The following is a 57,671-nucleotide window of genomic DNA, read 5'->3' on the forward strand; positions in this document are numbered from 1 at the left end:
GAGTTCCAAAATGAAGAGAAGAAATTCTCGTCAGATGTTTCAAAATGAGCGAATCGCTCTTTCAATACTTTATTGGAGAGTTTGATCCTGGCTCAGGACGAACGCTGGCGGCGTGCCTAATACATGCAAGTCGAGCGGAGTTGTGATGGAGCTTGCTCCTAATCAACTTAGCGGCGGACGGGTGAGTAACACGTAGGCAACCTGCCCCTTGGACTGGGATAACTACCGGAAACGGTAGCTAATACCGGATAATTCCTCTTAGCTCCTGCTAGGAGGCTGAAAGGCGGAGCAATCTGTCACCAAGGGATGGGCCTGCGGCGCATTAGCTAGTTGGTGGGGTAACGGCTCACCAAGGCGACGATGCGTAGCCGACCTGAGGAGGGTGAACGGCCACACTGGGACTGAGACACGGCCCAGACTCCTACGGGAGGCAGCAGTAGGGAATCTTCCGCAATGGGCGAAAGCCTGACGGAGCAACGCCGCGTGAGTGATGAAGGTTTTCGGATCGTAAAGCTCTGTTGCCAGGGAAGAACGTCCTTAAGAGTAACTGCTTAAGGAGTGACGGTACCTGAGAAGAAAGCCCCGGCTAACTACGTGCCAGCAGCCGCGGTAATACGTAGGGGGCAAGCGTTGTCCGGAATTATTGGGCGTAAAGCGCGCGCAGGCGGCTGTTTAAGTCTGGTGTTTAAACCATGGGCTCAACCTGTGGTCGCACTGGAAACTGGACAGCTTGAGTGCAGAAGAGGAAAGTGGAATTCCACGTGTAGCGGTGAAATGCGTAGAGATGTGGAGGAACACCAGTGGCGAAGGCGACTTTCTGGGCTGTAACTGACGCTGAGGCGCGAAAGCGTGGGGAGCAAACAGGATTAGATACCCTGGTAGTCCACGCCGTAAACGATGAGTGCTAGGTGTTAGGGGTTTCGATACCCTTGGTGCCGAAGTTAACACAGTAAGCACTCCGCCTGGGGAGTACGGTCGCAAGACTGAAACTCAAAGGAATTGACGGGGACCCGCACAAGCAGTGGAGTATGTGGTTTAATTCGAAGCAACGCGAAGAACCTTACCAGGTCTTGACATCCCTCTGAATACGTTAGAGATAGCGTAGGCCTTCGGGACAGAGGAGACAGGTGGTGCATGGTTGTCGTCAGCTCGTGTCGTGAGATGTTGGGTTAAGTCCCGCAACGAGCGCAACCCTTGACTTTAGTTGCCAGCAGGTGGTGCTGGGCACTCTAGAGTGACTGCCGGTGACAAACCGGAGGAAGGTGGGGATGACGTCAAATCATCATGCCCCTTATGACCTGGGCTACACACGTACTACAATGGCCGGTACAACGGGAAGCGAAGCCGCGAGGCGGAGCCAATCTTATAAAGCCGGTCTCAGTTCGGATTGCAGGCTGCAACTCGCCTGCATGAAGTCGGAATTGCTAGTAATCGCGGATCAGCATGCCGCGGTGAATACGTTCCCGGGTCTTGTACACACCGCCCGTCACACCACGAGAGTTTACAACACCCGAAGTCGGTGGGGTAACCCGTAAGGGAGCCAGCCGCCGAAGGTGGGGTAGATGATTGGGGTGAAGTCGTAACAAGGTAGCCGTATCGGAAGGTGCGGCTGGATCACCTCCTTTCTATGGAGAATCGTTTCCCGCAGCGGAAACATTCAAATACGGAAGCTTGACTTCCGGCAACACTCACTCGTTGCTCAGTTTTGAGAGTTCAACCTCTCAAAAGCAAGAACCTTGATCCTTGAAAACTGGATACCGAAACGAAAATTGCGTTTTAGAACATCTTTTAGCTGAAACTTGTGTCCAAACAAGTGAAGTAAGAGTGCTTAGTTGGTTAAGCTACTAAGAGCACACGGAGGATGCCTAGGCGCCAGGAGCCGACGAAGGACGTGGCGAACAACGAAAAAGCCTCGGGGAGCTGTAAGCAAGCTTTGATCCGGGGGTGTCCGAATGGGGAAACCCGGCTGTGGTAATGCACAGTCACTTCCATCTGAATACATAGGATGGATAGAGGCAGACCAGGGGAACTGAAACATCTAAGTACCCTGAGGAAGAGAAAACAAGAGTGATTCCGTCAGTAGCGGCGAGCGAACGCGGAACAGCCTAAACCGAAGAGCTTGCTCTTCGGGGTTGTGGGACGTCTTACATGGAGTTACAAAGGAATAGGGTAAACGAAGAGGTCTGGAAAGGCCCGCCAAAGAAGGTAACAGCCCTGTAATTGAAATTCGATTCCCTCCAAGACGGATCCCGAGTAGTGCGGGGCACGTGAAACCCCGTATGAATCCGGCAGGACCATCTGCCAAGGCTAAATACTCCCTGGCGACCGATAGTGAAACAGTACCGTGAGGGAAAGGTGAAAAGCACCCCGGAAGGGGAGTGAAACAGTGCCTGAAACCGTGTGCTTACAAGAAGTCAGAGCCCATTTTAGGGGTGATGGCGTGCCTTTTGTAGAATGAACCGGCGAGTTACGTTTAACGTGCAAGGTTAAGGCGAGGAGCCGGAGCCGCAGCGAAAGCGAGTCTGAATAGGGCGCTTAAGTACGTGGGCGTAGACCCGAAACCGGGTGATCTACCCCTGTCCAGGGTGAAGGTGCGGTAACACGCACTGGAGGCCCGAACCCACGAACGTTGAAAAGTTCGGGGATGAGGTGGGGGTAGCGGAGAAATTCCAATCGAACTCGGAGATAGCTGGTTCTCCCCGAAATAGCTTTAGGGCTAGCCTCGGTGAATGAGAGTAATGGAGGTAGAGCACTGATTGGGTGCGGGGCCCGCAAGGGTTACCAAGCTCAGTCAAACTCCGAATGCCATCTACTTGTCGCCGGGAGTCAGACAGTGAGTGCTAAGATCCATTGTCAAAAGGGAAACAGCCCAGACCATCAGCTAAGGTCCCCAAGTGTGTGTTAAGTGGGAAAGGATGTGGAGTTGCACAGACAACCAGGATGTTGGCTTAGAAGCAGCCACCATTGAAAGAGTGCGTAATAGCTCACTGGTCGAGTGACTCTGCGCCGAAAATGTAACGGGGCTAAACACACCACCGAAGCTATGGCTTGATGCTTGCATCAGGGGTAGGGGAGCGTTGTGTATACATTGAAGGTTGACTGTAAGGACAGCTGGAGCGTACACAAGTGAGAATGCCGGTATGAGTAACGAAAAGATCAGTGAGAATCTGATCCGCCGAAAGCCCAAGGTTTCCTGAGGAAGGCTCGTCCGCTCAGGGTCAGTCGGGACCTAAGGCGAGGCCGACAGGCGTAGTCGAAGGACAACAGGTTGATATTCCTGTACCACCGTAATCCGTTATGAGCAATGGGGGGACGCAGGAGGGTAGTGACGCGGACTGATGGATGTCCGTCCAAGCAGTGAGGCTGATGCGTAGGCAAATCCGCGCATCGCAAGGCCAGGCTGTGATGGGGAGCGAAAATTGCAGTAGCGAAGGTCATGATCTCACACTGCCAAGAAAAGCCTCTAGCCAGGAGAAGGTGCCCGTACCGCAAACCGACACAGGTAGGCGAGAAGAGAATTCTAAGGCGCGCGGAAGAACTCTCGTTAAGGAACTCGGCAAAATGACCCCGTAACTTCGGGAGAAGGGGTGCCTCGGTAGGGTGAATAGCCCGAGGGGGCCGCAGTGAAAAGGCCCAAGCGACTGTTTAGCAAAAACACAGGTCTGTGCGAAGCCGCAAGGCGAAGTATACGGGCTGACGCCTGCCCGGTGCTGGAAGGTTAAGGGGAGCGGTTAGGGGTAACCCGAAGCTGTGAACCGAAGCCCCAGTAAACGGCGGCCGTAACTATAACGGTCCTAAGGTAGCGAAATTCCTTGTCAGGTAAATTCTGACCCGCACGAATGGCGTAACGACTTGGGCGCTGTCTCAACGAGAGATCCGGTGAAATTTTAATACCTGTGAAGATGCAGGTTACCCGCGACAAGACGGAAAGACCCCATGGAGCTTTACTGCAGCTTGATATTGAACTTGGGTACGATCTGTACAGGATAGGTGGGAGCCTTGGAAGCCGGAGCGCCAGCTTCGGTGGAGGCGCCGTTGGGATACCACCCTGATCGTATCTAGGTTCTAACCTGGTACCCTAAGCGGGTACGGGGACCGTGTCAGGCGGGCAGTTTGACTGGGGCGGTCGCCTCCTAAAGCGTAACGGAGGCGTCCCAAGGTTCCCTCAGAATGGTTGGAAATCATTCGAAGAGTGCAAAGGCAGAAGGGAGCTTGACTGCGAGACCTACAAGTCGAGCAGGGACGAAAGTCGGGCTTAGTGATCCGGTGGTACCGCATGGAAGGGCCATCGCTCAACGGATAAAAGCTACCCTGGGGATAACAGGCTTATCTCCCCCAAGAGTCCACATCGACGGGGAGGTTTGGCACCTCGATGTCGGCTCATCGCATCCTGGGGCTGAAGTAGGTCCCAAGGGTTGGGCTGTTCGCCCATTAAAGCGGTACGCGAGCTGGGTTCAGAACGTCGTGAGACAGTTCGGTCCCTATCTGTCGTGGGCGTAGGAAATTTGAGAGGAGCTGTCCTTAGTACGAGAGGACCGGGATGGACGTACCGCTGGTGCACCAGTTGTTCCGCCAGGAGCATGGCTGGGTAGCTACGTACGGACGGGATAAGCGCTGAAAGCATCTAAGCGTGAAGCCCCCCTCAAGATGAGATTTCCCAGTATGTAAGACCCCTTGAAGACGACGAGGTAGATAGGTTGGAGGTGGAAGCACGGCAACGTGTGGAGCTGACCAATACTAATCGGTCGAGGGCTTATCCAAATTCACCCCAAAAAGTGAAGCGGAGGCTTCGAAGAGTATGCCGAATACTTTTCGGGGACCCCGGGCACAGGGGGAAACGCAATGTTTCGTTTCGATCCAGTTTTCAGGCGATTGAGGCCTGCCGTTTGGTGGCGATGGCGGAGGGGTTCCACGCGTACCCATCCCGAACACGACCGTTAAGCCCTCCAGCGCCGATGGTACTTGGACCGAAGGGTCCTGGGAGAGTAGGACGTTGCCAAGCACATGAACCACTGCTGATACTTTAGCAGTGGTTTTTTGCGTTTGCTCTCAAATACACGAATACATTCGAAAGAACGTACCCGGCGTGTGACCGAGAATTGAATGCAAGTTTGGATATCCTCGCTATAGGAAGCCGTTGATAGCGAATGAGTTGGTTATTATGGTATCAACTGAAGCAAGCGAAGCTGATACATATGCGGTCAGCGGGAGGATCAAATCTATTTTGGGGCTTGTCTGGAGCAGGAAGGAATTTAGCATACCGTCGATCTGTTTTGTAGTTTATGGGACCTGACATTGTTTTCTTTGTTATAATAGTTCAAGACGGAAAGGAGCAAGCTATGAAAGCATTGATATTAGCGGAGAAGCCGTCAGTAGCGCGCGAGATTGCGCGGGTGATGGGCTGCCGCGAGAAGCAGAAGAGCTATATGGAAGGACCGGAGTATATTGTGACCTGGGCGCTTGGCCATCTGGTGGGTCTGGCGGAGCCTGAGGATTATGATCATAAATTTGCGACATGGGCGTTGGAGGATCTACCGATTTTGCCGGATCGGATGAAGCTGAAGGTACTGCGGGAAACGGGCGGACAGTTCAAGACGGTTCAACATTTGATGAAGCGCCAGGATGTCGGCGAGCTTATTATCGCGACCGACGCGGCGCGGGAAGGGGAACTGCTGGCGCGGTGGATCATGACCATGGCTCAGTGGAAAAAGCCGTTCCGGCGCCTTTGGATCTCTTCCCAGACGGATAAGGCGATTAAGGAAGGCTTTGCGTCCCTTAAGCCGGGCCGGGAGTTCGACCGGCTGTACGAGTCGGCGCGCTGCCGCGCCGAGGCCGACTGGATGGTCGGCCTAAATGTAACTCGGGCGCTGACCACCAAGTTCGGCGCGCCGCTCTCGGCAGGCCGCGTACAGACGCCGACGCTCGGCATGATCATGGACCGGGAACGGGAAATTATGAATTTCCGGTCGCAGGAATTTGATACGCTGACGGCGGACTTCGGAAATTTCCAGGCGCAGTGGAGAGCAAGCGGTGGAGACGGCCGGATTTTTGATAAGGAAAAGAGCACCACACTTGCAAAAAGGCTCGAAGGACGGAGCGGTACGCTGGTTAAGGTCCAAAAGAGCGAGAAGAGCGAGCCGCATCCGCTCGCTTATGATTTGACGGAGCTGCAGCGGGATGCGAACCGCAAGTTCGGGTTTTCGGCGAAGCAGACGTCGAGCGTGCTTCAGCGGCTGTATGAGCAGCATAAGCTGGTCACGTATCCCCGTACGGACAGCCGGTATTTGACGGCGGATATGACGGGGACGCTGAAGGAGCGTCTGGATAGCGTCGCGGTCGGTCCCTATGCGACGCTCGCCCGTCCGTTGCTGCGCAAGCAACTGAACATTACGAAGCGGATTGTCGACGATAGCAAGGTAAGCGATCATCATGCGATTATCCCGACGGAGCAGACAGTGCTGCTAAATCAGCTCAGCGCGGAGGAGCGAAAGCTGTATGATCTGATCGTACGCCGGTTCATCAGCCTGTTCTATCCCCCTGCCCGTTACGATGCGGTAGCCGTGACGGTTACGGTAGACGGGGAGACCTTTACGGCGAAGGGAACGACCGTTAGGGACGCCGGCTGGCGGGAGGTCTACGGCGGCGATCTTAGCGCGGACGAAGATGAGGAGTCCGAGTACGGAGGAGACGAGGCGGAGGGCCGCGGGGTGACGCTGCCGGAGCTGTGGCAGGGTGATACGGTATCCATCCGCCGCTGTATGCTGCGCGGAAGACGGACGCAACCGCCGGGACGCTACAGCGAGGCGGCGCTGCTGACGCAGATGGAGAAGCACGGCCTTGGCACACCGGCGACCCGCGCCGACATTATCGAGAAGCTCGTATCGTCGGATACGATCGAGCGGCAGGGCAATGTCCTGCATCCGACCGGCAAGGGCAAGCAGCTGATCGAGCTGGTCTCCCCGCAGCTGCGTACTCCGGATTTGACGGCCCGCTGGGAGGCCGAGCTGGAGCGAATCGCCCGCGGCCAAGGGAAGCCGGAGCCATTTCTCAAGGGTATACGCGGCATGGCAAAGGAACTCGTCGCAGAGGTGAAGAACAGCGGCGCCGAATATAAGCCGCATAATGTCTCGAGCAGCCACTGCCCGCAGTGCGGCACGCGGCTGCTGGAGAAGAAGTCGAAGCGCGGCAAGCTCCTCGTCTGTCCGGCGGAGGACTGCGGCTACACCCGCGCCGGAGAGAAGCGGCTGTCGAACCGCCGCTGCCCGCAGTGCCACAAGAAAATGGAACTGAAAGAAGGCAAGGCCGGACTATTCGTGCAGTGTCTTGGTTGCGGCATTACGGAGACGGTGAACAAGGATAGCAAGCATATGAACAAACGCGAGCAGCAGAAGCTGGTGCAGCAGTACAGCAAGCCGGAAAGCTTAGGCACTAATCTGGGGGATTTGCTGAAAGCCGCAATGGAAGGTAATAAGGACGGGAAATAACGAGGCTGATCAACGGCTAAGAACCCGGGCGAGAGTGGAAAGTGAAGCATAAAAACAAGAAGAGGCCAAGAATGGGAAGCCGTTCATGGCCTCTTTGCGCTGCGGGGGTACCGGAGCTTTAACTTTCAGGTAAAGCGCGTGGTTGTGGAAGAAGTATCCATTCCCGTCTTAAGGAGGGCTTATTCCAAATGCTCCAACACGATTTTTCCTATGGTCCGGCCCGTGTGCTCTTGCTCAGAAGCCGCGTAAGATTAAGCGGTTTATATGTCCTCCATCTCCCAAATTTTTTTGTGTGCCAACAGAAGAAATGTCCTATAATTAATTTAAATATTCAGCTGCAAAATGATAAGTACATACATAAATGTATGTAGTATCTATATTGATACCTAGGGAGGATTTGTATGCGGAACCGTAAAGTTGGATATGGCGAATGTCCGAATAACTTGGGCTGTCCGGTAGAATATACGCTGGATGTGATCGGGGGCAAATGGAAGGGGGTTCTGCTGTATCACCTGATCGAAGGAACCAAGCGGTTTAACGAGTTCAGACGGATATGCCCCGCCATTACTCAAAGAATGCTGACCCTTCAGCTGAGAGAGTTGGAAGAGGACGGCGTGATCCATCGCGAAGTGTATCATCAGGTGCCGCCCAAGGTCGAATACTCGCTAACAGAGTTCGGCCGCACACTGGTTCCGATTATTCTGCTAATGCGCGATTGGGGCGAAGTGTATAAAAAAAGACCCGGCTCAAGCGGCGGACAGCTTCCTTCTACGAAGTAACCGTATTAGTAATCGAATCAGTTCCGGACGCAGCATCATTCGAGACATTTGCAAGGGCGAACACGTCCCAGTATAAATAAGGAAAAAGAGATGTCCGCGAATACAGCTGAAAGATTAAACGAGGGATTGGGTGATTCCAAGTGGCGTTAAGTCAAGCGAAAGTGTCAACACAGGCGGATGCGGCTCCGGCGGGCAGCCGAAGTGCCCGGTTTTTTTTTCTGGTCATTGTTTATTTATTCTGGTTCTCCTCCTATATTTATGTTCCGGTGCTTTCTCCTTACGTGGAGCATCTGGGCGCGTCCTACTTGATGGTAGGAATGGTGCTGGGTGTTTACGGCTTGATGCAGATTTTGTTCCGGATGCCCATCGGGATCGGCTCGGACTATCTTAACCGGAGACGGCCGTTCATATGGCTTGGGCTGATCGCAAGCGGTGCCAGCTGCCTGCTGTTTCTGCTGGGGCCTTATCCCGGCTGGGCGCTTGCAGGGCGCGCCGTATCTGGCATTGCGGCAAGTGCATGGGTCGTATACAGCGTAATGTACGCCGGGTATTTTCCAAAGGAAGAGGCCGGCAGGGCGATGGGAATGCTGCAGTTTACGATGGTAATCGCCCAACTGACCAGCATGATGCTCAGCGGTTACATGGTGGAGCATTGGGGCTGGAATGCCCCGTTCTGGGCCGGAGCCGCCGTCGCTGCGTTGGCGCTCCTGATCGGATTGCGTCTGCCTGAGAAGCATGAGGTGCGCGGAGAAACCGCGATTAAGCTCGGCGAGCTGGTGCCGGTCATACGGGAACCGGTGCTGGTAAAAGTGTCCCTGCTGTCGGTGCTGGCCCACTGCGTGCTGTTCATTACCATGTTCGGATACACGCCCAATCAGGCGCTGAATCTCGGAGCCGATAAAGAAAGCTTGGGCTGGCTCACGCTGGCGTTCATGCTGCCCCACGCGGCGGCGACACTGTACGGGGCGCGGGTGTTTGGAAGATGGCTGGGCGACCGCGGCACGCTCGTGCTCGGCTTTGCCGGAAGCGCATTGTTTACGCTGCTCATTCCGGCGATGCCGAGCTTCGGGGCGCTGTGCGCCACCCAGATCGGGAACGGGTTTATGCAGGGGCTAATCTTCCCGCTGCTGCTCGGCAAGTCGGTGTCGGATATCCATCCGCATAAGCGGGCGACGGCGATGGGATTCTATCAGGCGGTGTATGCGCTGGGAATGTCGGGCGGTCCTTTTGTCGCGGGTTGGATGAGCGCGGTGTATGGATTGAGGGGAGGATTTTGGCTAGGAGGGATTGCTGCTGGCTTCGCTGCGCTGCTCTCTTTCATTTGGCTTAGGGAAAAAGATAGGGCAAGCGTCAAAATAAGCGCCTGAGTCCGGCTGTGAATGAAGAGCGGCGCTTGTCCGTCTGCAAGGGGAGATAGCGCAAGGAATGACGGGAAAACAGGCGTTCAGAGGCGCGAGCCTAGTTGGTTTTTTGCCTGAAAGAAGAATATAATAAGAGTATAGGACGGCAGGGGAAGGGAGCCTGGAATGGTCAAGCTTGTGACGTTGTGGTTTGCGGCCATCAATATTATCGGTTATATGGTCATGTCGGAGGACAAGGATAAAGCCCGAAACAGGCGGGATCGGGTGCCCGAGAAAACGCTGTTTCTGCTGGCGGCGATTGGCGGGGCTCTCGGCGTGCTTACGGCGATGTACCGCAGACGCCACAAGACGCGGCATCTATCCTTTGTAATCGGCATTCCGCTGCTGCTGCTCCTGAACGTCCTGATATACAGTTATTTTTTGCAGTAACTATTTCATCGGCAGGTCAAAACAAAAAAAGAGCCATTCCTGTAATGAATTAAATTGAGGTTTGAACAAAAAAAGCGCCTCCTGTATGCTGGGTCTCGAATGCGATCACATTCATGCCCGAATTAAAAGGAGGACGCTCACTATGAAGTATAAACAATCGAAGAAACAGAATCAACGAATCACCCGAATTTCCGAAAGTACTCTTGTGGTCGGCGCAGATATCGCCAAAGAAACCCATGTGTCCCGCGCTATCGATTTTCGCGGGATTGAACTGGGGAAGGATTGTGTGTTCTCCAATACCCGTACCGGGCTAGAGCAACTGGTTCAGTGGATGAAGGGGCTTCAGCGGGAGCATGCCAAGACGGACGTCATCTTCGGCATTGAGCCCACCGGACACTACTGGTTTACGCTGGCGGAATATTTAGGGCGGCAGGGTATTCCTTTGGTCATTGTAAATCCCCATCACGTACACCAAAGCAAAGAACTGGAAGACAATTCACCCACGAAAAATGACTATAAAGATGCCAAGGTCATTGCCGATTTGGTGCGAAACGGGAAGTACAGCGAGCCTAAACTGCCGACGAGCGTTTATGCCGATCTGCGGATTCTCATGAATCTTCGGGAAAAGATCATGGTGAACTTCGGACAGGTGCAACACCGGGTTCAGAACTGGCTGGACCGCTTCTTTCCGGAGTACACGCAGGTATTTAAAGACTGGGAAGGCAAGGCTTCACGCATTACGCTTGGTGAGTTTCCGACGCCAGGCGAAATCGTAGAGATGGGCACAGAGGCCATTGTACAGCGGTGGAAGAAAGACTTGAAACGAGCCGTAGGAGCCAAACGAGCTCAGCACCTCATGGAAACGGCGAGAAGTTCCATCGGTCTGACCGAAGGACTTCCTGCAGCAAAAATCGAGCTCAAAACGCTTCTGGAGCAGTACGAAATGTTCGCCAGACAACTCGAAGAGATTCTGACCGAGGTGGAATGTCTACTCTCGCAAATCCCGGGAACGAAAGAGATGCTCACCGTACCGGGCGTGGCTGTGGTTACCTTGGCGGGGTTCCTGGCGGAAGTCGGGGATCTGAGCGGTTACGAGCATGGACAGCAGATTATTCGGCTGGCCGGACTGAACCTCAAAGAGAACAGTTCAGGAAAGAAAAAAGGCAAATCCAGCATTACCAAACGTGGACGCGCAAGGCTAAGGGCCTTGCTATTTCGGGCAGTGATGCCCATGGTAGCAAAGAACGCCGAGTTTAAGGCGCTGCACCAGTACTTTACCAAACGAAGTCAGAATCCACTGAAGAAAAAGCAATCCATTGTGGCGTTGTGTGGGAAACTCATACGTGTCCTGCATACGCTGGGCACCAAGCAAATTCCGTACGATGCAAACGACGTTTTAGGGCCGGTACGTCAGGCCCAGATCCAGATGGCAGCTTAAGAAAAACCGAAATCACGTTTCTCACCGGACTGAAAGGACCAAAGACAATGGAAGCACGGAGCAGCCGTAGGTTTTTCACCATAAGGGCAACGACCCTGTAAAGGAGCAAGAAACGGCGTCCACCTTTTGAGAGGCAGAACGAAGGAATGTAAGGGCAAAGACCCCGCGTGACATGGGAGGGTAAGCCGTCAAGAGTAGGATGTGGATATCCAAGGTGCGATCATAGAAAATATCCATGGGCTGGGGACAACTTCCCCCAATCTCTATTCCCGCCATCGGCTTCACCAGAAAATAATGTCATCCTTACATGACTTCTCCATCTCTCCAATTGTCAAAGGTTGAAAACCTAAGAACGAGTGAGTAAACAAGAGAAAATATTAATTTATAGTGGGAGGTGACGCACATGTTATTCTCTAAAATCTTGCTCGCCTATGACGGCTCGAAAGCAGCCAACAAAGCGTTGGATCGTGCGGTCGAGTTAGCCAAGGTAACGCCGGGGTCCTCCCTGCATGTCGTACACGCATTTGAATTTCCGCGGTTTTTTATCGGGGAAGCTCTCGCGCCTCTGCCGGCTTCGGTTAACAAAGATTACTATGATTTGGCGGTGCAGACGACGGAAGAAGTGAAGAAACGGCTTGAAACGGAAGGGCTTAATGCAAAAGTTGAGCTGCTGCAAGGCTCGCCTGCGGAGACCATTCTGAAATACGCCAAGGATAACGCCGCAGACGTTATCGTAATCGGCAGCAGAGGGCTTGGCGGCATTCGCGAATTCGTGCTCGGCAGCGTCAGCCATAACGTGGTGCAAAGTGCGAAGATTCCGGTGCTGGTCGTAAAATAATAGCTTTGGTGACAAGGAACGCTTCGGCGTTCCTTTTTTAATAATTGCGTGCCCAGATAAGCACGCATCTTCTAGCCGGTGAAAGTCCGGTCACGGGAGGGACCAAGCCCCCGTGTAGCTAGGATACCTGCGTATGGCGAAATCTGTGCGTAGAAGCGTATCGACGAAAGTACTTGTCAGAGACAAGGCGAGCAACATACCAGGCCGTAACATAAAGTGAATCCTGCCGCGTCGTCAAAAAGGCCTCGCAAGAGGGACAAGAGGAAGCCGAGTCTCGGATCATTGGACGAAGGCCACGGAAGCTGTCTAGAACTTGGAGCGACAGCGAAGAATCCTCCGGCGTATGGGGAGCGGCATGGTCTGAAAGAGGATGCAGTGAACTGGGGATACCCTCCCCTGCACGGGAGTTTTTTTTCTACGTCTGCCCGTTTCACTAACCAATCAACGGTAAAGTCCTTCCTACCGGGTAATAAAGGGTAAGGAAGGAGGGGCTTCTTATGCCTTCAATCAAAAACCGAATTGTTCCTGAGCAAAAAGTATATTTCCACAGCGAGCTGCGACACTGTCCCCATTGCGGGACTAAACTGAAGCGGCATCATACCGCTTGGCATAAAAATGTAAATACATTGTCCGGAATCATTGAGGTTTGGAGCATGGCATACTCGTGCCCGGGGCCTAACTGCCCCTACCCTAAAGCGTATTATCGTTCAGCCCAAGCTGATGCTTTAGTTATGAAACACACGTCTTATGGCTTCGATGTGCTTGCGCTCGTTGGCGAGCTTCGCTTCAAGCACCACTACACCCTTGCGGAACTAAACGAGGAATTGAACCAACGAGGTGTCGTGACCTCTGAGCGCAATTGTATGCGGCTGTACGAACGCTATCTCACCTTGCTCCGTGCTTCGGTGACCGACCATCTTCGCGAGAAGTTGGCAGATGTCGTACGGGAATATGGCGGTCTGCTTCTTTCCATGGATGGAGTTCAACCCGAAAAGGGAAACGAGACGCTGTACGTGGTGCGGGAAGGATTTAGCGGCAGCATTTTGGCAGCTAAAAACTTGAAAAGCGGCAGCGCGGAAGAATTGAAGCGTCTACTCGAACCGGTGGAACAGTTAGGCTTTCCCGTCATTGGACTCCTCAGCGATGGCCAACATTCGATCCGTCTGGCGATGTCCGGGCTGTGGCCGGACATCCCGTACCAGTACTGTCAGTACCACTACCTAAAGGACATTGCCAAACCTGTCATGGAGCTTGACCGAAAACTCAAGACAGGCATTAAGAAAAACTTGCGCGGTATCCGTGAATTGGAAAAACAAGTGCAGTGCGAATCCTCCGACGAAGCCGAGATTACCAAGGAATACCTGGCGGCCGTACGCTCCATTTTGCTGGAAGATGGCAATCCGCCTCTGGATCTTCCCGGTATCCGGGTTTACGAAGGGGCAAAGGCGATCCAGAAATCACTGAAACGCTGCTCTAAAAAAGGGGGCTCCGATTCAACGGGAAGCTGCTGAAGCTTTTTGAGAAGCTCGAGACCTTCCATCCTCAATATGAGGCGGTGAAGCGCTGGCTTCGTCCTCTCGAGGATGCCGCCCATATTCTAAATCCCAAACCGGGACAAACCGCTGCCTCCGTCCGTCTGCAGATGCAATGGCTAAGAGACGAACTGGAGAATACGTATACTCGCGAAGAGGATGTGATTATGGTTACCAATTTCCGGCGATATACAGAGGGGTTTTGGGAGGGCCTCTTTGCGTGTTATGACACCTCTTATCTGCCCCGAACCAACAATGACCATGAACGATATTTTCGTCAGACCAAGACACGTCACCGTCGAATGACGGGGCTGCGTAGTTGGAACCGTTACATTTGGCGCAATGGAGAATTTATTGTCTGGGTGGATGATGCCCTGGACCAAGCCGACCTTTTAAGTCGACTCCGACATGTAGAATATGCCTCCTACCGCCAAGAACGGAGTCAGTGGGAATCCCGTCTGTTGGAAGGTGTACAACGACTCCGCTTTCGTCGAAACCCGAATTTGTACTTGGCTCGCCTTGAACAACGGGTTTGTTTGCTAAACGGGCAGTCGTAGTTTTTTTTTGAAACACCGTAAAGAGACGCTCTATAAGCTCAACAGGTGAAGTGAGTGGTCTGCAGGAAGGGAGTCCGAGGGGCTCATAGTACCGAAGAATCGCAGGACAACACAACCTGCGGGAGGGAAGGCGCCCTGCTTTGTTCAGGTTTCACAAGGAGGTACGAGTCAGTGAATGCCAGAGGGCTAATGACACCAAAAGAAAACGTTCAACAACTCCAAATGAAACTAGGTCATGCGGCCAAGGAAAACAAGAAACGCAGATTTCACGCGCTGTATGACAAGGTATACCGGATGGACATCTTGCGGGAAACATGGCGGAGAGTACGGGTCAACAAGGGAGCGGCAGGCGTGGACGGAGAGACGCTGGCGGACATTGAAATGTACGGTGAGCAGCTATTCCTGCACGAGTGTGAGCAGCCTTTGAAAGACGGCAAGTATCATCCTCAGCCAGTGCGGCGGCAGTACATCCCGAAGAAGGATGGCAAAATGAGGCCGCTTGGCATCCCCACTGTCCGGGATCGGGTCATACAAATGGCAGTGAAGCTGGTCATGGAACCCATCTTTGAAGCGGATTTTCAAGACTCCTCTTTTGGATTTCGACCGAAGCGGAGCGCCAAGCAGGCGCTGGAACGAATTCGGAAAGCCTGTAACCGGAAAGGCAATTGGGTGGTCGACGTCGACATCCAAGGCTACTTTGACAACATCAATCAGGAGAAGCTTATGAAGCTGGTAGAAATGCGAATCAGCGACAGACGTGTACTAAAACTGGTGAGGAAGTGGCTGAAGGCTGGGGTTATGGAAGAAGGAAGCGTCCGGCGCTCAGACCTTGGAACACCGCAAGGCGGAGTCATTTCGCCGCTTCTAGCGAATATCTACCTGAATTACTTCGACAACCTGTGGGAGCGTCACGGCAGCGGGATTGGAGAGCTTACCCGGTATGCGGACGACCTGGTCGTAGTGTGCAAGACGAAGAAGGAAGCGGACCGTGCGTACGCTCTCATTCAAGCGATCATGGTGCGACTGGACCTGACCTTGCACAGGGCGAAGACACGGGTTGTCGGACTATGGACTGGCGAGGAAGGATTCGACTTCCTGGGGCTGCACCACCGAAAGACAAAGGCAGAGACCTCGCAAGGGAAGGTGTACTATACGACCCAGCAGTGGCTAACCCGGAAAGCGGAAGAACGCATACGGGAAGTAGTAAAGGAGCGGTTGGCTCCGCCGGCCATGCGTCATAAGTCGCTTAACGATCATGTGGCATGGCTAAATCCGAAGATACAGGGGTGGCGCAACTACTACTACACGCCTTACAGCCAGCAGAAGCTTGCGAAACTGGATTGGTACATTCTCCAGCGACTTGCCCGGTGGTATGCCAAGAAACGCCAGCGCAACAGGTGGATGAGTTTAGTACGAGAAGTGAACATCTTAGCTCAAACGATGGGACTTAAAACGCTCTTGTGATCTGCATGCCCATGAATGACGAACATCGGAAAGCCGTATGAGGGAAAACCTCACGTACGGTTTGATGAGGAGGGGCTGAAAATTTCTTCAGGCCTTTACTCTAGATGAGGGTATGAAATTCGCGTTAGGGTTCTGTAGGACGAACGATTTATAAATTAATGATGATGTCCTCAAGTTTTCGCTTCGGCACATGGTGAACGCCTTGTCCGTCGCGCCAGTATTTAATATTCTGCGGCTCCGTTACTTCTTCCAGGACAACAACTTCCTTCGGTTTGCCAAGCGCAATAACCAGAATAAGCTCGTACCGCTCCGGAATATGAAGCGCCTCTACTAAAGCCTGTTTATTGCTGGCACCGAACATGCAGCCCCCCAGTCCCTTCTCGCAAGCGCCCAACAGGATGCTTTGACAAGCGATTCCATGGTCCCAGAAATGGTTAGCGCTTATCTCTTTGTCGCCCAGTACTACGATGTAAGCCGAAGGTCTCTCGCCCTCCTCCGGTCCGTCCCAATCTGTCAAATAACCCGCCCATCTCAGATGCGGAAAGATCAGGCTGTTCTTCTCTTCATCATGGGAAAGGATGTACTTCAGGGATTGCAAATTGCCTCCGCTGGAAGACAGACGCGCCAGGTCAATCAGTTCCTCCAAAGTTTCTCGCTCCATTTTAACATTCTCATAAAATCTTCTGTATGTTCGGTTTTTCTTGACAAGCTCTTTAATCACACTCGACTACCTCCATTTATCGGCTTCATGTTTAGCCTAAATAATCGGCGGCCTTCAGCCGTTCTTCTTCGTACAGTACATTTCATACCCTCAGCATTTCTATCAGTATACCATGTCTGACTCAAACTGGAATCCATTTCCTCAGAGAGCTTTTTAGATGCTTAATCCGCTCCTCAATAGAGATGCCTCGGCGGAATAAGCGAATCTCCCGCAGCAAAATAGGAAACAGCAGCACCGCTTGGGAGAAGCACCACCAAATGAATAGAGGAAAAGCCAGATTCTTTTCAATGCAAGCTATGAAAAAAATATTAACATTCGAAGTTGCTAAAGTGGCTGGCATAGAGTGGCTGCAACGGAGAAAAAGGTTAGAGTGTTATATTATATCACTTAATTTGTAGTGTTATATTGCGCGACTTCGACAAAACATTCTATGTAATGACACAATTATATTTAATTATACCTTGGTATAATAAAATATATATAAAGTGAGCTTGTTCGGCCGGGCGGTGTGCCCGTTGTAGACGATGCCGCTGTTCGCCTTCGTTGCGCCGCAGGCAATCTCATTATTTTTCTCAAGCACGGCGAGGCCAAGCTTATATTTGGACAGTTCTCTGGCAACCGCAGTTCCTACAATTCCGGCGCCTATGATGACGATATCGTACAAGGGTCCTTCAATCCTTTCCGTGAGCTAATCGGCTGCTTCCGCTTTGCCTTCGGATAAAATGGATTTCACCATATTTCCGAGGAGGACCACCGTTTCTTCCCCGCCCAGAACCGTACCGTCGAGGCTGATGATCCGGTCTACTTTGGCAAGCGCACAGAGCTCGGCTGCTGTAAGAAGGGTTCCCGGCTCTCCGGCCTTATGCTTATCTTTGAACGACCCGTCGTTGCCCCCAAGACGCAGTCCCGCTCTGGCTATCGCCCCGATTACACCTTGCCCCGTTCCGCCGTGTTCCGACAGGTGAATGCCAAGCTCCGACGCTAAAGTGTAAGCACTATTCTTGTCCAGCACCTCCCGTTTGGCTAGATAACCGTAGTCGATTAATCGCACAGGGTCTGCAAGCCGGTCCGGGACGACGACGCACAGGCCGGGATCAGCCTCCGGCTCGCTCTCCGTTTCCAAATGACGGGCGCTGAAATCAATGACAGCCTGAAGATACCGAGGATCAATATCCGCTTCAAAACACATGGAGCTGTTGTGTGATGTGTAAGGGATGTCCTTATGGAGCAGGAGCTGATGCCGGGTAATTCTGCTGGATGTGTCCCAGCCGTTCGACTTAATGGCGCGGGATATATTTTTTGCCAAATCGCCGGTTCCCTTTATTCCTTTAGTCGTAAAATGATCCGTATCGTCAATACTCACCAATATTCGCATAAGCTGCTCTCCTTTCATTAATTTATTAACATTAAAGATATATAAATATATTTAGATATATTTAGGTATCAGCAAACCCCTACCCCAGAAGGAGATAAGTTGCAAACGACACAATAATGTAAAAAATAATGCAAATACCCATGCAGATTTATAAAGGAAAATTTCATTAATTTATTTTGCGGATATGGACAAACTTCGGAGATAAGGAATTCATGCAAGGATGGAGAGGATTGTCAAAAAACGAACATTTGAACGAGACGGTATGATAATGTTCGTGTTTAAGTTGACATACGGTGTAGGGGGTTGTTAAACTGAAGGCATCAACAGCTCGTATAAATCCGGAAATAAGGTCCGGAAGTTTCTACCTGGGAACCGTAAATTTCCGGACTACGGGGAATTGATAGACATAAGGCGACATCGCTTGCGGGCTTGTCCGGAAGAATCGATGCTGTCCTTTTTCCTGTCTCGCCCCGAGGCGAGTGCGCGGAAAATGTTCTTAATTCCCGTTTGGTAGTCCGAATTTCCCGGAAAATATGTTTGGGAATCGGGCTTTTTTTGTGCGAATTATGGAAAACTATAGCGAAATGGGTCAAGATAGAAACTGGAGCTGAATGATCATTCCAATGAACGGAAGGCAGGTTGAATCATGTCGGTGCAGGTAGCTGTTATTATGGGCAGCAAATCGGACTGGGAAACAATGAAGCATGCATGCGAGGCGCTGGAGGAACTGGAGATCCCCTATGAGAAAAAGGTCGTATCCGCACATCGTACGCCGGATCTCATGTTCCAATTTGCGGAGGAGGCTGCGGAGCGGGGCATTCGCGTCATTATCGCGGGCGCGGGAGGCGCGGCGCATCTGCCGGGCATGGTAGCCGCGAAGACGATCCTGCCCGTTATCGGTGTGCCGGTGCAATCGAAGGCGCTGAACGGGCTGGATTCGCTGCTCTCCATCGTGCAGATGCCGGGAGGCATTCCGGTCGCCACGGTGGCGATCGGCAAGGCGGGAGCGGTCAACGCGGGGCTGCTGGCCGCCCAGATCATCGGCACGTTCGATCCTGAGGTGCGGCGCCGGGCGCAGAATCGCCGGGACGCGATTCGCGACGAAGTGCTGGAAGGCAGCGACGATCTATGAGCGGCGGAGTAAGCAGAGATGCGGACCTGTCGGAGCGGAAGGCGCAGCCGCTTCGCCCCGGAGCGACCGTCGGCGTACTTGGCGGCGGGCAGCTCGGGCGCATGATGGCGCTGGCCGGCAGCGCCATGGGCTACCGCTTCGTGGCGCTGGACCCCGCGCCGGATGCGCCCTGCGGGCAGGTATCGCCGCAGATTGTCGCGGCGTACGACGACATCGATGCGGCGCGTGAGCTTGCGCGCCGCGCGGATGTGATCACGTACGAGTTCGAGAACGTCGACGCGGGCGTAGCCGCTCTGTTGGCGGAGGAATCGTACGTGCCCCAGGGCAGCGCGCTGCTGCACACGACGCAGCACCGGCTGCGCGAGAAGGCCGCCATCATAGCTGCGGGCGTCCCGGTGGCCCCGTACCGTAAGGTGGCCAGCCTTGCGGATCTTAAGGCGGCGGCTGCGGAGCTTGGCCTGCCGGCGGTGTTGAAGACCGTCACCGGCGGATATGACGGTAAGGGCCAGGCCGTCCTCCGGCGGGTGGACGAGCTGGAGGAAGCGTTCCGGCGGCTCGCGCCGGAAGGCGCTCCGGCGGCCGAAACCGGCTCGGCCGCTTCGCCGCAAGCCGGGCCGTCCGCAGGAGACGCCGGCTTCCCGGGAGCGGAAGACGCCCCGCTGGTGCTGGAGAAATTCGTGCCGTTCCGGTGCGAAATTTCCGTGGTCGCCGCCCGCAGTCCGCGGGGCGAGGTGAAAAGCTTTCCAGCGGCGGAGAATATTCATGTGAGCAACATTCTCCACCTGTCCATCGTCCCCGCCCGGGTGCCGGAAGCCATCCAGCGCAAAGCCCGCGAGCTGGCGGAGAAGCTGATCGCGGGGCTAGACGCCGTCGGGCTGCTGGCGGTGGAGATGTTCGTGACGGAGGACGGCGAACTGTTCGTTAACGAATTGGCGCCCCGGCCGCATAACTCCGGCCATTATACGATGGACGCCTGCGCCACCTCGCAGTTCGAGCAGCATGTGCGGGCGGTATGCAACCTGCCGCTTGGAAGCACGGAACTGCTGACCCCGGCCGTTATGGTCAATGTGCTGGGCGAGCATCTGGAAGGGGCAGTCGGACGTTTTTCCAGCGATGATGAAGAGGCCAACCGGCTTGGAGTCATCCCCAAGCTTCATATATATGGCAAGACCGAAAGCAAGACCGGCCGCAAAATGGGCCATATCAATCTGCTCTGCAAGGACACGGCGGATGCGCTGGCCTGGGTGGAGCAAACTAACCTTTGGAGGAACTGAAATCACATGATCGAACGTTACAGCAGACCGGAAATGCGTGCCATCTGGACCGAAGAAAATAAATTCAAAGCCTGGCTCGAGGTGGAGCTGTGCGCCTGTGAGGCGTGGGCGGAGCTTGGCGTCATCCCGAAAGAGGATACGGTCAAGCTGCGGGAGAACGCGGAGTTCAACATCGACCGCATCTACGAAATCGAGCAGGAGACGCGCCATGACGTTATCGCGTTTACGCGCGCGGTATCGGAGAGCCTTGGGGCGGAGCGCAAATGGGTGCATTACGGCCTGACCTCCACCGATGTCGTTGACACGGCGCTTGGTTACCTGCTGCGCCAGGCTAACGAGATTTTGGAGAAGGATATTGTGAATTTCATTGAAATTTTAAAAGACAAGGCGATCGCCTACAAAGATACTCCGATGATGGGCCGCACGCACGGCGTACACGCCGAGCCGACGACGTTCGGACTGAAGATGGCGCTGTGGTACGAGGAAATGAAGCGCAATCTGGAGCGGTTCCGTCATGCTGCGAACGGCGTGCAGTTCGGTAAAATCTCCGGGGCGGTCGGCACCTACGCCAACATCGACCCGTTCGTGGAGGAGTTCGTCTGCCGCAAGCTGGGTACTAGCCCCGCGCCGATCTCGACGCAGACGCTGCAGCGCGACCGTCATGCCGAGTACATGGCGACGCTGGCGTTGATCGCCACTTCACTGGACAAGTTCGCCACCGAAATCCGCGCGCTGCAAAAGAGCGAGGTGCGCGAGGTTGAGGAAGCTTTTGCCAAGGGACAAAAAGGTTCGTCGGCGATGCCGCATAAGCGCAACCCGATCGGCTGCGAAAATATTTCCGGCCTGTCCCGGGTCATTCGCGGGCACATGGTTACGGCTTACGAGAACGTACCGCTCTGGCATGAACGCGACATCTCGCATTCCTCGGTGGAACGGGTCATTCTTCCGGATGCGACGATGCTGCTCAACTATATGCTTAACCGCTTCGGCAATATCGTGAAGAACCTGACCGTATTCCCGGAAAATATGAAGCGCAACATGGAGCGCACCTTCGGCGTGCCGTTCTCCGGCCGCGTCATGACGAAGCTGATCGACAAAGGCTTCAGCCGCGAGCAGGCATACGATACAGTGCAGCCGCGTGCTATGCAGGCATGGGAGACGCAGCAGCATTTCCGCGAGATCGTTGAGAGTACTCCGGAAATTACGGCGGTGCTTAGCCCAGGTGAGATCGCTGACGCGTTCAATCCATCGTGGCATCTCAAAAATGTCGATACGATTTTCCGCAAGCTGGGCTTGATCTAAACTCATTTCTTCAAGGGAGGAAAGACCATGACACATCCTGCCGTATCGACTGCGGTGGATTTGATCGACGCACCGCTGCTGTATAAAGGCAAAGTGCGCGAGCTGTACGATTTGGGAGAGCACATGCTGATCGTCGTGACCGACCGGATATCCGCGTTCGACTATGTGCTGGAGCCGGCCGTACCGGAGAAGGGCAATGTGCTGAACCGGCTAAGCGCCTACTGGTTCGGCCAGACGAAGGAGCTGCTGGAGAACCATGTCGTGCATATCGATGTGGACCGTCTCGGAAGTATTGCCAAGGAGCCGGAGCTGCTGAGAAACCGGATCATGATAGTTCGGAAAGCGCAGCGGATCGATATGGAATGCGTCGTTCGGGGTTACATCACCGGCGGCGGCTGGCGGCAGTATCAGGAGACCGGCAAGGTGAACGGCATTGAGCTGCCTAAGGGTCTGCGTAAGAACGCGAAGCTGGCGGAACCGATCTTCACCCCGGCGGCCAAAAATGACGTCGGACACGATGAGGACATTCCTTTTACCAAAATGCAGGAGTTAATCGGCGAGGAATTGGCGAACGAGCTTAAGGAGAAGAGCCTGAAGCTGTACGGATTTGCCCGTGATTACTGCGCGGAACGCGGCATTTTGCTGGCCGACTGCAAATTCGAATTCGGTATTCTGGATGGCAAGGTGATCCTGATTGACGAGATTTTCACGCCGGACGCCTCCCGCTTCTGGGCCAAGGACAAATATGCGCTGGATATTGAAATCGACAGCATGGACAAGGAGCCAGTGCGGGCTTATCTTGCTTCCTCTTCCTGGGACAAGAACAGTACCCCTGACCCGCTTCCGGAGGAGGTCGTCACCGAGACGAGCCGCCGCTATTTGGATATTTACCACCGGATTACCGGTCATTCGCTGAACTAATTTTTTGGATATTGGGAAATCTTTGGATATTGGGAAATTCAATATAAATTAAAATGCTTAACGGCATGAACATTTAGGAGGAACGACAAGGGTATGTTAAAAGCGACGGTATATGTCACCATTAAAAAAAGCGTGCTTGATCCCCAGGGTGTAGCTGTACAAGGGGCGCTCCATTCCGTAGGATTTCAGGAAGTTGAAAGTCTGCGCATCGGCAAGTATATTGAACTGACTCTGGATACGAACGACCGTGAAGAGGCCGGAAAGCGGCTTAAGGCAATGTGCGAGAAGCTGCTCGCAAATACGGTAATTGAGGATTACCGATACGAATTGGAGGCGTGAATGTCATGAAATTTGCTGTCCTTGTCTTTCCCGGCTCCAACTGCGATATCGACTGCTACAAAGCGGTAAAAGATACGCTTGGCGAGCCTGTTGACTATGTGTGGCATACGGCGACCGATCTGTCCGCTTATGATTGCATTATCGTTCCGGGCGGCTTTTCTTACGGCGACTATTTGCGCTGCGGCGCGATTTCGCAGTTCGCTCCCGTGATGAACGAGGTAGCCAAGGCGGCTGAGCAGGGCAAGTACGTGCTCGGCATCTGCAACGGCTTCCAGATTCTGACCGAGGCGGGACTGCTGCCGGGCGCGCTGCGCCGGAATGAATCGATCAAATTCCGATGTCACGATACGACGCTTAAGGTCGTTAATTATAAAACGCCGTTCACGAAGGACTATGCGGAAGGCGAAGAAATCGTCATTCCGATTGCCCACGGCGAAGGCAACTATTACTGCGACGAAGAGACGCTGGCTTCGCTTAAAGCGAACAACCAGATCGTCTTCACTTATACGAACAATCCTAACGGCTCTGTCGCCGATATTGCGGGCATCTGCAATGAGCGCGGCAACGTCGTCGGCATGATGCCGCATCCGGAACGGGCGGTCAATACCCTGCTCGGCTCCGAAGACGGTAAACGGATGTTCAGTTCCATTTTGAAAACCTGGAGGGATACCCATGGCACAGCAAGTGTCCGCTAAGGAACCGACCGCGGAGCAAATCAAAGACCAGAAAATTTACAGCCAGTTCGGCGTGTCGGACAGCGAATACGAGCTGATCTGCTCGTTCATGGGACGCCTTCCGAACTACACCGAAATCGGCGTGTTCAGCGTTATGTGGTCCGAACACTGCGCGTACAAAAATTCGAAGCCGCTGCTTCGCCGCTTCCCGGTAAGCGGCCCCCGCGTCCTGATGGGACCGGGCGAAGGCGCAGGGATCGTGGACATCGGCGACAACCAAGCCGTTGTATTCAAAATCGAAAGCCATAACCACCCTTCGGCGGTCGAGCCTTACCAAGGCGCCGCAACGGGCGTGGGCGGAATTATCCGTGACATTTTCTCGATGGGCGCAAGACCGGTAGCCATTCTGAATTCCCTTCGTTTCGGCAAGCTCGAAAGTGATCGGGTCAAATATCTGTTCGAGCATGTTGTGTCCGGCATCGCGGGCTACGGCAACTGTATCGGCATCCCGACTGTTGGCGGCGAAGTAATGTTTGACAACAGCTATGACGGCAATCCGCTCGTCAACGCGATGTGCGTCGGCTTGATCGACCACGACAAAATCCAGCGCGGCGTCGCCAAAGGCGTCGGCAACCCGGTGTTCTACGTTGGACCGCCTACGGGGCGCGACGGTATTCACGGCGCGACCTTCGCTTCGGTTGAGCTGAGCGAGGAGTCGGAAGCGAAGAAGACGGCGGTGCAGGTCGGCGATCCGTTCATGGAGAAGCTGGTCATGGAAGCCTGTCTCGAGCTGATCGATTCCGGTATTGTGCTCGGCATTCAGGATATGGGCGCGGCGGGTCTGACCTGCTCGAGCGCGGAAATGGCGAGCAAGGCGGGCAACGGCCTGGAACTGTACCTCGACCAGGTGCCGCAGCGCGAGGAAGGCATGACGCCTTACGAAATGATGCTGTCGGAATCGCAGGAGCGGATGCTGTTCGTTGTCGAGCCGAAGGATGAGGCGCAGGCACAGGAGATTTTTGACCGCTGGGGCGTTATCTGCCGCAAAGTCGGCAAAGTAACGGACGATGGACGCCTGAAGCTGTTCCATCACGGCGAAGTGGTTGGCGACATGCCGGTAACGGCGCTGGTGGACGAGTGTCCGGTTTATGACAAGCCTTCTTCCGTACCGGCTTATTATCAAGAGAACGCATCTGTCGATACGCTTCGCTATGAAGAAGTGACAGACCTTGGCGGCGCGCTGAAAAAAGTGCTGGCTTCCCCGACGGTGGCAAGCAAAGCGTGGATTTACAACCAATATGACTACATGGTCCGCACCAGCACGGCGGTTCGCCCCGGCTCTGACGCTGCGGTCGTGACCATTAACGGCACACGCAAAGGCCTCGCGATGACGACGGACTGCAACGGTCGTTACGTGTACCTTGATCCTGAAGTCGGCGGCAAAATCGCGGTCGGCGAAGCTGCGCGGAACATCGTCTGCTCCGGCGGGCAGCCGCTGGCGATTACGGATAATCTGAACTTCGGCAGCCCGGAGAAGCCGGATATTTTCTGGCAGATGGAGCGCGCCGTGGACGGCATGGCGGAAGCCTGCCGCGTGCTGGACACGCCGGTTATCGGCGGCAACGTCAGCCTTTATAACGAGAACGCAACGGGTGCCATTTATCCGACTCCGGTAGTCGGCATGGTCGGACTTGTGGAAGATACGGATCATATTACAACGCAAGCGTTCAAGAGCGAGGGCGACGCCATTCTGCTGCTTGGCGAGACACGTGCGGAGCTTGGCGGCAGCGAATTCCAGTACGCCGTGCACGGCGTAACGGAAGGCCGTCCGCCGCAGCTGGACCTTGCCGTAGAGCGCAAGCTGATTGACGCCGTGCTAGGCGCCATCCGCAGCGGCCTTGTCCGCTCGGCGCATGACCTGTCCGAAGGCGGCCTGGCGGCAGCGCTGGCCGAGAGCTGTATCAGCGGCCGGATCGGCTCGAATGTCGATCTGGCTTCCGGTGGCCTGCGCCGCGACGTGGCGCTGTTCAGCGAGAGCCAGTCGCGCATTCTGCTTACCGCTTCAAGCGACAAAGCTGAGGAACTGCGCGCTTATATCGCCGCTGCCGGCGTACCGGTTAAGGTCATCGGCAGCGTAGGCGGCGACCGCCTTCGTGTAAATCTTGACGGTTCTTCCGCGCTGGACGAACCTGTAGCAGAACTTACAACTATTTGGGAGGATGCTATTCCATGTCTTATGAAATAAAGACCGGGAAGAAGCAGGCGGAACCCCTCCTGTGGACCGGCGACTTTTACAACGAAGGAACGGGCTCGGGAGATATATTTGATACATTAAAAGAAGAATGCGGCGTTTTCGGGGTCTTCGGACACCCGGAAGCCGCTTCCATGTCTTATTACGGCCTTCACGCGCTTCAGCATCGCGGCGAGGAAAGCGCGGGCATCTGCGTGGCGAACGGCCGGGACTTCAATTACCATCGCGGTATGGGTCTCGTCAAGGAAGTATTTGACAAGGATAAGATTGAGTCGCTGGTCGGCAACATGTCCATCGGGCATGTTCGTTATTCCACCAGCGGAGACAGCCGGCTGACGAACGCGCAGCCGCTCATCTTTAAATACCGCGACGGCGATCTGGCGATTGCGACGAACGGCAACATCGTGAACGAGCCGCTGATCCGGCGGGAGCTGGAGAGCAGCGGCTCGATCTTCCAGACGACGAGCGATACCGAGGTGCTGGCGCATCTGATCGCGCGTTCGCCGAAGGATTTTGTGGAAGCAGCGAAGGAAGCCCTGCGAAAGCTCGTTGGCGGATTCGCTTTTCTGCTGATGACGAACGACAAGCTGCTGGTCGCTTCCGACCCGAACGGCCTGCGGCCGCTCGTGATGGGGCGCGTCGGCGAAGCGTATATTTTCGCTTCGGAATCCTGCGCGCTGGAGACGATCGGCGCGGAGCTTGTCCGCGACATCACGCCTGGTGAGCTGCTGATTCTGGACAAGGACGGCTTGACCGAGGACCGGTTCGCCGAGCCGCAGCGCAAGGCGCTGTGCGCCATGGAGTATATTTATTTTGCCCGGCCCGACAGCGACATGAACGGAGCGAACCTCCATGCCGCTCGCAAGCGGATGGGCAGCCGGCTCGCGCTTGAAGGCTTTGTCGACGCCGATATCGTGACCGGCGTGCCGGATTCCAGCATTTCCGCCGCGATCGGCTACGCGGAGCAGACCGGCATCCCATACGAGCTTGGGCTGATCAAGAACAAATACACGGGCCGGACGTTCATCCAGCCGAGTCAGGAGCTGCGCGAGCAGGGTGTCAAAATGAAGCTCAGCGCCGTCCGCCGCGTCGTGGAAGGCCAGCGCGTCGTCATGATCGACGACTCTATCGTGCGGGGCACGACCTCGCGCCGGATCGTCAATCTGCTGCGCGAAGCGGGCGCGACCGAAGTGCATGTGCGCATCACGTCGCCGCCTTTCAAGAATCCGTGCTTCTATGGCATCGATACACCGGACCGGCGGGAGCTGATTGCTTCGCATCAGTCCATCGAAGAAATCCGCCGCGAGATCAACGCGGATTCACTGGCGTTCCTGTCGCCGGAAGGACTGATCCAGTCCATCGGCGGTCTAAGCGGCGGAGAATACAAAGGCGGGCTGTGCCTTTCCTGTTTCGATAACGATTATCCAACGCAGGTTGACTTTGGCGGGGCGGAGAAGGAAGGATGTTCTTGTTGACATCCCCCTAAAATCGTGGGTCCATCCCCCTAAATCCCCCTTGCCAAGGGGGACCCCGGAGGGCCAGCCCTCCGGCCACCCGAAAGCTCGGCGTAACGGAGTTTGGTATGAACTTGCTAAGCGGGGGCTAGTGCGGATAGTCGCTTGTCGTCCCTTCCGCTTACGCGAACAGCGGGACACGCTTTACGCCGCTGCGCTGCCCGGCATCCGGCCTACAGCCGTCGCCGGGCCCTGGCGCACCGCCGCTTCGCATAGCGGTGCATTTGGGGCTCGTCCATCCCCAGCCTGTTCGCTTCGCGAATGCGCTGGCTGGACTCGCCCAGACTATGGCCGACCGCCGCTGCGCCCGGCGGTCCCTAAAGGCTTGCCCGCCCCGTGCTGTTCGCTTCGCGAAGTCGCGGCTGGTCTTGCCTAAGGCACGGGCGCCGTTTCATAGGCGCCCGGCTTATCCTTCTCCCCTACCCTGCGATTGGGGAGGCTGTCATGAAGAGAAAATTTGGAGCTGGAGAAGCGGCAGCGTTCGCCTTTATGCTCGGATTTCAACCGCTAAGCGGTTCAATCAGGAAATCTGAGCATAACAGCGATCGGAAGCCCAAATGTTTCTCGTAATGACAGCCGGTCCCAATCCCCAGGGTTTTAACTACATGAAAAGAGGTGTCCAAGTGTCCGAAGCTTACAAAAACGCCGGTGTCGATATTGCGGCGGGCAATGAAGCGGTAGAACGAATGAAGAAACATGTAAAGCGCACGTTTCGCCCCGAGGTTATGACGGAACTCGGCGGATTCGGTGCGCTGTTTGGCTTGAATAAAGATAAATACGAGGAGCCTGTGCTGGTATCGGGAACGGACGGAGTCGGCACGAAGCTGAAAATTGCCTTCGCGGCAGACCGGCATGACACGATCGGCATCGACGCGGTTGCCATGTGCGTGAACGATATCGTCGTGCAGGGTGCGGAGCCGCTTTTTTTCCTCGATTATCTGGCCTGTGACAAGGTGGTGCCGGAGAAGATCGAAGCGATCGTTTCCGGGATCGCGGAAGGCTGTCATCAGGCTGGCTGTGCGCTGATCGGCGGAGAGACGGCGGAAATGCCGGGCATGTACGCAGAAGGCGAGTATGATATCGCCGGATTTACCGTGGGCGTTGCCGATAAGGCCAAGCTGGTAACCGGAGAGCAGATCGCGCCTGGCGATACGGTAATCGGGCTTGCTTCCAGCGGCGTGCACAGCAACGGGTTCTCGCTGGTGCGGAAGCTTTTGCTGGACGGGGAAGGCGGCTATAGCCTGGATGAAGTGCTGCCGGAACTGGGCGCACCGCTTGCGGATGTCCTGCTCGCACCGACTAAAATTTACGTCAAGCCGCTTCTTGGACTGCTGGAGCAGCTTCCGGTGAAAGGGATGGCGCATATTACGGGCGGCGGCTTCATCGAGAATATTCCGCGTGTGCTGCCGGATAGCGTCAATGTGGACATCAACTACGGTTCGTGGCCGATTTTGCCGATCTTTGAACTTCTTCAGCAAAAAGGCAATGTAACCAACCGTGACATGTTTACCACCTTCAATATGGGAATCGGCCTGGTGCTTGTGGTAAGCGCGGATGACGCGGCCAAAGCGCTGCAACTGCTGAAGGACAGCGGCGAGGAAGCCTATGTGATCGGCAAGGTGACAGAGGGAGAGCGTAAGGTTACCTTTACGGGAGCGGATGTATGATGGATTACAGCCGGATCGCCGTGTTTGCCTCGGGGCAGGGCAGTAATTTTGCCGCGCTGGTGCAGGCGCAGCGGGAAGGACGGCTGGGCGGCGGCGCCATCGAACTGCTGGTGTCCGACAGACCGGAAGCGCCTGTGGCGCAGCGGGCTCAGGAGGCCGGGATTCCTTCCCTGCTGCGGCGGCCCAAGGATTTTGACAGCCGGGAGCAGTACGAGAAGCGGATTATAGAGGAGCTTCAGCAACGCGAGATCGGGCTCATTGTGCTGGCCGGGTATATGCGGCTCATTACACCGGTGCTGCTGACGCCTTATGAGGGACGCATCATTAATATTCACCCGTCGCTGCTGCCGGCCTTCGCCGGCAAGGATGCGATTGGACAGGCGCTGGATTACGGCGTGAAGCTGACGGGAGTTACGGTGCATTTTGTCGATGGCGGCATGGATACCGGTCCTGTCATTGCCCAGCGCGCGCTCGCGGTGGAGGACGGCGATACGGCTGATACTCTGGCGGAGCGCATTCACCAGGTGGAATACGAGCTGTATCCCGAGGTCGTTGCCGCTTTTGCAGCCGGAAAAATCAGTCTGGACGGAAGAAAAGTGAAGGTTCGCAAATAGCTGTACATCGGCTTCCAACTCATTCGACAAGCGGTTCCGGGAATTTGATATTTCTCGGGAAATAATGCACAAGCGGCGAGAAGTGTTGAATGAACGGGCGGATAAGCCGTGAAAATAGTACGTACCATGTAGGTATGCGAAAATCGGCGGTTTCAAGAGACTTTTGCGAATATTGCAGGAGCATTCGGGCAACCCCTTTAACTATTCATGCAGTCAATGCTTCATCCACTAAACTACAAGACAATACGGAGGAGGACTATACAAAGTGAGTATCAAAAGAGCGCTGGTCAGCGTATCGGATAAACGGGGCATCGTGGATTTTTGCCGCGAGCTGTCGGCATTGGGCGTAGAAATCATCTCCACGGGCGGAACGAGCACCCTTTTAGCCAAAGAAGGCGTGCCGGTAATCGGTATCTCCGACGTGACGGGCTTTCCCGAAATCATGGACGGACGCGTTAAAACGCTGCACCCCGCCGTTCACAGCGGCCTGCTGGCGGTACGGGACAACGAAGAGCATACGCGCCAGATGACCGAGCTGGGCCTGGATTACATCGACCTGGTGGTCGTGAACCTGTACCCGTTCGCAGAGACAATCGCCAAGCCCGATGTAACTTACGAGGAAGCGATTGAGAACATCGACATCGGCGGACCGACCATGCTGCGTTCGGCGGCGAAGAACCATGCGTTTGTAAGCGTAGTGGTGGATGCCGACGATTACGCCAAGGTGCTTGAAGAAGTGCGCGCGGGCGGCGACACGACGCTTGAGACCCGCAAACGGCTTGCGGCAAAAGTGTTCCGCCATACGGCGGCTTACGACGCTCTGATTTCCGACTATCTGTCCAATGTGACCGGCGAACCGCTGCCGGAGCGCTACACGGTAACTTACGAGAAGATTCAGGATCTGCGCTACGGCGAGAACCCGCATCAGAAGGCGGCATTCTACCGTACGCCTTTGGCGGCTCAGGACACGCTGACCGGCGCCGAGCAGCTGCACGGCAAGGAATTGTCCTACAACAACATCAACGATGCCAACGCGGCGCTGCAAATCGTCAAGGAATTCGACGAGCCTGCCGTGGTGGCGGTGAAGCATATGAATCCGTGCGGCGTCGGAGTCGGCGAGAGTATTTTTGAAGCTTATCAAAAAGCCTATAACGCCGATCCGGTTTCCATCTTCGGCGGCATTGTAGCAGCGAACCGGTATATTGATTCCGATACAGCGAATCTGTTGAAAGAAGTTTTCCTGGAAATCATTCTCGCTCCGGGCTTTACGGATGAAGCACTGGAGATCCTCACGAAGAAGAAGAACATCCGCCTGCTGAAAATCGGAGGGCTTGGCGCGGCCGCAGCGCGGAAGAGCAGCTTTGTCGTCACGACGGTCGAGGGCGGTATGGTCGTGCAGGAAAGCGATGTTCACTCAGTCAATCCGGATGACCTTAAAGTCGTAACGGACCGCAAGCCGACCGAAGAAGAGCTGAAGCAGCTGCTGTTCGGCTGGAAGGTCGTCAAGCATGTGAAGTCCAATGCTATCGTGCTTGCGGCGGACGACATGACCGTCGGCGTGGGCGCGGGACAAATGAACCGCGTAGGCGCCGCGAAGATCGCCATCGAGCAGGCCGGTGAGAAAGCCAAGGGATCGGTGCTGGCGTCCGATGCGTTCTTCCCGATGGGCGATACGCTTGAGATCGCAGCCCAAGCGGGCATTACGGCGGTTATTCAGCCTGGCGGCTCCGTCCGGGACGAGGAATCGATCAAGGTCGCGAATGAGCACGGAATCGCCATGGTCTTTACCGGCGTTCGTCACTTCAAACACTAGAACCGACCGGAGGTTTTATTAGGAATGGATATATTGGTAATCGGCGGCGGCGGACGGGAGCATGCAATATGCTGGAGCCTGTCCAAAAGCCCTAAAGCGGATAAGATTTACTGCGCGCCCGGCAACGCCGGGATCGCGCAGGTGGCGGAGTGCGTGCCAATCGGCGTGTTCGAGTTCGACAAGCTGGCCGCGTTTGCGAAGGAAAAAGAGGTCGGCCTAGTCGTCGTGGGACCGGACGATCCGCTGGCTGCGGGCATTGTAGACGTTCTTGAGGCAGAAGGCCTCAAGGTGTTCGGACCGCGCAAGAACGCGGCCGAGATCGAAGGCAGCAAGGCGTTCATGAAGGACCTGCTGCATAAATACAATATCCCGACGGCGGCTTACCGGAAGTTCACCGACTACGCCGAAGCTTCGGCTTATTTGAAGGAGCAGGAGCTGCCGATTGTCATCAAGGCGGATGGCCTTGCGGCGGGCAAAGGGGTAACAGTGGCTTACTCGCGCGAAGAAGCGGAGAAGGCGCTGGAGGACATGATGGTATCCCGCATATTCGGCGAGTCCGGCAGCCAGGTTGTGATCGAGGAATTTCTGGCGGGACAGGAAATGTCGATTCTGGCCTTCGTGGACGGCGAGACGGTGCGTCCGATGCCTGCGGCGCAGGACCACAAGCCGGTCTTCGACGGTGACAAAGGTCCCAATACCGGCGGGATGGGCACCTATTCTCCGCTGCCGCATATCGACGATGCCATCATTCGCCAAGCGATTGAGACGATTGTCGAGCCAACGGCCAAAGCAATGGTTGCCGAGGGTCGGCCTTTCCGGGGCGTACTGTTCGCCGGACTGATGATTTCACCGGACGGTACCCCCAAAACCGTCGAATTCAACGCCCGTTTCGGCGATCCGGAGACCCAGGTCGTGCTGCCGAGGCTGCAGAGCGATCTGCTGGAGATTTTCCTTGCGGCGGTGGAAGGCCGGCTTGCCGATATCGATATTGAATGGAGCAGCGAGGCCGCGGTATGCGTTGTGCTGGCTTCGCAGGGATACCCGGGCTCTTACGCCAAAGGCGTACCGATCGGCGGGCTGGACGAGGCCGGCCAAGCGGGGCTCATTTTTCATGCCGGTACCGCGTTTGGAGCTGATGGAAGTATCGTGACGAATGGCGGCCGGGTGCTTGGCGTTGTCGGGCTTGGTGCAGGAATTGCTGAAGCACGGAGTGCAGCTTACGCGAATGCGAACCGGATTTCCTTTGACGGCAAGCAGAACCGCACCGATATCGCGGCCAAAGCGCTACAATAAGCTGAAATCCGACTTTCGTTCGGGATAATTCACAAATTTTTATGTTAAATGTCCTAAAAAAAGACTGACAGGCTGTGAAACAAGTGCTATAATACAACTCGTACGGGGGAACATGTACGGATATAGACAGAATAAAAGGGTCTTTCCAATAGCGGAAGGGCCCTTTTTACATGCCGAAAAATGCTATAATACCGACATGGACAGTCTGGCGGCGCATACTGCCCGTATTCGGACAGGCTGTTTACTTTGGGTGTGCTGCAGATTTAAGGAGGAATAGGTTTTGATCAAGATCGGAAGAAACGACTTGTGCCCATGCGGAAGCGGAAAAAAATATAAAAAATGTTGTATCGGAAAGGAACGCGGCGCCGAGGCTCCCGCGCTGAGCCTGGTGGGTTCGTCAACTGGAACAACGGTGCCCGGAATGATCGTGCAGTCCTTTGCGGAGAATCATGCCGGCTTCGGGGAGAAACCGGCTTCCGAAGGAAGCAAGCTGACGCTTCCCAAGCTGAGAAAATTAGTCTCGCGCGACTTGCAGTGGGAGAGCCCGGTGCATTCGGAGCTTGGTCTTACGCTGATCGAGCGGATGAGATGTGAATATGACAAAGAATTGATAGCGGAAGCGCTGATGCTGTGGAACGGCTATTCACGGGCAGTGAAGCCGATTATAAAGAAGGAGGGCGTGTTCTGCGCAGCGATTGAATACATACTTTCCGAGGAATACGGCTTCATGCTTAGCCAGAACGATTTGGCCGGGAAATATGAGGTGACGGCGGGGGCGATTGCGCGCAGAGTCAAAGAACTGCGTGCGTATGCCGAAGAGCATGGAATCGGCGGCGGCGAGGATTTACTCCCGCCGGAGCTGCTCGTGAAATCGCTGAACGGAAGCGCTAAAGAGAAAGCGCAGCTGTTAGTGCTAAAAGCGATGGAGGCGGGCAATCCGAAGAGCAGGATACAGTTAGCCAAAGCGGCGCTGGACCTGGACCCGGATAACTCCGGAGCTTATCTTGTGCTGGCTGAGGAGGCCGAGAATGAGCAGGAAGCACGGACTCTGCTAAGAGCCGGGATGGAAGCGGGCAGCCGGGAGTTGGGCGAGGAGTTCTTTGCCGCGAATAAGGGGCATTTCTGGCTGATCCACGAGACCCGGCCCTACTTGCGCGTCTGCAGGAGCTATGCGGAATCCTGCTGGTTCGGTGGAATCCCGGAAGAGGCCGCCAAGACACTGGAGCATATTCTGGAGCTTAATCCCAGCGACAACATGGGAGCACGCTATTTGCTGCTGGCCGTCTATCTGTTCATGGATCGGCTGGCGGAGGCGGAGGAGCTGCTGAAAGCCTACCAAGATGACGAGGGGGCCGCTTCGTTTGCCTATGACCGGATGGTGCTGGAATTCAAACGGCATGGCGTTACCTCCCGCCTGAAAATGCTGTATCGCGTAGCCAAGGGCGTGAACAAGCATGTACCGGATTATCTGCTGGGCGCCAAAATGCTTCCGCACAATCTGCCCGATTACATCGGCAGGGGCGATGCCAATGAGGCGATCGAGTACGTGATCATGCACTCGCGGCTGTGGGCGAGCGTGCCGGAACTGCTGAAGTGGATGCTTAAACAGTAGGGAAAGCCTAAGATTCTAATCAAAGCCTTTATTCCTCGAAAATAGGGGAATGAGGGCTTTTTTGCTGCAAAAACGGCCAAATTTCGACACTACAAATAAAAATTTCTGTTTTTTTGACATGAAACCCTTACATTCCCTTAATAACTCCAAGCGGAAATCCGATAGCATGATTAAAGGTATATTCATATTGAAGGCGGGATCATCATGGTACAGAAGTTGACACCTAATGAAGAATTTGAGGCGGACTCCAAGGAGCTTACAGAGAATCATTCGCCAGACAAGCGCAAGCCATGGTCAAAGGGGCTGTTCCCGTCAAAGCGGAAGAAGCTCTTGCTGAACAGGCGGCAGCCTGACCCATCGTTTGAACCCAAGACGGAGACCGTGCAGGGAGGGGAAGGTGTGGAAGCAGCGACAAGGTTAACAAGCTCTGACGGAACATTGCTGCACCGCCTTTCGGATATGGGAATCAAGGGCAAGCTGTTTCTATTTGTCATCGTGTCCATCGTTATTATTTTTTCCATCATGGCCGGTGTCATTTACAGCAACACGAAGAAGCTCATCGTCGATGATTTGCGCCAGGCGCTCGATTATGAGAAACGGCAGATTTCTTCCGAAGTGAATGAGCTGCTCATGCCGGCCGGCGGCAGTGTGGAGCTGCTGGGCGCTAATGCTTTTGTAAGGGACTTTATTAGCAGCGTATCCTCTCCGGATGCTATTAAGACGACGGACGGATACAGTTCCCTCATTCACACACTTAATCTGACTAAGGACAACAATAAAAATCTGCAGAACGTATATATCGGTCTGGATTCTATTAACAAGATCATTACCCAGGGTGAGTTCGAACCCCCGGCCGATTACAACATGAAGGAACGCGCTTGGTATGCCTCGGCGGTTAAGAATAACCGGCTTACTGTGACCGACCCTTATATTGACGCCGACTCCGGTAAAATGGTCGTTACGCTCAGTGCTCCGATTCTGGACGATAACGGAAAGCTGATCGGTGTGGCGGGTGCGGATATATCGACGGAGCAAATTACGCAGGCGCTGAAGGGCTTCAACTACAAGGGCAGCGGATTTGCGCTGCTGGTCAATAAGGACGGCACTTTCATTTACCACCCGAACAGCGACTATATTTTGCTTAAAAAGATTAACGAGCTCGATGAGGAATGGAAGACAGTCGGCGATAAAATGCTGAAGTGGGGCTCAAATGTCATCAAGACAAATATTGACGGTCAGTCCAGCTACGTCTCTTATGCGCCTGCCGTCGACAATCAATGGGCGGAAGCGCTCGTCGTTCCGGCAAAAGCTGCGGAGGGCGCTCTGCGCTCCTTCCAGTTGATTTTCATCCTGTCCACCATAGCGGCGATCATCATCATAGGCTTAGTGCTGTATTTCGTCGCTGCGAGTATCCTGAGACCGATTCCGGTGCTGACGGAAGCTTTCCAAGCCGCGATGGCCGGGGACCTGTCGGTCCGCGCCAACGTCAAGGCTAAAGGTGAAATCGGCATTTTGGCCAAAGGCTTCAATGAGATGATTTCCTCCCAGCAGGATATGATTAGGGAAATCATGCGCACCTCGCGCAGCATTTCGGACCATGTCGAAAATACGGAGAAAAATGTATTCGTTCTGGACGAGAACATTGCCGATGTTTCCACTACTACCGAGGAGCTGTCGGCGGGAATGCAGCAGACCGCTGCCGCAATGGAAGAGATGAACGCCAGCACGCTGGAGATTGAAGGCGCGATTAACAATATCGCCTTGAAGGCGCAGGATGGCGCCGGGTCGGCCAAAGAAATCAATGAGCGCGCCGAGCGGCTCAAGCAGTCGGCCATCGCGTCCCGGCAGGCCGCCGAGCAGATCTATGGCCACAGCGAGGAGAAGCTTCGCAGCGCCATCGAGCAGTCCCGGTCGATTGAACAGATCAAGGTGCTGACGACTTCCATTATGGAGATTGCCTCGCAGACGAATCTGCTGTCCCTGAACGCCTCCATCGAAGCGGCCCGGGCTGGTGAGGCGGGGAGAGGATTTGCCGTAGTCGCCGAGGAAATCCGCAAGCTGGCGGAGAATTCGCGCTCGGCAGTGAATGAAATTATGCAGGTAACCGGATTGGTTGTTACGGCTGTGGGCAGCCTCGTCGAAGGAGCGGAGGATATCCTGCAATTTATGGACAAGCAGGTCCTGCAGGATTACGACGCGATGCAGAAGACCGGTTCCCAGTACAGCGAGGACGCCAAGTATGTGGAAGACCTGGTTACGGATTTCAGCGCGACTACGGAGGAACTGCTTGCATCCATCCAGAGTATGCTGCATGCCATCAGCGAAACGGCCATTGCCACGAATGAAGGCGCCGAAGGCGCGGGCAGTATTGCTGAAAGAACGGAACAGATTATCGAAAAATCGGGCAGCATTGTGACGGAAATGGAAGAAATCCGGACCAGCGCGTCGGCGCTGCTGGAAACGGTGTCCCGTTTCAAGGCGTAAGCTGGATTAGGCCCCAGTCGTAAGTCCCAGCCCCTGCGATTAGTTACTAGCCGCAGGGGCTATTTTAATGGCGGCATAAATGACCGGATGTGGGCCGTAGAGAAGATTCATGTAGGACGCCCTATTTTGGCGAAAATTTGCCGGTTTTGCCGACTGCCGCACCCGCAAAGCTTGAAAAAAAGCCGCTGGGGGAGTATGTTACAAGAAGCGGCATTTTGTACATTTCAAAATCGGCAAGTTTCGGATACGAAACGCTATCAAGACAGTGAAGTGAGGAGAATTCATGAAGGAAAGCGACAACCGGATCGTGGGTCTGGAAGACATCGTGCGAGCGCATCATATGCTGCGGGAAGTCATTGTTCGGACTCCGCTGCAGCGCGACGAGGTGCTGTCGGCCAAATACGATTGCAATGTATATTTAAAGCGCGAGGACCTTCAGGTCGTGCGCTCTTTCAAGATCCGCGGAGCCTATAATATGATCCGCAGTCTCTCCGAGGAGGAGAGAAACCGGGGGATCGTCTGCGCCAGCGCGGGCAATCATGCGCAGGGCGTGGCTTTCTCATGCCGTGCGCTCGGGATTCACGGCAAAGTCTATATGCCAAGCACTACCCCCAGCCAGAAGGTGAAGCAGGTACGGCGATTCGGCGGGGAGTATGTCGAAGTAGTGCTCAAGGGAGATACATTCGACGACGCTTATGATGAAGCGATGCAGGCCTGCGTTGAGCACGGAATGACGCTCATTCATCCGTTCGACGAGCCGAAGATCATCGCCGGCAACGGAACGATTGCGATGGAGGTTATGGAGAGTCTTACCGATCCGGCCGATTTTGTATTTGTGACTATCGGCGGCGGCGGGCTTGCGGCGGGTGTGGGAAGTTATGTGAAGACGGTCAGTCCGTCGACCAAGGTTATCGGCGTGGAACCGCTCGGTGCGGCTTCCATGAGCGAAGCGTTCAAGCTGGGTAAGGTCGTCACGCTTTCGGAGATCGACAAGTTCGTCGATGGCGCAGCGGTGAAACGGGTGGGCGGACTTACGTACGATATTTGCGTCCGCACGCTTGACGACATCGTTAAGGTGCCAGAGGGCAAAGCCTGTACGGCTATCTTGGAATTGTACAACGAGAACGCTATCGTGGTGGAACCGGCAGGTTCGCTGCCGATCGCGGCACTGGATCTGTACCGCGAGCAGATTCGCGGCAAGACGGTCGTCTGCATCGTGAGCGGCGGCAACAATGATATCGACCGGATGCAGGAGATTAAAGAGCGGTCACTGATTTATGAAGGGCTGAAGTATTACTTCATGATTAATTTTCCGCAGCGGGCGGGCGCGCTGCGTGAATTTGTGTCGGAAGTACTCGGTCCTGACGACGATATTACCCGGTTCGAATATACGAAGAAGAACAACAAGGAGGACGGCCCGGCCCTTGTCGGCATCGAGCTGCTGTCCAAGGACGCCTATGAACCGCTCATTGAGCGGATGGAGCTTAAGGGCCTGGACTATGTCGAATTGAACAAGGACTTGAATCTGTTCAATATGCTGATCTGACCCGGACGGAACGAAGAAGGCTGGCGCAGGCATTAACCCTGCACCAGCCTTTTATTCTTTCTGTGGAGCGGCGAGCGGCTGCGATGAGGCGGGACTTTCTGGAGGCGCCGCCTGCTTGCGGTATTCCTCGACCTCATCGGTAAGCTTGTAATCATGCTCCTTCAGCAGCTTCATGAAGCCGTCCAGCTTCTCCAGATACGGGCTTTGGCCGTTATTTTTGGCAAGAACCGCGGTATAGGCTTTGCTCGCTTCCAGATCCATCTCTAGATTGTCGTAATGGAACAGCGGCGTATTATTCAGACCGTAAAACGTGTCAATCTCATACATCCGGTATAACGACTTTATCGTCCCGATCCGGTTCGAACGCGGGTAGGCGGCGATGAAGGATTCCTGGGCCAGCGCGCGGGACGCCACCTCCGCCCAAGCGATGGTAAGGCCGTTGTCCTTGCTCGAGGGAAGGTCCGATTCCACGGCCATAATGGAAATATAATTGCGGATGTCATCCAGTACATACATCTTGTATTTCCGGTAAGCGGCATAGTCAATCACCGGGAAAAAGGTTCCTTCGGCCGTCTCCAGTTTATATCCGTTCTCCGCAGCCCCCCGCAGCAGCAGGCGTAAATTTTCGTTATCCGTCTTGCCCGCGAGCTTAGCGAGGCTATCTCCGGGCTCGTAAAGGCCGGTCAGTTCGCGCTGAACTCCATCTGCATAGAATTTATCCTGCCATGCAGGCAGCGCCGCCTTTTGGACATTTTCAAGCCTTAACGTCATAATCGTAGCGCGGTATGACCCGACGGCGTAAATATTGGCCTTCAAATAGCCGATCGCCTGCGGCAGCCTGGCCGAAGAGGACAGCAGCGGCAGATAGGCTTTATAGAGCGCCTCGGCGTGGCTGGAGCTGGACGAAGGAGCTGGCGCGCGTCCGGCAGCGGCGGCCTTCTGCGCGGATGCCGGCTGCGTCCACAGCGCCGGCCAGACGAGGAGCAGCGCGGCTGCTGCGACGATAATGGCGGGTTTATTCATGGCTTTTGACCTCCCTGGCTATTATTTACGAAAGAAGATAAACTTGAGGCCGATAAGTCCGCAGGCGAAGATCAGCAGATAGTGCCAGGGAGACAGCGTAAATACCGGGAACAGCTGTCTGAAATAAAGTCCGGCGAACACAACGGCGACTACGGCGCCAATGTATACGCCCAGCGCTTTTAAGTTAAATCCGCCTATTCTGGGAACATCGTCCTCGGACAGGGACGAGAGCCATTTCATCAGCAGCTCGATGCCGGCAATGGAGCCGATTCCTACGGCAAGCATTGTGAACAGGCTGATGCGGCCGAACGGTCCGGCCGTCCCCTGGCTCCATAGTGTGATAAGTCCGGCAATGCCCTGCATGCCGAACAGCAGGGTGAGCGCCGTCCACGAAATCATGGCGTAGTGGCGGGCCTTTCCGCGTTCTGGACGGGTTGGCGCGCTCTCGATGGCTTCCCGGAAATATTCTTCCGGATCGCTGCCGAAGATTTGCTGGGCGGTCCTGCCTTTGTCCTGCGCGCGCAGCAGCTTGTCGGCTGCCTCTAACAGCAGTTCCTCCGTCCGCACGGCGTCTACTTGGCTGGCCCGCAGCGCTAAAATCATATCCTCAAAGAAAGAGCGATTGCCCGGCGTCATCTTTTCCCTGAGGCGGTTGTTTTCCTTGATCATGTCTCTGACTTTCATCTTGTAAGTATTGACCTCCAGTAATCGTAAGCGGAATATTCTCTACGAAGAGTATACGTTTGCCCGGCCGTTCCGTGCAAGGATAAGCGTCCGGCGCTGCCGCCGCATAATATTTTTTCCGAAGGTAAATATTTATAAGGTGATTTCCGGTAAGGGAATTTCCGGCTTTTATTTTGGAAAAGAGAGGGGCAGCGCTCTATGGGACGCAAAAATGAACGGGATACGGAATATTCAGCAGAAGGCGGCACATCCTGCGTTTCCGGCAGCGGAGTCTTCGACTGGGGCGGTTCGGATGGCTTCAGTCTCTCGGACAGCGCTTCGGAAACTCCTAAGGAATGGAAGAAAGACCTGGAAGATCGAGAGGAAACGGACGATACTTTTCAATAACCGCGTTAAACTTACGGGCGGCTGCGTGGCTGTCAGCATGACAAATTCAATGATCTGCAGGCGCGATGAGCCACATTATTCAAAAAGCCTGAGATCGTGCATCTTTTCGCGGCGATAGAAGCCCTGCGTATAACATGCCTACAAAAATGCAGCTTTTTACCCGTTCAACCTCATTCTTAGCCCAGCACAGCCTCAGATTCCTGTACAATTGTAGGTTTTCCCTGCCAACAGACGTCTTCAGTAAAAAAACCTGCATCTGAGCTGTTTTGCTAGACGCTAACGAACAACCATCACCAGCTTGACGCTAGACGCTGAACGAACAACCTTCACCAGCTTGACGCTAGACGCTAACGAACAACCATCACCAGCTTGACCTCGCCCCTCTATGTAGGAGCTTTTCAATATAGACAAGCATGCTTATCCCGTAAAACATCCCGCCAGATTATCCGCAAGCGATCCCCGGTGTCAAGCGGCGTTATGATTGACAAAATGATTGAGGAGGGATATTATAAAGATACAAATCATAGTAATTTAATCGGAATAATAATATATTTAGGTTAGCGATTAAGGACAGGAGGTACGGACATGGAACGGGCGATCACCATTCGGCATAAAGGCGAGGAATTGACAGCAAGCATACATTATCCGGTAAAGGAAGGGAAATCCGGCCGCTGCAAAAACCGGGTGCCGCTTGTGGTCATCTGCCACGGGTTTATCGGCAGCCGAATCGGCACGGACCGTCTGTTCGTCAAGACTGCCCGCGAACTGGCTGGTGACGGCTATATGGTCATCCGCTTTGATTATATCGGCTGCGGCGAGAGCAGCGGCAATTACGGAGCCCAGGATGTGGAGTCCATGATCGCCCAGACGCGGACGGTGCTTGATTACGGTCTGAGCTGCGCTGATGTCGATCCTACCCGGGTAACGCTGATCGGCCACAGTCTGGGGGGAGCCGTCGCCCTGCTTACAGCGGTAAGGGACCGCCGGGTGAAGAATCTCGTGTTATGGGCGGCTGTCGGCTATCCCTTTAATGACATCGTGAAAATCGTCGGACGGGAATCGTACGATCAGGCGGTGCAGACCGGCTCTGCCGATCATGCCGGATTCAGCTTCACGCCGGTGTATTTTAACTCGCTGGCCAAGTTTCAGCCCTTTCAGGAGGCCGGCAAATTTGGCGGCGATGTGCTCGTGATTCATGGAACCTCGGATGATGTGATTCCGGTAGATTACGCTTTTTTATATCAAAAGCTGTTCTGGACGCGCCCCGACGGACGCTGCGATAAAGAGATTATTTTTCAGGCTGATCATACCTTCTCTTCGGGCCCGGCCCAGCAGCTGCTGCTGAAGCGGACAAAAGAATGGATGAACGAACAGGAGCGTGTGCAGGAAGAATGGCAAAATTGGATGATCTAGGAAGACTGCTTCACTCGCAATGCCAGGCTGGAAACGTTAAAATATAGATGCACACCAAAAACCAAGCGTTTGGAGGTTGGCATCAATGAACATTCCGGCATTTTTTATCGCACACGGCTCCCCTCTGCTTGCGATTGAGGATAATGACTATACCGTTTTTCTGGAACAGCTCGGCCGGGAACTGCCGCGCCCGCGCGGTATCGCCGTATTCTCGGCGCATTGGGACAGCCCTGAGCAGCTGGTTACGTTAGATGAACGCCATGAGGCGCTGCATGATTTCTACGGATTCCCTGAAGAGATGTACCGGCTTACCTATCCCGCTCCCGGAGACGCCGGTCTCAGCCGCCGGATCGGCGAGCTGTTCGCCGCAGGCAATCTTTCCTATAAGCCTGTACGGGGCCGGGGTATCGATCATGGCGTCTGGGTTATCCTGCGGCGATTGTTTCCGGATGCGGATATTCCGGTCGTGGCGCTGTCCGTCGATTCGCTTAGGTCTCCGGCGGAGCAGTATGCCATCGGACGCATGCTCTCGCCGCTGAGGGATGAAGGCATACTCTTCATCGGCAGCGGAGGCCTGGTCCACAATTTAAGGATGCTCGAAGACGGCGGCGACCCGGCAGAATGGGCGGTGGACTTCGATAGCTGGATTGCGGAGAAGCTGGAGGCCGGAGATCTTGAGGCGCTGTTCGCCTATGACAAACAGGCGCCTCATGCCCGCGACGCCGTTCCTTCCTACGGGAAAGAGCATTTTATCCCGCTGTTCTACGCGATGGGGGCGGCAGCCAAAGGCATGAAGGCAGAGCGGATGTTCCAAGCGTACCAGTACGGAACGCTTAGCCTGAACTGCTGGAAATTCGAATAATTTATCAGATGATAGAAGGCTTGACCGTTAAAGGTCAGCCTTTTTTTAATGAAACGGCGGCCTTCAAAGGTCATTTGCAGACGCATTTTGGTTTGTCCCGGTTGGAATACTTTACCTCCCTGCTTTACAAAACTTGAAACCCCCGTTAATCGCCGCTAAACAATCAGACAGTAAAGTTGATCTTGTGGGACCGATCCCAGAATCACATAAGAAAGGGGAGGCATATGATGATGCTGCTGAACGTCGCAGGGCAGCTTGACCCTTCTGATTCCAAACGCCATATTACATATGGATTTCAGTTAGACCAGCCCGCCGCAATTATGCGGATTCGGTTCGCCTACTGGCCCAAGCTGCTGGAAGACGACGGCCAGGCTATGGAATTAATTATGGAATCCATCGATTCATATGTTGCCCCAGAGCATCAGGGCCCGGTCCGGGAAGGCTGGAGACGGTATTTACCGCTCAAAAATCTGATTACCCTGTCGATGGACGGCCCTAACGGATATCGGGGCGCGTGCCATAGGCATGATGCGGAGCAGAGCCTGTTCCTGTCGGAACAGGAAGCGTCCGAAGGGCTGATGCCCGGCAAGCTGGCTTTAGGAGAGTGGAATGTAACGCTCAGCGTTCACGCCGTCGTAACGGAGCGGTGCTCGTATGATTTGTCGATTTGGACGGAGGAGGCGGATACGGCATGAGATGGCTGGCTTCCGAACTTCATACGCATACCTTTCACAGTGACGGCAGACAGTCGCTGCGGGAACTGGCCGCAGGCGCTGCGAAGCTGGGCTTCGACTGCATTGCGCTTACCGATCATAACACGATGTCAGGACTCGGAGAATGTGAGCTAGTCCAGCAGGAAACGGGCGTCGTTATTATTCCGGGCATGGAGTGGACGACCTTTCACGGGCATATGGTGACGATGGGCTTGCAAAACTTTGTGGATTGGCGCAAAGCGGGACGATCTGACATTCACGAAGGAATCTCCATGGTTCACGGGCAGGGCGGGCTTGCCGGAATGGCGCATCCTTTTCGGATCGGAAGTCCTGTCTGTACCGGATGTTACTGGGAATATGAAATCAGCGACTGGAACGACCTTGATTACATCGAAGTGTGGTCGGGAACGTTCGCATCCATCAAGCCCGAGAATCAGCGAGCCTTCGCCTTGTGGACGGAGCGGCTGAACGACGGCATCCGCATTGCCGCTACTTCCGGGCGGGATTGGCATGAGCAGAAGCATACGGACGAGCCTCTCTCGGTTACTTATCTGGGACTGGATGACGAGCCGGGGACGATTTCGCAACAAGCGGTTCGGGCGCTTGCACAAGGAAGGGCCTCGGTAACGATCGGTCCGCTTATAACGATGGAGGCAGAGAACGGCGGCACATTGTACGGGATCGGTGAATCCGTATCCGTACACAATGGAGCAGACCTGATCACTCTCCATGTGAAGATCGACTTTTTCGTTAGACGGACGCTGTGGGAACTTCCGGAACAGGATTTTTCGTTAAAGATTATGGGGAATTCTGGAACTCTCGCACAATGCGCCGCAGGCTCCACCGATCAGATCTACGAGTTCAGCATTCCGGCAGACGGGCTGATCTGGGCGAGGGCCGAGTTATGGGGAATTGTAAAAGGCATGCGGACGATGGTCGCTTTTACGAATGCCATCTATATAGGCTGAACTTGATATTTTCGTCATCAGATATCAGTCGTAACTGCGAGGAATGTTTGGACTTCCGGCCGCCGATGATTAAGGAGGAATGAATAAGTGACTGCTGCTCCGCTGATTACCGCGCATACCGGATGTATGAATACGCCCGATAACTCCCTGCTCTCGATTGAAACGGGCCTGGCGAACGGCGCGGATATTATTGAAGACGATATTCGGGTTACCCGTGACGGCACACTCGTACTCAGCCATGATGATGCGGTCCGGCTGGCGGACGGGTCCATGGGCAGGCTATCGCAAATGACGATTTCGGAATTAAATGAAGGTCTGTCCATTCCAATCGTCAAGTTGGAGGAGGCTTTGCATCTGGTGCGGAATACAGGGAAGACGATGAATCTCGACCTGAAGGCGGATGAATGCATTGAGCCGGTATCCGAATTGGTTAAGAAGCTCGGCATGCTGGGCCGCGTATTTCTGTCGGGCTGCGAAGCGGACAGAGCCCGTAAAGCCAAGTATAGCAACCCTGGAGTGCGCAAGCTTCTCAATGTGAATGCCAGTCTGTTTCTTACCAGCAGCTATGCGGAAGCCGTCTTGCAGACACTTCAAGATGCTGAAGGCGCCGGCTGTTTCGGAATTAATGTGCCTTACCGTTTAGTTGAACCGTATCTGCTGGAGAAGGCGGCTGAATCCGGGTTTCAAATCTACATCTGGACCGTTAACGAGGAAAAGGACATGAGATTATACGCGGGTATGGGCGTACATTCCATCACTACAAGAAATGTAGCCGACCTTGTTCGGGTTAAAAAGGAAATGTTGGCGGAAGGAAGTTGAACGTGGGCTATAACATTAAAGAAATCGCCGCATTGGCAGGCGTCTCCAAATCTACGGTTTCCAGAGTGATCTCGGGTTCCGGCTACGCCAGTCAAGAAGCGCGCGAACGCGTGATGAAGGTTATTGAAACGCTCCAATACAAGCCGAGTGCGGTGGCGAGAGCGATGGTAGCGCAGCGGACGCATAATATCGGCGTTATCATTTTCCGGGAGCAGCAGCCAATCGTGTCCCATCCGCTGTACGGCAAAATTGTCGACGCCATCCTGATGGCGGCCGGGGCCAAAGGCTACTCTGTGTTTCTTACCACGGACCGTGAGATGTCGCTGCGTTCCACCGATTTTATGCTGGAAAAGCGGGTTGACGGATTAATTCTGATCAGCCGGCTCCGTCAAAATGTCATCGATTACGTAAAATCATTTGATATTCCGTATTTAATGGTCAACGGATCGACAGACGATCCGGAGGTCGTTCAGATCGTAAGCAAGGACGAAGAAGGAGGGGAACGGGCCGCGTCTTACCTGTACCAGCTCGGGCATCGCAAAATCTTCATTATCGCCGGGCCGCAGGAGCACAGGAGCCATAATTTGCGCCTGAAGGGCTTTTGCAGCAGCATGGAAAGATTGGGCAACAGCGGAGGATTGACTGTAGTTTCCTCGCCGGAATCCAGCGCTGATATGGGATACCGGGTCATGCTGGAGAATTGGGACTTATTTATAAATGGAGCCTTCACGTCGTTGTTCGCAACGAATGACATGCTCGCTCTCGGAGCGATGAAGCTTTTGGCTGAGCGATCGGTTAGGATACCCGAACAAGTCGCCGTTATGGGCTTTGACGATATCGATTTCGCTTCCATGTATTCCCCTTCGCTCACTACCGTAAGGGTTGAGAAGGAGAAGATGGGACAGGATGCGGTATGGATGCTGGACCGGCTGATCCGGAAGGAAGACGGCCTTCCCAAGCTGAACGAGTATGCGAGCGAGCTGATTATTCGCCAATCTACCTAAATTATCCTTTACGATTCATGTAATCTTAGATAATACTGTTCAAATATTAAGGTTTTAAAATAAAAATAGTGATGTGGGAACGGTCTCACAGTGAGAAATTCCTTCATCCATTTACCCCGGAAAGGAGATTTACAGGCGCATGAGTTGGTATTTCAGAGCCATCGGTTTTCGGAAAATATTCGAGTTCCTGCTGCTTGTCGCCTTTGTCGTGTTCTTTGTCGGCCCGCTCTTGAATCTTGCCGTGCTTGCTTTCAGCAGTAAATGGAACTATCCTGACCTACTGCCGCGGCAGTGGTCCTTACAATGGTGGTATTTCGTACTCCAGGAGGATGATATCGCCAAATCCATTGGGCTTTCGTTTCTGATCGCCGCGTTAGTCACGGTGTTGTCCATCGTCATTTGCATCCCGGCCGCTTATGCTTTTGCCCGGATACGATTTCCGCTGAGCCGTTTCTTTCTGTTCTCTTTTCTGCTTACACACGCTTTTCCAAAAATGGGGCTGTATGTCTCGATTGCCGTTCTCTTCTATAAACTGGGGCTGATGAATACGCTGCTCGGCGTGGTCCTGGTTCATATGATCAACGTTCTGATGTTTATGACCTGGATTCCGACGGCCGCCTTCCGCAATGTCCATACGGCGCAGGAGGAATCGGCGAGAGATGTGGGCGCCACGCCGTTCCGCGTATTCCGCAGCATTACGCTGCCGATGGCGATGCCGGGTATTCTGGTCGCTTCCATCTTCACCTTTCTGAACTCTTTGGACGAGGCCCAGGGCACATTCCTGGTCGGAATTCCCGATTTCAAGACAATGCCGATTGTTATGTACTCGATTATCGCCGATTTTCCGAGCAGCGCCGGCGCCGTATTCTCGATCATTCTTACTGCTCCGACCATTATTTTGCTGTTAGCCGCCCAGCGTTTGGTCAGCGCGGACATTATGGCCAGCGGCTTCCAGGTTAAATAACGTAGTCCCGGGACAATAACCGGATCAATTTCCGGATCACGGAGGAATTTCATGAGTGTACAGCTTTCGATTCGCAATTTGACCAAACGTTACAAGACAGGAGAAGGCGTAACCGGTATTTCGCTCGATGTTAAAAAAGGTGAATTGGTCACCCTGCTTGGCCCTTCCGGCTGCGGCAAAACGACGGTGCTTCGAAGCATCGGCGGCTTTCTTGAGCCCGATTCAGGCGAGATTCTGATTGCGAGCCGGAGCGTAGTCAAGCTCCCGCCGGAGAAACGGCCGACCTCGATGGTCTTTCAAGGGTACAATCTGTGGCCGCATATGTCCATTTATGACAATCTGGCCTTCGGGCTCAAGATTCGCAAGACGCCCAAGGCGGAAATCAAGCGGGCCGTTGAGGATGCGCTTCGGCTCGTGCGGCTGCCCGGCGTGGAGAAGAAGTTCCCCAGCCAGCTGTCGGGCGGACAGCAGCAGCGAATCGCCGTCGCCAGATCCCTTCTGCTGAAGCCGGAGGTATTGCTGCTGGACGAGCCGTTCTCCGCGCTTGACGCCAAGCTTCGCCACGAGATGAGGGAAGAGCTGCGCGAGATTCAGACGGAGACCGGCCTGACCATGGTGTTCGTCACCCATGATCAGGAGGAAGCCCTTTCCCTGTCCGACCGGATCATCGTGATGAACCAGGGGAATATCGAGCAAATCGCGGCGCCTCAGGATATATACGATTCGCCGGATACGCTGTTTGTCGCCCAGTTTATCGGCAAAATGAACTTTTTGGAGGGGGTGGTGGAAGAGGACAAGCTGCGTGTGGGAGGTCTGGTTTTTCCGAATACGAAGCGTCTTGCGGGGTCAATCGTCGTCGCCGTCAGGCCGGAGGATGTCATGATCGGTCCGGATTCCGGAGAAAAAGACGGCTTGTATGGAACAATCAAGCAAGTGATGGTGCTCGGCCATTATGCCGAGGTATCGGTTGAACTTGACGGGTACGGCCCGATTCGGGCGTTTCAGCCGAGAGATACCGTGAAGGAACTTTCGTTGGGTCAGCGTGTAACCGTCGCTTTTGCCAAAGTGATTGCTTATCCGAACAAGTAAGGACAAACAAGGAGGAAATTTACCATGTTTCGTATGAAAAAACGTTTTACTGTACTGTCAGCTCTGGCGTTGTCGTTCTCGATATTGGCTGGCTGTGGTACGGCAAATAACAATTCAGCAGGCTCCGCCGCCGCTGGCGGTTCCGCATCCCCGGCAGCAAGCAATTCCGCCTCTTCCAGCGCACCGGTCGAAATTCAATTTTATTTTACAGGCTCCCAGAACGTGAAGAACTTGTGGGATCAGCTTACGCCCATGTTCGAAGAAAAAAATCCGGATGTAAAGGTGAAACTCGTATACATTCCTTCCGGAACCGGCGCGCAACCGACCTATGACCGTATTTTGGCCGCCAAGCAAGCAGGCAAGGGGTCTGGCGGTATTGACCTATATGAAGATGGTCTGCCCGTTGTCACCCAAGGGCAAAAAGACGATCTCTGGGATACGCTGAGCACAAGTTCCGTTCCGAATCTCGTGAAAGTCGATGCGAAAACGATGGAAGATGTCGCGAACCTGGCGGTGCCTTACCGTTCGTCCGCCGTCGTGCTCGCTTATAACAGTGAGAAGGTGACCGCGCCTCCGACCACGCTGGACGAGGTGTTCGACTGGATTAAGAAGAATCCCGAGCGATTTGCTTATAACGACCCGTCCACCGGCGGCTCCGGCAGCTCTTTCGTAACGACGACCCTTTATAAAGATTTGCCTGAAGAGGCGATCCACAACGATGATCCGGCCATCGAGAAGGATTGGGCCAAAGGCTTTGCGACGCTGAAGGAACTGGGGCCCTACCTGTACGGCAAAGGCATTTATCCGAAAAAGAATCAAGGCACGCTTGATCTGCTGACGAGCGGAGAGGTCGACATGATTCCGGCCTGGTCCGACATGGTGCTTGAACAGCTGGATAAAGGCCAACTGCCGGCAACGACCAAAATGCAGCAGATTACACCGGGCTTCAACGGCGGACCAACTTATCTGATGGTGCCGAAGCTGTCCGAGAAGAAAGAAGCTGCCTATAAATTCCTGGACTTCGTCCTGTCGCCGGAAGCGCAAGCCGTCATGGTGAAGACGATGCATGGCTTCCCGGGAATCGAGCTGACGAACATGCCGCAGGATATTCAGGATTCGTTTAAAGGCGTGTCGGAAGGCTTCCGTAATTTCAACGTCGGCGAACTGAGCAAAGAGATCAACAAACGCTGGCAGAGCGACGTGGCGGCCCAATGAGGAAGGAAGTGAAAATGGGGATATTCGGACTTTGTCTGGTTATCCCCTCCTTTCTCTTGTTGTCTGTGATCGTAATCATTCCGATTATACTATCTTTTTTCGAAAGCTTGCGGGGTGAAACCGGCGGGTACGACCTCAGCCGTTATGTGTATTTGTTTACAGACGAGGGGATGCGCGCAAATATCGTATTTACCCTTCAGGTAACGATTGTTTCCTGTGTGATTGTACTGGCTGTCAGCTACGCATTGGCGGTATACATGCGCTTCAGCACCGGCAGGATGGTTGATTTAATCCGCAAAACCTATATGATTCCAATCTTTATTCCCGGGGTGATCGCGACCTACGGCCTGATCAACCTGCTCGGGAACCACGGCTGGCTGTCCCGCTGGCTGCTGTTGTTCGGGGGAACGCTACCGCGCATTATTTTTGATCAGAAGGGCATTATCATTGCGAATCTCTGGTTCAATATCCCGTTTACGACGATGCTGCTCACCTCGGCGCTGGCGGGAATTCCGAACGCGGTCATTGAGAGCGCCAAAGATATCGGGGCCAGCCGACTGCGCATCTTTTTCCGTATCATCATGCCGTTATCCTACAAAACATTTCTCGTCGCAGTTACCTTCGTATTTATGGGCGTCATCGGTTCGTTTACCGCTCCGTTTCTGGTCGGTCCGAATGCTCCCCAAATGCTCGGCGTGTCGATGGAGCAGGTATTCAGCGTCTTCCAGGAGCGCGAGCAGGCTGCGGCCATTTCTTTCTTTACGTTCCTGCTGTGCTCGCTGCTCGGTTACTTCTATATCCGTTCGATGGTGAAGGAAGAGACGGCCAGGCCATGATTGAAATCTATACGCATGAATGGAAGACGGTTAGCGCGAGAGTAGCCGAGGCGATGCGGGACGGGAAAATCACAGTCGAACAAACATGCGCGGCCGTCATTCCCGTGCTCGATCTGCTGCGCAGCGTATTTCCGGATGACGCCGAATTCCCGGCAAGGCAGGGAGAGTATTATCATCTAGACGGGCAGCTCCGCCGGGCGGGACAGGCCTATCACACGGCTCTGAAACTTGATCCCCCGCCTGCACTTACTGAACAGGAAGCCGACGCGATCCGCCGGCATTGCCCGCTGCTGCTCACAACCGAGGCGGAATGCTTTCCCCTGAAGGATATCGCAGCCGTCCATCATCCGACGCGGCCGCTCATTGGCTATCATCTGTTCTGGGAAGACGATTTCGACTTTCCGGACGATTACGAGCCCTGCGACCATGAAGAGATATGGGTGGAGTACGATCCTGAAGAGGCGGCGGTCACCCAGGTCATGACGTTCTTCCACAGCTCGGTGATCTCCTCGGAGGAGGCGGTTCGGGAAGCGAGGGAGCATGGGGAGCGGCCGATTATCCGAATCGAGTGGGGGAAACACGGGTCGCTACTCAAAGGTTGGAAAAACATCGACATTCCGATGAAGAACATGACCATGCAGGACTGGATGCGGCAAACGTACGAGCATGTAAAGAATGGCGGGCGTCTGCCGGAGCATCCGTTAAAGCGCTTTTGGCCGCAGGGGTACGAAGGCTCCTATGAGTCGTATATCGACTTCTCGGTTCCGGTCGATCCGCTGCTTTATCTGGAGCGCAAGCCGCTTATGTTCAAGTCGCTCCATGCGAATGCGATTTTGTTCACACAGGCAATTCCCTACAATTTCCACCCGAAAATGGAATGGCCGGACCGGTTCGCCCGGGCATTGCTTGATTAGGGAAATATCGCACACTTGTACAGGCACTGCCGTGCCGCCCGCAGCCGATGCAATTCAGGCATCGCGGGAGGATAACGGCAGTGCCTGTTTGCTTGCGGCAAGACAAAAAGGTCCGGCTGTGCTTAAATGGAAGGATAGCTTATGAACCGTTTAAGGAGGACGTTTACTTTTATGATGTTAAACCGTTCCAGCTCCAGGCTGGCGGCAGGAATACTGCTGGCCTCGCTTGCTCTTTCCGCCTGCGGTCCGCAAACCGCGGAACCCCGCGCCGTTCCCAGCGCCGCGCCGCTATCCTCGGCCGTTCCGTCGCCGGCGACGCCTGTCCCGGCTCCGTCGCCATCCCCGGACCCGGTGTCCGTGTCCGGACTAACCGGGCTCCCTGTCACCGAAGTGCCGCTTCCCCGGCCGTTTGCCGTGATGATTAACAACGCGCCGGCCGCCCGTCCCCAGTCGGGGCTGACCAAGGCCGATCTTCTGTACGAGGTGCTGGCCGAAGGGGGGATAACGCGGCTGATCGCGATTTATCAGAGCCAACCCGGCATCCCCAAAATCGGGCCGGTCCGCAGCATCCGTCCGTACCTGATCGACATCGGCGAGTCTTACGGCGGTGTTACCGTGCATGCGGGCGGAAGTCCGGCGGCCTATGCCATTTTGCAGAGACAGCATAAAGAGGACATGGACGAAATCGGAAGGGCCGGCGCCTACTTCTGGCGGGATAAGAGCCGCAAGGCGCCCCACAATTTATACACGAGCGAAGACAAGCTTCGGGCCGGAGCGGAGAAGCTCGGATACGGCGGGGCGGCGGATGTGCAGGGATATTCTTTTACCAATCCAGATGATGTCCCGGTGGGCGGGGAACCCGCGAGCGAGTTCAATGTCCGCTTCTTGCTCCAGAGCTACACGGTGGATTACAAGTATGATTCCGCTTCGCGCACCTATACAAGATGGGTTAACGGAAAGCAGCATCTGGATAAGGACAGCGGCGCGCCTGTCGAAGCAGCCAACGTCATCGTCATGGGGGCCGACCACAAGGTGCTTGACGAGGTAGGCAGATTGTCCGTCAACCTGGAGCTTGGAGGAGAAGCCATGCTGTTCCAGCGGGGCGAGGTCATCCGGGGCAGATGGGTCCGCAAGGCCGGTGACGTGATAAGGTTCGTGCGGGATGGCAAGGAAGCGGTGCTGTACCCGGGAGTCACCCATTTTTTGATTGTGCCGAACTCGCCCTCTTTTGCGAGCCATGTGACCGTTACGCCCTAAGTAAACCGGTGGCAAAAGGAGTATAAGTTGGTGTCCGGATGCGAACAGAATAATTGATGTACATATAATTCCAATAATTATAAAAACAGCGAATTCTTTTTCCTCGTTCGACAAATTGTGATTTCATTGTAAAAAGTTCGGTTGTTTTTACTTTCTATCTTTCAAGGCGGTATGTTAAGATAACAAAGGTCGTCATTTAATTTAATACTGTGTTTACAATTGAGTGCTTCCGCCGTTCAAAAGGAACTTTATGCAAAGGAGTTTACAATAATGAGGTTGAGAAAAAAGGACATTTTCTTCGAGACGCTTGAAAATATGGCCGACACGATCGTCCAGGCTGCGGATTATTTCGCCCAGCATCTTTCCGATCTGAGCGATCTGGAAGTGTTTGCCGGAGAAATGAAGAAATATGAATCCCAGTGCGATACATATACGCATACGGTTATCAAAGAGCTGAACAAGACATTCATTACCCCGCTGGAGCGCGACGATATCATGGCGCTGATCACAAGCATGGACGATGTCATCGACGGACTTGAGGCTTCCGCCACCCGTTTCTATATGTACAACATGACCCAGACAGACGAGTACATCGGCCAATTCGCCGAAATTCTCCGTCAGTCTTCTTATGAGATCCAGAAGGCGGTTCATCTGCTGTCGCAGAAGAAGCTTCTGGCTATCCGCGAATATACGATTCGGCTGAATGACCTGGAGAATCAGGGCGATGAAGTGCTGCGCAACTGTACTAAGGCATTGTTCGCGCAGGTCAAGGACCCGATTGAACTGATCAAGCGCAAGGAGCTGTACGAGCGTTTGGAGACGACGACGGACAAATGCGAAGACGTAGCCAACATACTTGAATCAATTATTATGCGCAACTCATAAGGGGCAAGTAACTATGGATACATCATCTTTATTGGTTCTAGGCATCGTCATCATACTCGCACTCGGCTTTGACTTCATCAACGGCTTCCATGATACGGCGAATGCGATTGCAACTTCCGTATCGACCCGGGCGCTGTCACCGCGTACGGCGATTATTATGGCCGCGTGCATGAACTTTATCGGAGCGATACTGTTTACCGGCGTAGCTAAGACCATCGGCGGCAGTGTAACCGATCCGACGAAGCTGGACAACGGGATCGAAGTCGTCATTGCTACGCTTGTTGCCGCGATTATCTGGAACCTGATCACCTGGTGGTTCGGTATTCCCTCTTCTTCATCCCATGCGCTGATCGGAGCGCTCGCCGGAGCGGTCTACGTAGGGGCGGGCTCGGATCATATCAAATGGAGCGGATTTAGAGACATTGTAGAAGGGCTTATCTTCTCTCCGATTATCGCTTTCGTTATCGGATATATTGTCATGACTATACTCAAATGGATTTTTGCGAAGCAAAGTCCGCATACGGTTAACAAAGGCTTCCGCACGATGCAGATCATAACGGCCGCTTTCCAGTCGTTCACTCACGGAACGAATGACGCGCAGAAAGCAATGGGGATCATTACGTTTGCGCTTGTCACCTCCGGCCGTCTGGATACGATGGAGGTTCCGGTTTGGGTAAAAATTTCGGCCGCGACCGCTATGGCGCTCGGCACCTCAATCGGCGGCTGGAAGATTATCAAGACGATGGGTACGAAAATATTCAAAATCGAACCGATCAACGGATTTGCCGCCGACATTTCGGCAGCTTCCGTTATCTTTTCGGCGACGCTGCTGCATTTGCCGGTAAGTACTACCCATGCGATCACGTCAGCAATTCTTGGCGTCGGCTCAGCGAAGCGCTTCTCCGCAGTCAAATGGGGCGTAGCGGGCCGGATCGTCGTTACCTGGTTTATTACGATACCGATCAGCGCGGCGCTGGCAGGCATTATTTTTAAAATTCTATTTTAGCTCTGAAGCGGTAATACGCGGGGCCGGATCGACAACGTCGATTCGGCTTCTTTTCTTGCATAAAGGGACAATCGGAAGCGACTTATGTCACAAAAAGTTACAGCAAAACGATAAAAAACATTAATCAATGAGAAAAGAAAATAAAATACCTCACAATTCTCGAGGAAAATTGCGGTTTTAATATGAAAATCATTGTAGGAAAATGTAGTTTTCCATAGTGTCTACAGTAAGGTTGTTTTCAAGTGTTACCATAGCTGACAGCAAGGCGTTTTTTAGAAGATTCCAAATGTCAGGGCAATATAGAGCAAGGGGGGGACAGTCGTTGATCGATTTTCAGCAGGTAGATAAACATTACGGACAATTCCACGTACTCAAGAGCATCAATCTGCATGTTGAGGAGGGGGAAGTGGTCGTTGTGGTCGGTCCGTCCGGCTCGGGCAAGAGTACGATGCTTCGCTGCATCAATCGTCTGGAGACGATTACGAGAGGGCAGCTTACCGTAAACGGCGCGGCCATTAATGACAAGAAGACGGATATCAACAAAGTCCGGCGGGATATCGGCATGGTGTTCCAGCACTTCAATCTGTATCCGCATAAAAAAGTAATCGAAAACATCACGCTGGCGCCTGTCAAGGTGCTGGGCGTACCGAAGGCGGAGGCCGAGCAGACGGCGATGTATTATCTGGAGAAGGTCGGCATTGCCGGCAAGGCGCAGTCCTATCCGAATCAGCTCTCCGGCGGGCAGCAGCAACGTGTGGCGATCGCCAGGGGACTTGCGATGAAGCCTAAAATCATGCTGTTCGACGAACCGACGTCGGCGCTGGACCCGGAAATGGTCGGCGAGGTGCTTGACGTTATGCGGACACTGGCCAAGGAAGGAATGACGATGGTCGTCGTTACCCACGAGATGGGCTTTGCCCGCGAGGTGGCGGATCGCGTGATCTTCATGGACCAGGGACAGATCGTGGAGGAAGCCGCTCCGGAGCAATTCTTCGCAAATCCGCGCGAGGAGCGCACGCGAACTTTTCTCAGCAGGGTATTAAGCCACTAAAAATATAATAAAAACTGGGGAGGAACAAACATGAAAAAGAGTTGGAAGCTGTTAAGCGTAATGATGATCGCCATGCTGCTCATTCTTGCAGGCTGCGGCGGCAACAATGCGGGTGGAGGCAACGCCGCTAAGGGAGAAAGCGGAGCGGATGGAATCGCGACGATCAAAGAGCGCGGCAAACTGCTGGTCGGCGTTAAATTCGACACGAAGCTGTTCGGTCTGAAGGACCCTGCGAGCGGCCAGGTTGAAGGCTTTGACATCGACATTTCCAAAGCGATCGCGAAGCATATCCTTGGCGACGAAAATGCAATTGAGCTGAAGGAAGTAACCTCCAAGACACGGATTCCGATGCTGAACAACGGCGAAATCGATATGGTCGTAGCGACGATGACGATTACGGAAGAGCGAAAGAAAGAAGTCGATTTCTCCGACGTCTACTTCCAGGCCGGACAATCGCTGCTCGTTAAGAAAGGAAGCCCGGTTAAAGGCATCGCGGACATTACGAAAGACTCCACAGTGCTCGGCTCCAAAGGCTCCACTTCGGTTAAAAATATTAAAGAAAAAGTTCCGGGCGTAACCGTGCTCGAATTCGACAACTACCAGGATGCTTTCACTGCGCTGAAAACAGGCAAGGGCGACGCGCTGACGACGGACGACGCGATTCTCTATGGTATGGCAGCTCAAGACCCGAACTATGAAGTGGTAGGCGAACCGTTCACCGATGAGCCTTACGGCATTGCCGTGCAAAAGGGCAACAGTGCGGTAGTTAAGGCGATCAACGACACGCTGGCCGAGCTGAAATCGAGCGGCGAGTACGACAAAATCTATGAAAAATGGATCGGTAAAGCGCCGGCCAAGTAAGTTTATATAAGGCAGGTTCACTGCTTAATGTGCATGGGGATGCACACAAAGAGGGGAATTATAGAAAAATCGGCTTAAAGTCGGCATCAGCGAAAGGATGGGACGGGCGATTTCCGCTGGCCATCCTTTCGTGCTTGTCAGAGGACGACCGTGAAGAGAGCACGGGGAACAATAGAAAATTAGAGATAGTTATAAGTACAGGACTATGCCAATCGCTATTATGAGACAAAAGGCAGGTGATCAAGATGCAGTTTTCCATTTTGACGGACTATTTCAGCACTTATATGGAAGGATTCCGCGGTACGATTCTTTCCAGCTTGCTGGCGCTAGCAGGGAGCTTTCTGCTGGGTACCCTAATTGCAGTATTCCGCATTTCTACCGTAAGAGCGCTGAGATGGTTCGGGACCGGGTACGTTGAGTTTATCCGCAATATCCCGCTCCTGCTCGTCGTATATATTTTTTACTACGGCCCATCGGCATTCGGCTCGTCTCTGGACGGATTTACGGCCGGCACCATTGGCCTTACGGTGTATACGTCGGCGTTTATCGCCGAAGCGATCCGCGCAGGAATAGCGGCTGTTCCCAAGGGGCAGACCGAAGCGGCGCGCTCATCAGGCCTGACCTATGTGCAGACGATGATTTATGTCGTGCTGCCGCAAGCGATCAAGCTGGTTATTCCGCCGCTCGGCAACCAGTTCATCAACCTGATCAAGAATTCGTCGGTGCTGACGATCGTGGCCGGACTTGATCTAATGTATTTTGCGGATATCGTCAACAGCGATACGTTCCGTACGTTCGACACCTACGTATTCGTCGCGCTGTTCTATCTGGTGCTGACTCTGCCGCTCAGCTATGGCATGAGAGTATGGGAGCGCAGATTGCAGCGCTAAGAATCCCCACAAAGTGAAGATGGAGCTCCGAAGCGAAGTCCGAATACTTTGCGGGGACCCCGGAAGAGAAAAGTTAGCCCCACAAAGTGTAGAGAGTGCTAACGGAGCGTATTCCAAGCACTTTGCGGGATCGAAAGGAGGATAAACGATGGATTTTGCCGGCGCTTACTCGGCGGATAATCTTAAATTTTTGCTGGACGGATTGTATGTCACGCTGATTGTCGCTTTTACGGCGATTATTCTCAGCTTCCTGCTTGGCTGTATCATCGGTGTCGTCCGCTATGCGAAGGTTCCGGTATTGTCGCAGATCAGCTTCGTATTTGTGGAATTGAGCCGCAACCTGCCGCTGCTGCTCATTATCTTCTTTATGCGCTTCGCGCTGCCGGAGGTTGGAATCAAGCTCGGGCTGATGACAG

Annotated in this window: 47 protein-coding genes, 3 rRNA genes and 1 riboswitch (1 of these 51 running past the window's edge); of the genes, 45 read left to right on the forward strand and 5 right to left on the reverse strand. The window is 54.2% G+C overall.

Annotated elements, in window-relative coordinates; genetic code table 11:
- Nucleotides 1-69: 69 nt before the first annotated feature.
- From VK70_RS00005 to ltrA, 11 genes are all read left to right on the forward strand, one after another.
- Nucleotides 70-1,625: ribosomal RNA gene (locus VK70_RS00005) — 16S ribosomal RNA — on the forward strand.
- 209 nt (nt 1,626-1,834) lie between these two features.
- Nucleotides 1,835-4,761: ribosomal RNA gene (locus VK70_RS00010) — 23S ribosomal RNA — on the forward strand.
- A 124-nt stretch (nt 4,762-4,885) separates the two neighbouring features.
- Nucleotides 4,886-5,002: ribosomal RNA gene (rrf, locus tag VK70_RS00015) — 5S ribosomal RNA — on the forward strand.
- Together the 16S, 23S and 5S rRNA genes form the textbook arrangement of a ribosomal RNA operon.
- 337 nt (nt 5,003-5,339) lie before the next feature.
- Complete coding sequence (locus tag VK70_RS00020) at nt 5,340-7,484, forward strand: DNA topoisomerase III (RefSeq protein WP_046724002.1); 2,145 nt, start codon at nt 5,340-5,342, stop codon at nt 7,482-7,484.
- A 401-nt stretch (nt 7,485-7,885) separates the two neighbouring features.
- Entirely contained in the window at nt 7,886-8,263 is a 378-nt protein-coding gene (locus VK70_RS00030; protein WP_025696967.1) for a winged helix-turn-helix transcriptional regulator, read from the forward strand.
- A gap of 140 nt (nt 8,264-8,403) precedes the next feature.
- On the forward strand, nt 8,404-9,630 hold the full coding sequence (locus VK70_RS00035) for an MFS transporter (protein WP_025696965.1): 1,227 nt from the start codon (nt 8,404-8,406) through the stop codon (nt 9,628-9,630).
- 159 nt (nt 9,631-9,789) lie between these two features.
- Entirely contained in the window at nt 9,790-10,053 is a 264-nt protein-coding gene (locus VK70_RS00040) for a DUF1294 domain-containing protein (RefSeq protein WP_025696963.1), read from the forward strand.
- A 142-nt stretch (nt 10,054-10,195) separates the two neighbouring features.
- On the forward strand, nt 10,196-11,491 hold the full coding sequence (locus tag VK70_RS00045) for an IS110 family RNA-guided transposase (RefSeq protein ID WP_025694359.1): 1,296 nt from the start codon (nt 10,196-10,198) through the stop codon (nt 11,489-11,491).
- 403 nt (nt 11,492-11,894) lie between these two features.
- Nucleotides 11,895-12,329, forward strand: coding sequence for a universal stress protein (locus tag VK70_RS00050; RefSeq protein ID WP_025689265.1), 435 nt, complete (start codon nt 11,895-11,897; stop codon nt 12,327-12,329).
- Nucleotides 12,330-13,060: 731 nt separating this feature from the next.
- Nucleotides 13,061-13,840 carry a transposase gene (locus tag VK70_RS00055; protein ID WP_025698584.1) on the forward strand — a complete coding sequence of 260 codons (780 nt, stop codon included), beginning with the start codon at nt 13,061-13,063 and terminating at the stop codon, nt 13,838-13,840.
- A 749-nt stretch (nt 13,841-14,589) separates the two neighbouring features.
- Nucleotides 14,590-15,882, forward strand: coding sequence for a group II intron reverse transcriptase/maturase (gene ltrA, locus VK70_RS00065; protein WP_046722584.1), 1,293 nt, complete (start codon nt 14,590-14,592; stop codon nt 15,880-15,882).
- Nucleotides 15,883-16,030: 148 nt separating this feature from the next.
- Here the strand turns inward: ltrA and VK70_RS00070 are convergent, their stop codons facing one another.
- From VK70_RS00070 to VK70_RS00080, 3 genes are all read right to left on the reverse strand, one after another.
- Nucleotides 16,031-16,603: a nitroreductase family protein gene (locus VK70_RS00070; protein ID WP_025695468.1), complete on the reverse strand. Its 573-nt coding sequence runs from the start codon at nt 16,601-16,603 to the stop codon at nt 16,031-16,033.
- 454 nt (nt 16,604-17,057) lie between these two features.
- The gene (locus VK70_RS00075) at nt 17,058-17,267 is read right to left on the reverse strand and encodes an FAD-dependent oxidoreductase (protein WP_025695467.1); all 210 of its coding nucleotides are present in this window, start codon (nt 17,265-17,267) and stop codon (nt 17,058-17,060) included.
- A 24-nt stretch (nt 17,268-17,291) separates the two neighbouring features.
- Nucleotides 17,292-17,978, reverse strand: coding sequence for a hypothetical protein (locus tag VK70_RS00080; RefSeq protein WP_025695466.1), 687 nt, complete (start codon nt 17,976-17,978; stop codon nt 17,292-17,294).
- A gap of 308 nt (nt 17,979-18,286) precedes the next feature.
- Nucleotides 18,287-18,388: riboswitch (purine riboswitch) on the forward strand.
- 236 nt (nt 18,389-18,624) lie between these two features.
- On the opposite strand from VK70_RS00080, the gene purE reads away from it, so the two are divergent.
- The 15 genes from purE (at nt 18,625) to ilvA (ending at nt 38,414) form a co-directional block, all read left to right on the forward strand.
- Nucleotides 18,625-19,110 (forward strand): 5-(carboxyamino)imidazole ribonucleotide mutase, encoded by a 486-nt coding sequence (gene purE / locus VK70_RS00085; RefSeq protein WP_025695465.1) that lies wholly within the window; start codon nt 18,625-18,627, stop codon nt 19,108-19,110.
- Nucleotides 19,107-20,384, forward strand: a complete 1,278-nt coding sequence (locus VK70_RS00090) for a 5-(carboxyamino)imidazole ribonucleotide synthase (protein ID WP_046722586.1) — start codon at nt 19,107-19,109, stop codon at nt 20,382-20,384. Before purE ends, VK70_RS00090 begins: the two co-directional genes overlap by 4 nt.
- Before the next feature lie 6 nt (nt 20,385-20,390).
- Nucleotides 20,391-21,686: an adenylosuccinate lyase gene (gene purB, locus VK70_RS00095; protein WP_025693774.1), complete on the forward strand. Its 1,296-nt coding sequence runs from the start codon at nt 20,391-20,393 to the stop codon at nt 21,684-21,686.
- Between the two features lie 27 nt (nt 21,687-21,713).
- Nucleotides 21,714-22,607: a phosphoribosylaminoimidazolesuccinocarboxamide synthase gene (locus VK70_RS00100; RefSeq protein ID WP_025693773.1), complete on the forward strand. Its 894-nt coding sequence runs from the start codon at nt 21,714-21,716 to the stop codon at nt 22,605-22,607.
- Nucleotides 22,608-22,700: 93 nt separating this feature from the next.
- A complete protein-coding gene (gene purS, locus VK70_RS00105; RefSeq protein WP_025333142.1) occupies nt 22,701-22,946 on the forward strand; it encodes a phosphoribosylformylglycinamidine synthase subunit PurS in 246 nt (81 codons plus the stop codon).
- A 5-nt stretch (nt 22,947-22,951) separates the two neighbouring features.
- Nucleotides 22,952-23,641 (forward strand): phosphoribosylformylglycinamidine synthase subunit PurQ, encoded by a 690-nt coding sequence (gene purQ, locus VK70_RS00110; RefSeq protein ID WP_025693772.1) that lies wholly within the window; start codon nt 22,952-22,954, stop codon nt 23,639-23,641.
- Nucleotides 23,619-25,865, forward strand: coding sequence for a phosphoribosylformylglycinamidine synthase subunit PurL (gene purL / locus VK70_RS00115; RefSeq protein ID WP_046722590.1), 2,247 nt, complete (start codon nt 23,619-23,621; stop codon nt 25,863-25,865). The genes purQ and purL overlap by 23 nt, the downstream gene beginning before the upstream one ends.
- A complete protein-coding gene (purF, locus tag VK70_RS00120; RefSeq protein WP_046722592.1) occupies nt 25,850-27,346 on the forward strand; it encodes an amidophosphoribosyltransferase in 1,497 nt (498 codons plus the stop codon). The genes purL and purF overlap by 16 nt, the downstream gene beginning before the upstream one ends.
- Before the next feature lie 662 nt (nt 27,347-28,008).
- Entirely contained in the window at nt 28,009-29,052 is a 1,044-nt protein-coding gene (purM, locus tag VK70_RS00125) for a phosphoribosylformylglycinamidine cyclo-ligase (RefSeq protein ID WP_025700099.1), read from the forward strand.
- A complete protein-coding gene (purN, locus tag VK70_RS00130) occupies nt 29,052-29,666 on the forward strand; it encodes a phosphoribosylglycinamide formyltransferase (protein ID WP_025700097.1) in 615 nt (204 codons plus the stop codon). The genes purM and purN overlap by 1 nt, the downstream gene beginning before the upstream one ends.
- 265 nt (nt 29,667-29,931) lie before the next feature.
- Nucleotides 29,932-31,479, forward strand: coding sequence for a bifunctional phosphoribosylaminoimidazolecarboxamide formyltransferase/IMP cyclohydrolase (gene purH / locus VK70_RS00135; protein ID WP_046722594.1), 1,548 nt, complete (start codon nt 29,932-29,934; stop codon nt 31,477-31,479).
- A 24-nt stretch (nt 31,480-31,503) separates the two neighbouring features.
- Nucleotides 31,504-32,772, forward strand: a complete 1,269-nt coding sequence (purD, locus tag VK70_RS00140) for a phosphoribosylamine--glycine ligase (RefSeq protein WP_025700094.1) — start codon at nt 31,504-31,506, stop codon at nt 32,770-32,772.
- A 280-nt stretch (nt 32,773-33,052) separates the two neighbouring features.
- Nucleotides 33,053-34,384 (forward strand): tetratricopeptide repeat protein, encoded by a 1,332-nt coding sequence (locus VK70_RS00145; protein WP_025700092.1) that lies wholly within the window; start codon nt 33,053-33,055, stop codon nt 34,382-34,384.
- Nucleotides 34,385-34,588: 204 nt separating this feature from the next.
- The gene (locus VK70_RS00150; RefSeq protein ID WP_025700090.1) at nt 34,589-36,868 is read left to right on the forward strand and encodes a methyl-accepting chemotaxis protein; all 2,280 of its coding nucleotides are present in this window, start codon (nt 34,589-34,591) and stop codon (nt 36,866-36,868) included.
- A 283-nt stretch (nt 36,869-37,151) separates the two neighbouring features.
- Entirely contained in the window at nt 37,152-38,414 is a 1,263-nt protein-coding gene (gene ilvA / locus VK70_RS00155) for a threonine ammonia-lyase IlvA (protein WP_025700088.1), read from the forward strand.
- Nucleotides 38,415-38,465: 51 nt separating this feature from the next.
- Here the strand turns inward: ilvA and VK70_RS00160 are convergent, their stop codons facing one another.
- The gene (locus tag VK70_RS00160; RefSeq protein WP_025700086.1) at nt 38,466-39,437 is read right to left on the reverse strand and encodes a hypothetical protein; all 972 of its coding nucleotides are present in this window, start codon (nt 39,435-39,437) and stop codon (nt 38,466-38,468) included.
- A 21-nt stretch (nt 39,438-39,458) separates the two neighbouring features.
- Nucleotides 39,459-40,121, reverse strand: a complete 663-nt coding sequence (locus VK70_RS00165; RefSeq protein WP_025700083.1) for a DUF1129 family protein — start codon at nt 40,119-40,121, stop codon at nt 39,459-39,461.
- A gap of 198 nt (nt 40,122-40,319) precedes the next feature.
- Here VK70_RS00165 and VK70_RS00170 point away from each other — a divergent pair, with 198 nt between their 5' ends.
- The 19 genes from VK70_RS00170 to VK70_RS00260 all read left to right on the forward strand — a co-directional run.
- Nucleotides 40,320-40,508 carry a hypothetical protein gene (locus VK70_RS00170; protein WP_025700081.1) on the forward strand — a complete coding sequence of 63 codons (189 nt, stop codon included), beginning with the start codon at nt 40,320-40,322 and terminating at the stop codon, nt 40,506-40,508.
- Nucleotides 40,509-41,093: 585 nt separating this feature from the next.
- Nucleotides 41,094-41,921 (forward strand): alpha/beta hydrolase family protein, encoded by an 828-nt coding sequence (locus VK70_RS00175; protein WP_025700079.1) that lies wholly within the window; start codon nt 41,094-41,096, stop codon nt 41,919-41,921.
- An 85-nt stretch (nt 41,922-42,006) separates the two neighbouring features.
- Nucleotides 42,007-42,783 carry a DODA-type extradiol aromatic ring-opening family dioxygenase gene (locus tag VK70_RS00180; RefSeq protein WP_025700077.1) on the forward strand — a complete coding sequence of 259 codons (777 nt, stop codon included), beginning with the start codon at nt 42,007-42,009 and terminating at the stop codon, nt 42,781-42,783.
- Between the two features lie 224 nt (nt 42,784-43,007).
- A complete protein-coding gene (locus tag VK70_RS00185; protein ID WP_025700075.1) occupies nt 43,008-43,478 on the forward strand; it encodes a hypothetical protein in 471 nt (156 codons plus the stop codon).
- The gene (locus VK70_RS00190; RefSeq protein WP_025700073.1) at nt 43,475-44,464 is read left to right on the forward strand and encodes a CehA/McbA family metallohydrolase; all 990 of its coding nucleotides are present in this window, start codon (nt 43,475-43,477) and stop codon (nt 44,462-44,464) included. Before VK70_RS00185 ends, VK70_RS00190 begins: the two co-directional genes overlap by 4 nt.
- Before the next feature lie 87 nt (nt 44,465-44,551).
- Complete coding sequence (locus tag VK70_RS00195) at nt 44,552-45,283, forward strand: glycerophosphodiester phosphodiesterase (protein WP_025700071.1); 732 nt, start codon at nt 44,552-44,554, stop codon at nt 45,281-45,283.
- 2 nt (nt 45,284-45,285) lie between these two features.
- Nucleotides 45,286-46,287 (forward strand): LacI family DNA-binding transcriptional regulator, encoded by a 1,002-nt coding sequence (locus tag VK70_RS00200; RefSeq protein WP_025700069.1) that lies wholly within the window; start codon nt 45,286-45,288, stop codon nt 46,285-46,287.
- A gap of 139 nt (nt 46,288-46,426) precedes the next feature.
- A complete protein-coding gene (locus VK70_RS00205; protein WP_025700067.1) occupies nt 46,427-47,251 on the forward strand; it encodes an ABC transporter permease in 825 nt (274 codons plus the stop codon).
- A gap of 51 nt (nt 47,252-47,302) precedes the next feature.
- Nucleotides 47,303-48,340 (forward strand): ABC transporter ATP-binding protein, encoded by a 1,038-nt coding sequence (locus VK70_RS00210; RefSeq protein ID WP_025700065.1) that lies wholly within the window; start codon nt 47,303-47,305, stop codon nt 48,338-48,340.
- Between the two features lie 24 nt (nt 48,341-48,364).
- Nucleotides 48,365-49,555: an extracellular solute-binding protein gene (locus VK70_RS00215; protein ID WP_025700063.1), complete on the forward strand. Its 1,191-nt coding sequence runs from the start codon at nt 48,365-48,367 to the stop codon at nt 49,553-49,555.
- Nucleotides 49,552-50,391, forward strand: a complete 840-nt coding sequence (locus tag VK70_RS00220; RefSeq protein ID WP_025700060.1) for an ABC transporter permease — start codon at nt 49,552-49,554, stop codon at nt 50,389-50,391. The genes VK70_RS00215 and VK70_RS00220 overlap by 4 nt, the downstream gene beginning before the upstream one ends.
- Entirely contained in the window at nt 50,388-51,305 is a 918-nt protein-coding gene (locus VK70_RS00225) for a hypothetical protein (protein ID WP_046722597.1), read from the forward strand. Before VK70_RS00220 ends, VK70_RS00225 begins: the two co-directional genes overlap by 4 nt.
- 171 nt (nt 51,306-51,476) lie before the next feature.
- On the forward strand, nt 51,477-52,562 hold the full coding sequence (locus VK70_RS00230) for a DUF3048 domain-containing protein (protein WP_025697503.1): 1,086 nt from the start codon (nt 51,477-51,479) through the stop codon (nt 52,560-52,562).
- A 270-nt stretch (nt 52,563-52,832) separates the two neighbouring features.
- A complete protein-coding gene (locus tag VK70_RS00235; RefSeq protein ID WP_025697501.1) occupies nt 52,833-53,447 on the forward strand; it encodes a DUF47 domain-containing protein in 615 nt (204 codons plus the stop codon).
- 13 nt (nt 53,448-53,460) lie between these two features.
- Complete coding sequence (locus VK70_RS00240; protein ID WP_025697499.1) at nt 53,461-54,453, forward strand: inorganic phosphate transporter; 993 nt, start codon at nt 53,461-53,463, stop codon at nt 54,451-54,453.
- Between the two features lie 322 nt (nt 54,454-54,775).
- On the forward strand, nt 54,776-55,504 hold the full coding sequence (locus VK70_RS00245) for an amino acid ABC transporter ATP-binding protein (RefSeq protein ID WP_025697497.1): 729 nt from the start codon (nt 54,776-54,778) through the stop codon (nt 55,502-55,504).
- 30 nt (nt 55,505-55,534) lie between these two features.
- Nucleotides 55,535-56,365, forward strand: coding sequence for a transporter substrate-binding domain-containing protein (locus VK70_RS00250; RefSeq protein WP_025697495.1), 831 nt, complete (start codon nt 55,535-55,537; stop codon nt 56,363-56,365).
- 245 nt (nt 56,366-56,610) lie between these two features.
- On the forward strand, nt 56,611-57,255 hold the full coding sequence (locus tag VK70_RS00255) for an amino acid ABC transporter permease (protein ID WP_025697493.1): 645 nt from the start codon (nt 56,611-56,613) through the stop codon (nt 57,253-57,255).
- A 148-nt stretch (nt 57,256-57,403) separates the two neighbouring features.
- Nucleotides 57,404-57,671, forward strand: the start of a protein-coding gene (locus VK70_RS00260) for an amino acid ABC transporter permease (protein WP_025697492.1). 383 nt of this gene lie beyond the right edge of the window; the window shows 268 of its 651 coding nt (coding positions 1-268); its start codon is at nt 57,404-57,406; the stop codon falls past the right edge of the window.

Origin of the sequence: Paenibacillus durus ATCC 35681 (assembly GCF_000993825.1) — a bacterium.
GTDB lineage: Bacteria > Bacillota > Bacilli > Paenibacillales > Paenibacillaceae > Paenibacillus_AQ > Paenibacillus_AQ durus_B.

Bases quoted from the DNA above. Each gene is read 5' to 3' on its own strand.
- VK70_RS00045 (WP_025694359.1), top strand. From the start codon at position 10,196: ATGAAGTATAAACAATCGAAGAAACAGAATCAACGAATCACCCGAATT.
- VK70_RS00255 (WP_025697493.1), top strand. From the start codon at position 56,611: ATGCAGTTTTCCATTTTGACGGACTATTTCAGCACTTATATGGAAGGA.
- VK70_RS00185 (WP_025700075.1), top strand. From the start codon at position 43,008: ATGATGATGCTGCTGAACGTCGCAGGGCAGCTTGACCCTTCTGATTCC.
- VK70_RS00160 (WP_025700086.1), bottom strand. From the start codon at position 39,437: ATGAATAAACCCGCCATTATCGTCGCAGCAGCCGCGCTGCTCCTCGTC.
- VK70_RS00205 (WP_025700067.1), top strand. From the start codon at position 46,427: ATGAGTTGGTATTTCAGAGCCATCGGTTTTCGGAAAATATTCGAGTTC.
- VK70_RS00165 (WP_025700083.1), bottom strand. From the start codon at position 40,121: ATGAAAGTCAGAGACATGATCAAGGAAAACAACCGCCTCAGGGAAAAG.
- VK70_RS00030 (WP_025696967.1), top strand. From the start codon at position 7,886: ATGCGGAACCGTAAAGTTGGATATGGCGAATGTCCGAATAACTTGGGC.
- VK70_RS00020 (WP_046724002.1), top strand. From the start codon at position 5,340: ATGAAAGCATTGATATTAGCGGAGAAGCCGTCAGTAGCGCGCGAGATT.
- ilvA (WP_025700088.1), top strand. From the start codon at position 37,152: ATGAAGGAAAGCGACAACCGGATCGTGGGTCTGGAAGACATCGTGCGA.
- VK70_RS00225 (WP_046722597.1), top strand. From the start codon at position 50,388: ATGATTGAAATCTATACGCATGAATGGAAGACGGTTAGCGCGAGAGTA.
- purF (WP_046722592.1), top strand. From the start codon at position 25,850: ATGTCTTATGAAATAAAGACCGGGAAGAAGCAGGCGGAACCCCTCCTG.
- VK70_RS00220 (WP_025700060.1), top strand. From the start codon at position 49,552: ATGAGGAAGGAAGTGAAAATGGGGATATTCGGACTTTGTCTGGTTATC.
- VK70_RS00190 (WP_025700073.1), top strand. From the start codon at position 43,475: ATGAGATGGCTGGCTTCCGAACTTCATACGCATACCTTTCACAGTGAC.
- purB (WP_025693774.1), top strand. From the start codon at position 20,391: ATGATCGAACGTTACAGCAGACCGGAAATGCGTGCCATCTGGACCGAA.
- VK70_RS00090 (WP_046722586.1), top strand. From the start codon at position 19,107: ATGAGCGGCGGAGTAAGCAGAGATGCGGACCTGTCGGAGCGGAAGGCG.
- VK70_RS00230 (WP_025697503.1), top strand. From the start codon at position 51,477: ATGATGTTAAACCGTTCCAGCTCCAGGCTGGCGGCAGGAATACTGCTG.
- purQ (WP_025693772.1), top strand. From the start codon at position 22,952: ATGAAATTTGCTGTCCTTGTCTTTCCCGGCTCCAACTGCGATATCGAC.
- VK70_RS00080 (WP_025695466.1), bottom strand. From the start codon at position 17,978: ATGCGAATATTGGTGAGTATTGACGATACGGATCATTTTACGACTAAA.
- VK70_RS00240 (WP_025697499.1), top strand. From the start codon at position 53,461: ATGGATACATCATCTTTATTGGTTCTAGGCATCGTCATCATACTCGCA.
- VK70_RS00040 (WP_025696963.1), top strand. From the start codon at position 9,790: ATGGTCAAGCTTGTGACGTTGTGGTTTGCGGCCATCAATATTATCGGT.
- purD (WP_025700094.1), top strand. From the start codon at position 31,504: ATGGATATATTGGTAATCGGCGGCGGCGGACGGGAGCATGCAATATGC.
- VK70_RS00175 (WP_025700079.1), top strand. From the start codon at position 41,094: ATGGAACGGGCGATCACCATTCGGCATAAAGGCGAGGAATTGACAGCA.
- VK70_RS00055 (WP_025698584.1), top strand. From the start codon at position 13,061: ATGAAACACACGTCTTATGGCTTCGATGTGCTTGCGCTCGTTGGCGAG.
- purS (WP_025333142.1), top strand. From the start codon at position 22,701: ATGTTAAAAGCGACGGTATATGTCACCATTAAAAAAAGCGTGCTTGAT.
- VK70_RS00050 (WP_025689265.1), top strand. From the start codon at position 11,895: ATGTTATTCTCTAAAATCTTGCTCGCCTATGACGGCTCGAAAGCAGCC.
- VK70_RS00170 (WP_025700081.1), top strand. From the start codon at position 40,320: ATGGGACGCAAAAATGAACGGGATACGGAATATTCAGCAGAAGGCGGC.
- VK70_RS00215 (WP_025700063.1), top strand. From the start codon at position 48,365: ATGTTTCGTATGAAAAAACGTTTTACTGTACTGTCAGCTCTGGCGTTG.
- purE (WP_025695465.1), top strand. From the start codon at position 18,625: ATGTCGGTGCAGGTAGCTGTTATTATGGGCAGCAAATCGGACTGGGAA.
- purN (WP_025700097.1), top strand. From the start codon at position 29,052: ATGGATTACAGCCGGATCGCCGTGTTTGCCTCGGGGCAGGGCAGTAAT.
- VK70_RS00250 (WP_025697495.1), top strand. From the start codon at position 55,535: ATGAAAAAGAGTTGGAAGCTGTTAAGCGTAATGATGATCGCCATGCTG.
- VK70_RS00150 (WP_025700090.1), top strand. From the start codon at position 34,589: ATGGTACAGAAGTTGACACCTAATGAAGAATTTGAGGCGGACTCCAAG.
- VK70_RS00180 (WP_025700077.1), top strand. From the start codon at position 42,007: ATGAACATTCCGGCATTTTTTATCGCACACGGCTCCCCTCTGCTTGCG.
- VK70_RS00235 (WP_025697501.1), top strand. From the start codon at position 52,833: ATGAGGTTGAGAAAAAAGGACATTTTCTTCGAGACGCTTGAAAATATG.
- VK70_RS00100 (WP_025693773.1), top strand. From the start codon at position 21,714: ATGACACATCCTGCCGTATCGACTGCGGTGGATTTGATCGACGCACCG.
- purL (WP_046722590.1), top strand. From the start codon at position 23,619: ATGGCACAGCAAGTGTCCGCTAAGGAACCGACCGCGGAGCAAATCAAA.
- VK70_RS00210 (WP_025700065.1), top strand. From the start codon at position 47,303: ATGAGTGTACAGCTTTCGATTCGCAATTTGACCAAACGTTACAAGACA.